Origin of the sequence: Pseudomonas sp. DC1.2, assembly GCF_034351645.1 — a bacterium.
In the GTDB taxonomy this organism is placed as follows: Bacteria; Pseudomonadota; Gammaproteobacteria; order Pseudomonadales; family Pseudomonadaceae; genus Aquipseudomonas.
Genome location: NZ_CP133782.1, coordinates 4,027,516 through 4,084,068 on the forward strand (window position 1 = coordinate 4,027,516; position 56,553 = coordinate 4,084,068).

Sequence of the window (56,553 nt, forward strand, 5' to 3'; positions counted from 1 at the left end):
CTGAACCTTTTCCTGGCCAAACCGCTGCTCAAACTGAAGATTTATACCGTCACCCAGGTCCTGGAGAAACGCTATAACCCGATGGCCCGCTCCGCGAGCGCAGCGATCATGCTGGCCTACGCGCTGATGATCGGCGTAACCTCTATCCTGGCCATCGGCACGGTGCTGCAAGTGCTGTTCGGCCTGCCGTTCTGGATGTCGGTATTGCTCGGCGGTGGTGTAGTGGTGATCTATTCGACCCTCGGCGGCATGTGGTCGCTGACCCTGACCGACATCGTTCAGTTCGTCATCAAGACGGTCGGCCTAATGTTTATCCTGTTGCCAATCTGTCTGTACCGCGTCGGCGGCTGGGATGCGTTGGTGTTGAAACTGCCAGCGTCCAACTTCAGCTTCACCACCATTGGTTGGGACACCATCATCACCTACTTCATGATCTATTTTTTCGGGATCTTGATCGGCCAGGACATCTGGCAACGAGTGTTCACCGTCAAGACCGCAAAAATCGCGCAGTACGCGGGGACCTTCGCCGGCTTCTACTGCATCCTTTACGGCCTGGCCTGCGCACTGATCGGCATGGCGGCTCACGTCCTGATTCCGGATCTGGACAACGTCAACAACGCCTTCGCCGCCATCGTCAAACTGTCCCTGCCGGACGGCGTCCGTGGCCTGGTGATCGCTGCCGCGCTGGCGGCCATGATGTCCACCGCCAGCGCGGGGCTGCTGGCGGCGTCCACAACGCTGACCGAAGACCTGCTGCCGAAATTGCGCGGCGGTAAGCCGTCGAGCCTGAACATCAACCGTCTGTTCACACTGCTGACCGGCATCGCGGTGCTGGGTATCGCCTTGGTGGTCAACGATGTGATCAGCGCACTGACCCTGGCCTACAACCTGTTGGTAGGCGGCATGCTTATCCCGCTGATGGGTGCAATTTTCTGGAAACGCGCGACCACTTCCGGCGCCATCGCCAGCATGGGCATGGGCTTCGCCACCGCACTGGTGTTCATGCTCAAGGACGGCCTGGATGCCAACACGCCGATTTACTACAGCCTGGGCGTGGGACTGGTGAGCTTCGTCCTGGTCAGCCTGTTGTCTCGTCGCCCAGTCATGGTGGCGAGCGCGATCTAAGCTGGTCCTGTCGCTACAACGTTCTTCAACGGGTGTGGCAGTGGTTGTCACACCCGTTTTTTTACTTGGAGAACAGCCTATGAAGATCGTCAGCCGCGATCAGTGGTTCGAGGTCAAACAACTCAGTGACGACATTCGCCTGATTCATGAGCCTTACATCCGCCCCTTCTACCGCTGCAACCTGTGGCACATTCAGGGTCGTGACAAAGATTTGCTGCTGGACAGCGGTTCCGGGCTGGTGAGCTTGCGCGAGCAACTGCCGTGGATCACCGAGCGGCCGCTGGCGGCGGTCGCCAGTCACTGCCATTTCGATCATATCGCCGGCCATCACGAATTTCCTGAACGCTTGGTACACCCGGCAGAAGCGCAGATCCTCGCTAAGCCTGACGGGATAAATACCTTGGCCACGGCGTTTGTCGGTGACGAGATGTTCGAAGCCCATCCCGATTGCCCGCTGTGCTATGCGGAATATCAGGTGAAAGGCGCGCCGGCCACAGGGCTGATTGAAGAAGGCGATGTGCTGGATCTGGGTAATCGGGTATTACAGGTTTTGCATACACCGGGCCATTCACCGGGCGGTATCAGCCTGTATGAAGCAACCACCGAAACCCTGTTCAGCGGTGACATCATCTACGACGGGCCGCTGATCGAAGACGCCTACCACTCCAACGTCGAGGACTACGCCCGCAGCTTGCAGCGATTGCGCACGCTGCCAATCCGCACCGTGCATGGCGGGCATTTCGGAAGTTTTTCCGGGGAGCATTTGCGAGCGATGATTGAACAATGGTTGCGGCGCCATAGCTGAGGCCCAAGGATGAGGCCAAGCCCGGTTGCTTACTGCACTTTTTGAGACAGATGAAATAGCCTGTGACGAGATGGCTTGTCTGCATCAAGCCGCTAAACGCCCCCAAACCGTTTAGCCAGGTTTAGTCAGGCAGGCAACATCAGCAGACTTTACGACGGCTTTGCAGTAGACAGCAGAACGGGGGCAAGCCCCCTGGCCACAACTACCGGCGGCGCGGCTGACGCCGGCGTTGCTCGTCGTCAGTGCGAATAGGCACAGGTTGCAGAGGCGGCTCGATCAAACCGAGTGCGACACCCAGATCATGCAGCCAATTTTGGATTTTCTCTTTCATGGTGCCCCCTTTAGGGTAGTGCTGAGTGGCGGAATTCTGTAGCCACTTCGCACTGATAATAGTCCGAAGTCCTACGCAATGCTCGCCGAAGATCGCAATGATCTGTTACTGAATCGATCCAAATTACCCACCATTAGTTCAAGCCATCGCCTGAACCTGAAGCGTTGCTGACGGATACACCGCCTGCTGCTGCTCAATCCACGCATTCAGATTGGCCCCCAGCATGCCTTTGCGCCACATCAGCCAGGTCGTCGCGCGGGCAAAAGGTTCAGCCAACGGGTGGACCGCAACGCTTTCACGACCCGGCAGACTGGCCAGCATGGACTCCGACATCAGCGCCACCCCCGAGCCGGCAATCACACACGCCAGCATCCCCGGGTAGGACTCAATCTCCATGGCTCGGCCCATGGCTGCGTGGTCATGAGCAAACCAGGCCTCCAGGCGCATCCGGTAGGAACAGCCCCGACGGAAGGTAAACACTGAGCGCCCTTCCACATCCAGAGCGTTGCGCACCGGAGGGTGATCAGCCTCGCTGATCAGTACCAGCCGTTCCTCGCACAGTGGCACCCCATCGAGGCCGGCCAGCTCCAGCGGGCCGTCCACCAACGCTGCATCGAGGCGCCCGGTGAGCAAGCCTTCGAGTAACTCGCCACTCGGCCCGGACTGCACTTGCAGGTTCACCGCCGGATAAGTGCGGTGGTAACGGGCCAACAGTCCCGGCAGGTGGATAGCGGCCGTGCTGTACATGGTGCCGAGCACGAAGTCACCGGCCGGTTGCCCGCCCTGCACGGCAGCATGGGCTTCGTCGTGCAAGGCGAACAGTCTGGCGGTGTAGTCCAGCAAGACTTTTCCCGCAGGCGACAGCTGCAAACGCTGACGCTCGCGCACGAATAGCTCCACACCAAGTTGCTCTTCCAACTGTTTAAGCCGGGTCGAAAGGTTCGACGGCACCCGGTGCAGGCGTTCGGCTGCACGAGTGATGGATCCCTCTTGGGCGACAGCTTGAAAGATCCGCAGTTGGCTAAATTCCACTGCATTCTCCAAAAAAGAACAAGTTGCTCACTATTATTCATTTTTAAAGAAAGTCAATCAGTCCTAGCCTGACGGTCATTGATCCTCTGCTGGAACTCAAATCATGTCACCACTGATTCGCTTACTCGCCAGTTTTATCGCCTTGATGATGGCCATGGGCATCGGTCGTTTCGCCCTTACTCCACAACTGCCGCACCTGCTCAGCGAAGGCCAGATTGACCTGACAGCCGCCGGCCTGATCGCGGCGGCCAACTACCTCGGCTACTTCGTCGGTGCGGTGGACGCTATGTTCGCTCGCCGCCCCGGACAAGTCCGCGGACGTTTACTCGCGGGGTTGTGGCTCTGCGTCTTGCTGACGCTCGCCTCTTACTGGGCCAACGGCTTCTGGGCTCATCTGGTACTGCGCTTTGGCACCGGCGTGGCCAGCGCCTGGGTGCTGGTGATGATCACCGCGCTGAGTCAACCCCTGGCGGCGGCAGCCGGACGTCCTCGACTGGGCGCACTGGTATTTGCCGGGCCGGGGCTAGGGATTTTTCTGACAGGGTTGTTAGCCTTAGGCTCGAACCTGCTGGGGCAAACGTCGGCGACCTTATGGCTGCTGTATGCCGCTGTCGGTCTGGTGATGCTGCTGGTGATTCTGCCCTTCCTGCCGCAACCAATCGCGCCCGTTGCCGCGCCAACTGGCGGTGCGGCGAGCCAGCAAGGCATCGGCCGCTTAGGGGTGGTCTATGGTTTGTTCGGTTTGGGCTACATCATTCCCGCCACTTTCCTCTCGCAAATGGCCAGTGCGCAGTTCAAAGGAGAGTGGCAGGCAGACCTGTTCTGGCCATGCTTCGGCCTCGCAGCCGCTATCGGTGTGGTGTTAGTGAGTCTGCGCCGGCACAACCCAAACACCACTCAGCGTTGGCTGATGGCGATGTTATGGCTGCAAGCCGCCGGGGTGTTCGCCTGCTTGCTGGGCAGCGGTGCTGGCCTGGCGCTAGGCGTGATCCTTTGCGGCACGCCATTTCTGGCCTCTATGCAACTGGTGATGCAACGCTCCAGGGAACTGGCGCCCCAAGCGACCCAGCGCAACGCCGGGTTGCTCACCGCATGCTTTGCCGTCGGTCAGCTGTGCGGACCACTGCTGGCCGCGCTGAGCAGCCATTTCAGCGGCGGTCTACACCCTGCGCTGGTGTTTGCCGGCAGCGGGCTGCTGATCGCCGGAGGTCTGTTGCTGAATCCGATCAATGCTGGCCGAGGGCTTTGCGCAAACGGCGGCGCACCCACTGCTCAGCACTGACAAACGTGATACCCAACAACACCAGCACCGCGCCGATAACGAAATTGAAGCTGAGCGCTTCGCCGAGCAACACCACACCGAACGTGACGCCAAACAGCGGCGTCATGAACGAAAACACCGCCAGATTCGCCGCCAGATAACGGCGTAGTAACCAGAACCACGTCAGGTAACTGAAGAAGGACACCACCAGTCCCTGAAACAGCACACTGGCCACCGCCACGGTCGTCAAGCTGACATGAGTCACCTGGCCACTGAGCACTGCAATCAGCAACAGGCCGACAAAACCAACGATCAATTGATAGAACAGGGTCAGGGTCACCGGTGCTTCCGACAGGCGAGAGGCTCGCACAACCACCGTGGTCGCGCCCCATGAGGCACCCGCCAGAACGCCCAAGGCATCACCCAGCAACATACGGTGATCAAGGTGATCCCAGGAAACACCACCGGCAAACGCAACGGCAATCCCGACGAAAGCGAGAAAGATCCCCAGCCATTGAACCGGTCTTAAACGCTCACTGGGCAACAGCCAATGAACGCCCAGCGCGGTGAAGATCGGCGCGGTGTAAAGAAACACCGACATGTGCGCCGCAGTGGTCAGCTGCAAGCCTTCGGAAATGAAGTAAAACTCCAGACCAAAAAGCGCTCCCGCCAGCAGTCCGGCACGCCAGGTGTCGCCCACTTGGTCCCAACCGCCCTTCCAGCAGATGAGAAGTCCTACGAGCAACGCGGAAATACCTGAGCGCCCCGCCGCCTGCATGACCGGAGCGATGTCCGGCGCCGCCCATTTGATCATCACCTGCTGCACGCCCCAGATCAGGCACAAACCCATCATCACTTGCAGCGCAAACCCGTCGGCGCTACGCCGGGTGGCGCTCACCGGAACACCTCGATAACACAATCCATGGCAATGACTCGACAGTAAAAGCAAAGCCCCGACCCTCGTGTTAAGCAACGCGGGCCAGGGCGAAAAATTATGCTGTCGATTATCAACCAAATGGCCAGAAAATGCCGCCAGCCACAGACCTTTAAATACCTCGTTGCGTCAGGCTGACGTGACCAATGCAACAGATTGCTGTGCCTGTTCGCGCTTAGCCAGAACGAAGAACAGCAGACCACCTAGAAAGCAGCCAGTGAACCAGGCGAAGTTGGCCATCGGTTGCAGTACCGGAATGAAGGTAATGGTTACGCCGACCAAGGTCGCCGGAATCAGTGCCTTGACCGCCGTCCAGTTGACCCCGCCGCTGTAGTAATACTTCCCGCTCGGGCCGTCATTAAACAGGGCGTCAACGTCGATCTGCTGCTGCTTGATCCAGTAGTAATCCACGAGCAAAATCCCGAACAACGGTCCGATGAACGCAGCCAGCACATCGAGGGTGTAGTGAATCACTTCGGGGTTGTTGAACAGGTTCCACGGGGTGATGAAAATCGACGCCAAGGCGGCGATCATGCCGCCAGCACGCCAACTGATTTTGCTCGGTGCAACGTTGGCGAAGTCAAACGCCGGAGACACAAAGTTCGCGACGATGTTGATGCCGATGGTCGCGGTGACGAAAGCGAAGGCACCCAGCAGCACAGCCACGTTGTTGTCGATGCGTGAGACGGTGGCGATCGGGTCGTGAAGCATTTCACCGAACACCGGCAAGGTGCCGGAAACAATCACCACAGCCACCAGCGAAAACGCCAGAAAATTCACCGGCAACCCCCAGAAATTGCCCCGGCGTACATCGTTCATGCTGCGGCAGTAACGGCTGAAGTCGCCGAAATTCAAGGTCGGGCCAGAGAAATACGACACCACCAGTGCCATCGCGACAATCACCTGACCGAACGCTTCCCAGCCGGACAGGGATTTTTCAGCAAGGGTAAAGCTGATGTTGCTCCAACCTGCCTGCCAGACTATCCAGCCGGCGAGCATGAACATCACGCCATACACCACAGGGCCTGCCCAGTCGATGAAACGTCGGATCGACTCCATACCGGTCCAGAACACCAGCGCTTGAACTAACCACAGGCTCAGAAAACCGAACCACCCTAAGTAGGACAAACCAGCGAAGTGGGGTTCAGCGTAGGCCGCCATCGAAGGAAAAAACCGCAACACGACGATGATCAGAGCGCTCGACGCCAGATAAGTCTGAATCCCATACCAGGCCACCGCGATCAGCCCCCTAATCACCGCAGGAATATTCGCCCCGAAGACACCGAACGCCAACCGGCAAATCACCGGGTAGGGCACCGCGGCTTGCTGACTCGGCCTGGCCACCAGGTTGGCGATCACCTGCACGATGCAAATCCCGCCGAGCAAGGCAATCAACACCTGCCAACTGGCCAGCCCCAACGCGAACAAACTGGCGGCGAATACGTACCCTCCGACGCTATGCACGTCGCTCATCCAAAAAGCGAAAATGTTGTACCAATTCCATTTTTGCGGCAGCGGCCCCAGGTCTTGGTTATACAAGCGGGGGCTGTAGCCGTTGGGCATTTTCTCGGTCATCGCGGGGCTCCTCGAAAGTACAGGCAAGGCCCCCGAGATTGATGTGGCGACCACACTGCACACGGGAGCTGGCATGGTTTGTATACGAATTGCCACGCAGAATGCGTGCCAAATGAGCAGAAGGTGTGACAGTGATGGCTTTCAGACCAGAAAATGACCTGGTACTGAAACCTTCTAAAAAGAATTTTTGCTCACGAACAGGGCGTTCGCGCCTACAAATAGTGCAGATTTTTCTGTATACAACCGTAATCACTGACTGCTGCTCGCGAAGGCATTCGACCCGTCAGCAAAAATTACAGTTGGGTGTTGGCCCTTCTGTTCGCCACAAAAAACCCGAACGTACACGCCACACACGTCGCAACAGCGCCCCAAGCCATATCCATTGCAGCTAACTGCGCCGACCAGCCTTTCAGCGTCGCCCAGTTGCTCAGGTCATACGTGCCGTAAGCCACCAACCCCAGCAACGCGCCCAAACGCGCGGCGCGCTGCCAAGAACTCGACGGCAATACCACGAACACCACACACCCGATCACATAAAGGAGATAGAACACCGCTGCCGGGGCCAGCAGCGGTTGGTCGAGCATCAGCCCGCCGAGCAGCGCCCGGTAGGTCGGCGCCATCAAAACGCCGAGCCAGACGCCATCGAGTACGAGAAACGCAAGCAAGGTGCCAGCGTAGGCAAACAACGCTTTTTTCATAGCCATCCAACCCCATGTGATCGACCTACATGGGGCCGACGAAAGGTCAGCTTAGTTCAATGCGATCGGCATGAATTACAATCTGGCCGTTCTTGTACAACGCGCCAATAGCCTTCTTGAAATTACCTTTGCTGACACCGAACATGCTGCTGATCAGCGTAGGATCGCTCTTGTCGCTGATGGGCAGGGTGCCGTTGTTATCGCGCAACTTGCTGAGGATTTTCGAGTTCAGACTGGTCGCAGCTTCCTCGCCCACCGGTTGCAGGCTGAGGCTGATCTTGCCGTCGGGACGGACTTCCTTGATAAAGCCCTTCTCTTCTTTACCGGCCCGCATGAACTTGAAAATTTCGTTCTTGTGGATCAGGCCCCAGTGTTTGTTATTGATGATTGCCTTGAAGCCCATGTCGGTGGCTTCGGCAACCAGCAGATCAACTTCTTGGCCGGCGGTGTAGTTGGCCGGGGTTTTGTCCAGATAGCGATCCAGGCGCGCAGTGGCGGTGATGCGACGGGTATGCTTGTCGAGATAGACATGCACCACCACATACTCACCCGCGGTCATCTGACGCTTTTCTTCGGAGTACGGAAGCAACAGGTCTTTGGGCAGGCCCCAATCCAGGAAGACGCCAATGCTGTTGACTTCAACGACTTTCAAACTGGCGAATTCACCGACCTGAACTTTCGGTGTTTCGGTAGTTGCGATGAGCTTGTCATCGCTGTCCAGATAAACAAAAACGTTGAGCCAGTCTTCATCTTCGCTGGGAATATCTTTGGGGATATAACGATTAGGCAGGAGGATTTCCCCGTCCGCACCACCGTCCAGGTATAAACCGAAGTTAGTGTGTTTAACCACTTGCAAACTGTTGTAACGCCCGACTAAAGCCATTTCCAATACCCTCATTGCGTGGGCGGCATTCTACCCGGTTTTGCCGTTCGCGCTCGCTAGCCGGCCCGGTGGCGCAAGAAAATCTCTGCGAACCCCTTAATTTCGGTGGATTCCCCGACATGCATCAGGCCGCTCGTCTGACCAAATCGGCGTTCATGGCCACTGTCCGCCCTGCCTAAAATGCTTTGCGCTAACTCACGTTCTTATTTAAAACAGCGGCTTAGCAGGGTATTTCGAACAATAACTTGTGAGTAATCGAGCGATATCCTCGGTTATTTCAGGGGGATATTTACCAAGCAATTGTCAAGTATTTCCTGTACGATGCTTGGCCAAGTTAATTTTCTATAGGTTAATGGCCGCCATGCGTGTAAAAGCATCCAACAGCAAAGCAAAGCCAGCTCCAGCCGTTGAAACCAGCGAATCGATCAACAACCAGATTGCTGCGTTCCTGAAGTCTGGCGGCGAGATTCAGCAAATTGCCAAAGGCGTCAGCGGCCAAACGTTCGGCCCGTCAAAACAGATTACTCTGGGCAAAAAGTAACCCTGCGCGTCACCTGGTCCCTAAGCGCTTTGAACATCGAAGCGCTTGGACTGGAACCCTTGTATCCCCCCCGCTAAAACAACCCATGTTGCAAAAATCGACGAACGGCCCTCAAAACCGAGTATTCGCCGGTATGCTTGCACACGTCTAGATCAAGCGTTTCGACAGGTTTCTGATTCCTGCTCCTCGCTGTTCATGGAGTGACGCATGCTCAAATCCTCCTGCTTAATGTTCGCCACCCTGCTGTCGTGTTCAGTCGCTCACGCGCAAATCTTCCAGCGAGAACTGGGCGACTTCGACCTCAAACTCGGCACCACTCCCAGCCGCAGCATGGCCCAAGGGCTGGTAAAACCTTCGACAACCGGCTCGTTCCATGGCGGTCTCGACCTGGGTCACGACAGTGGCTGGTACGTCGGCCAGTGGGCGCCGAGCATGGGTGTGAGCCCCGGCAGCAATCTTGAGGTGGATTCCTACCTGGGCTTTAAACAGCCTTTTGATAAAACACTCGGCTATGAAGTCGGCATGATGCACTACAGCTACCCCGAAGTGGGTACGCTCGACAGCCAGGAATTTTTCGGCGGCCTGACCGTGTTGGGCAGCCGTTTCGGCGCCGCCTTCAGTAACGACCCGGACAAACAGAACAGCACGCTGTTCGCCGATTTGGGTGGCAATCAGCCCTTCGGCATCGGCGTCAGCATGAAATACACCACCCACCAACTCAACAGCCCGGTTTCCGTCGACGGAGGGTCAGTCAGCACGTTCACCGACTGGTCATTGCAACTGTCCCGAGCCTTCATGGGCATCGATCTAGACCTGATTTACAGCGACTCCAGCCTCAGCGGCAGCAACTGCTCTGCGTACTCCGGACACAACAGCCAATGCGATGGACTCGTGACCCTCAAGGCCGAACGCGCCTTCTATTGATCCGCTGAACTGCGGGGCTCATTCTGCGTTCACATAGAAGGCCCTCCTTTAGAAGCCAGGCTCACGCAAGGATTCGCTCATGTCGCGCTGGTTTAAACACATCGTTGTGCTAGTCACCCTCACGCTCGCCCTCGGTGCGTGCAGCCGAGTGGGACTGGCTTACCGCAACCTTGACGTGATCATCCCGTGGACCCTCAGCGACTACCTGGACATGAGTGGCGAGCAAAAAGGCTGGTTCAATGAACGCCTCAAAGAGCATCTGAGCTGGCACTGCACCACACAACTACCGGGTTATCTCGACTGGCTCGACCGTTTACAAGCCATGGTCGAAGCGAATCAAGTCAGCGATGCGACCCTGCAGGCCCGTACCCTGGAAGCCAAACAGGCCATCGCCCAGACCGCACGAGCGATTACCCCTTCGGCCATCGAACTGTTGCAGGGGCTGAACGACAAGCAAATCGCGGACATGAATGATGCCTTCGTCAAGGACCAGCGCAAACGCCAGGAGGAATACCTCACGCCGCCCCTCGATCAGCAGATCAAGGAACGTAGCGAGCGCATGCAGAAAAGGCTGAACGACTGGCTTGGTCCCCTCAGCACCCGCCAGCAGCAACGTGTCGTGACGTGGTCAAAGGTCTTGGGCGAGCAGAATCAGCAGTGGCTTGCCAACCGCGCTCACTGGCAGCAGCAGTTCAGTGCCGCGCTAGCACAACGCCAAAGCCCCGAGTTCGCGCAGCAGATAGAGACGCTGCTGGTCAATCCCGAGCGTTTGTGGACGCCGGCTTATCAATTGGCCTACGCCGACACTGAGGCTCAGGCACGAGGATTGATCGTCGATTTGATGGCCGAAAGTACGCCCGCCCAGCGTCAGCGCTTGTTGAAAAAAATCGACGGAGTGCGCAAAGACTTCAATGATTTGAAATGTCTGAAGGCCGCGAAGCCGGTGGGCTCGTGAAGTCCTCCTCAACAACGACCTTCTTTTCGGCCACCAACCGCATATGTAGCCGCAGCCCCTCGGCACTGTTCTCAGCCCAAAGCTGCCCACCCTGACGCTGCACTGCATTCCTGGCAATACTCAAACCCAGTCCAAACCCGCCATCCCCCGGCCGCGAACCGTCGAGTCGTGTAAAAGGCGAGAAGATCCGTTCAAGATCCGCGTCAGCCACTCCACCGCCCTGATCCTCCAACCACAGATGCCAGAAGTTGCCCTCACGCTGCCCGGCGAGGCGCACCACACCTGCGCTCGGTGAATGACGAATCGCATTGCGCAGGATGTTTTCCAGCGCCTGCGCCAGCGCATTGAGATTGCTGCGCACCCAGCACGACGAGTCGACCTCACATAGCAACTGACTGGCTGGCCAGCCGCTTTCGTAGCACGCATTTTCCGTGAGCATGTCCCATAAGGCGTGAACCTGAATCGCTTCGTCGGGCAACGGTTTACGTTCGGTATCGAGCCACGCCAATTGCAAGGTGTCATCGACCAGACGCTGCATGCCGTCAACCTCGCGGCCGATGCGCTCGCGCAATTGCAGCAACCCCTGCTCGCTTTCGCTGGCCACCCGCAGACGACTCAAGGGCGTGCGCAATTCGTGGGACAGGTCACGCAACAGTTGCTGTTGCAAGGCCACAGTGCCTTGCAAGCGCTCGGACATATGATCAAACGCGCGCCCCAGCTCACCCAGCTCATCCGAACGATTGGTGGTGTGACATGACAGACGGACGTTCAAGGGATCGGCGCGCCAGGCACTGACTTGTTCACGCAGGCTATTCAACGGCACCACCAGCAACCGATACAGGCCGACGCACAGCAGCAGCGTACACACTCCCGGAATGACGGCTGTCGTGATCACGTGCCAAAACAGCCGATAGCTGCCCGGCAGGAAGCGCTGAGGCAACTCGATCACCACGCTGCCGGCCGACGGATCATTGGGAAAAGGCACCTTCAGCCACGGAAGATTTTTCGAACGAAGACTGATCGGCCAGTCCGGACCACGTAAAAACGTCAGGTGCTGGAGTTCCTTGTCTGTCAGCGGGGTGCCGCCAAGGGACCGTAAATCTCCGCTGATGACCCCGACCCACGTCGATTCGCGCTGGCGGACACTGTCCAGCCAGGTATCGACGCCGCTGCGCTGACCCTCGTTCCAGGCGCGCTCTGCCTGGTGCGCAAACTGCGCCAACGCGCCACGCGCCTGGTCGGACAGAAACAGGTTTTTCTCCTCCATGTAGCGGCCCCAGGACCCGCTCAGCCAGATCATCAGCAGACAGAACGCGACCAACAGGCACGCCAGCTTCCAGAACAGCGAATGCCGGCCAGGCAGGTCAGGACATTTCATCAACGGCACTCAATACATAACCTTTGCCCCATACCGTGCGCACTTCGCGCTCGGTGTAACCGGTGGCCTTGAGTTTGCGGCGGATCTGGCTGATGTGCATATCGAGGCTGCGATCATGAGGGGCATACCCCCGTTGCAGGACATGCTGATAAAGGAAAGCTTTGCTCAATACTTCGTCTGCGTTGCGATTGAGCGTGTCCAGCAGCCGATACTCGCTGCGCGTCAGGCCGGCGGCGCGCCCATCGTAAAAGACTTCGCACAGATCATCATCGAGCCGCAGGCCATGTGCGTCACGTGCAGGCGCTGGCGGTTCAGGGCGGCGATCAAGCGCCACTCGCCGCAGGATGGCTTCGATACGCACCCGCAACTCCGCCATGCTGAACGGCTTAGGCAGGTAGTCGTCGGCGCCCAGGCGAAAGCCGCTGATGCGATCCGCTTCCGCGCCGAGTGCCGACATCAGCAGCACGGGCGTTGCATGGCTCTGGCGCAATTGGGTGAGCACCGCCAGACCGTCCAGCCCCGGCAGCAGAATGTCCATCAGCACGACATCGAAAGGATGCCGACGGGCAATCGCCAGGCCCTCGTGACCGTTCTGGCACCAGGTCACCTGAAAGCCACAGCGGCCAAGATGGTCGTGGACATAGGCGCCCAGGACAAGGTCATCTTCAATGGACAGAATGCGAGGAGCGTTGTGAGCGATTGGCGTCATGAGCATCTGCAAATAATTCTCAATCGCCGATTATTCAAGATTGCCTCGCCAGGGGCAACCCACGGATGGACATCGATGCAAAAGCACTAGCCGGCGAGACAAATCACCTCGTCAATTTTAGAAAGATTGCCTGCAAGCAAATCGCTACACTGCGCAAGTGGTACGTGCCGGATGCACGTACAGGTCAATCAATCGCTGGATGCAGGGGAAATGCGTGCTCAAGAAACTGGGAATTAAAGGCCGCGTGCTGCTGTTGACCTTGCTGCCGACCACGCTGATGGCGTTGGTGCTGGGCGGCTATTTCACGTGGATGCAGCAAACGGACCTGCAAACCCAGCTCATGCAGCGTGGCGAAATGATCGCCGAACAGCTCGCGCCGCTGGTCGCTCCGGCCATGGGCCACAAAAACACCGACCTGCTCGAACGCATCGCCACCCAGTCCCTGGAGCAGCCGGATGTTCGCGCGGTGACGTTCCTTGCGCCCGACCACACGCCGCTGGCCCACGCGGGGCCCACCATGCTTAATCAGGCGCCCGTCGGTAACAACACACAGATGCTGCGCCGCAGCGGTAATGACGCCACCCGCTATCTGCTGCCGGTATTCGGTAGGCACCGTAATCTGGCCGGTGATGTGATTCCCGAAGAAGCAAATCGCCTCTTGGGCTGGGTCGAACTCGAACTGTCACACAATGGCATGCTGCTGCGCGGCTACCGCAGCCTGTTCGCCAGCCTGCTGCTGATCGGCGCCGGTCTGGCCGGTGCGGCGTTGCTGGCCTTGCGCATGGGGCAGACCATCAACGGGCCACTCGGGCAGATCAAGCAAGCGGTGGCCCAGCTCAAGGACGGACATCTGGAAACCCGTCTACCGCCCCTTGGCAGCCAAGAGCTGGATCAACTGGCGTCCGGCATCAACCGCATGGCTGGCACCCTGCAAAATGCCCGTGAAGAGTTGCAGCACAGCGTCGATCAAGCCACCGAAGACGTGCGCCAGAACCTTGAAACCATCGAAATCCAGAACATCGAGCTGGACTTGGCACGCAAGGAAGCACTGGAGGCGAGCCGGATCAAATCCGAGTTCCTGGCGAACATGAGCCACGAAATCCGCACGCCACTCAATGGCATCCTCGGCTTTACCCACTTACTGCAAAAAAGCGAGCTGACCCCGCGCCAGCTCGACTATCTGGACACGATCGAAAAGTCCGCTGACAGCCTGCTGGGGATCATCAACGAGATCCTCGATTTCTCGAAAATCGAGGCCGGCAAACTGGTACTCGATAACATTCCGTTCAACCTGCGCGACCTGCTCCAGGACACCCTGACCATCCTCGCTCCCGCCGCCCATGCCAAACAACTGGAGCTGGTGAGCCTGGTTTACCGCGACACCCCGTTATCGTTGGTGGGCGATCCGCTGCGGCTCAAGCAGATCCTCACGAACCTGGTGAGCAACGCGATCAAGTTCACGCGTGAAGGCACCATCGTCGCCCGGGCGATGCTCGAAGAAGAGCACGAAGACAACGTGCAGTTGCGTATCAGCATTCAGGACACCGGCATTGGCCTCTCCAGCCAAGACGTGAGAGCCCTTTTCCAGGCCTTCAGCCAGGCCGATAACTCGCTGTCGCGCCAACCGGGCGGCACCGGCCTGGGGCTGGTGATTTCCAAGCGATTAATCGAACAAATGGGCGGCGAGATCGGGGTCGAAAGCACACCGGGCGAAGGTTCCGAGTTCTGGATCAGCCTGAGCCTGCCCAAAACCCGTGACGACGCTGAAGACCTGCCTGGCCCGCCATTGCTCGGGCGTCGGGTCGCGGTCCTGGAAAACCACGAGCTGGCCCGTCAGGCCTTGCAGCATCAATTGGAAGACTGTGGCCTGGAAGTGACATCGTTCAATACCCTTGAAAGCCTGACCAATGGCGTCACCGGTGCCCATCAGACCGAACAGGCAATCGATCTGGCCGTGCTTGGCATCACCAGCAACGACATGCCACCGGAGCGACTCAATCAGCACATCTGGGATCTCGAACACTTGGGTTGCAAAGTGCTGGTGCTGTGCCCGACCACCGAACAGACGTTATTCCACCTCTCGGTGCCCAACCCCCACAGCCAGCTCCAGGCCAAACCGGCCTGCACGCGCAAGCTGCGCCGAGCCTTGTCCGACCTGGTCAACCCTCGGCGTCAACGCAGCGAACCCGGCGAGCCGTTGTCCAGCCGCGCGCCGAAGGTCCTTTGCGTGGACGACAACCCGGCCAACCTGCTGCTGGTGCAAACGCTGCTCGAAGACATGGGCGCCAAGGTGCTGGCCGTGGAAAGCGGTTATGCCGCCGTCAAAGCGGTACAAAGCGAAACCTTCGACCTGGTGCTGATGGACGTGCAGATGCCCGGCATGGATGGACGCCAAAGCACCGAGGCGATTCGTCAGTGGGAAAGCGAACGGCATTGCACACCGCTGCCCATCGTCGCCCTCACCGCCCACGCCATGGCCAACGAAAAACGGGCTCTGCTGCAAAGTGGTATGGACGATTACCTGACCAAACCCATCAGCGAGCGACAGCTGGGCCAGGTGGTATTGAAGTGGACCGGGCTGGCCTTGCGCAATCAAGGGCCGGAGCGCGTAAGCGACAACGCTGGCAGCGGCCACGAGTTGCTGGTGCTGGATCCTGAGGAAGGGCTGCGCCTGGCTGCCGGAAAAGCCGACCTGGCAGCGGACATGCTGGCGATGCTGCTGGCCTCACTCGAAGCCGATCGCGAGGCCATTCGCGTCGCCCGCGAAGCCAACGACCAGAACGCCCTGATCGAGCGGGTTCACCGCCTCCACGGCGCCACGCGTTATTGCGGCGTGCCGCAGTTGCGCGCCGCCTGTCAGCGCAGCGAAACGCTGCTCAAGCAACAAGACCCGAAAGCTCCGGCGGCACTCGAAGAACTGGAGCGGTCGATCAATCGACTGGCCGCACAAGCACGTATCAGTGCCTGACCCAGCGCAATAGTGCCGGACGCCAAGGCGTCTAGGCTTAGCCTATTTCCCGACACAGATAGAAGGTCGCCATGCGCACGATTCTCTTCAGCAGTCAGGCTTACGACCGCGACAGTTTCCTCTCCGCCCGACTGCCAGCCGGGATCGAGTTACAGTTTCAATCCGCGCGCCTGAGCCTGGACACGGTGGCGCTGGCGGAGCATCACGAAGTGGTCTGCGCCTTCATCAATGATGACCTCGGAGCCCCGGTGCTAGAGCAACTGGCGGCGGGCGGCACCCAATTGATCGCCCTGCGCTCGGCCGGTTATAACCATGTCGACCTGGCAGCGGCAAAGCGCCTGGGGCTGACCATCGTGAGGGTCCCGGCCTATTCGCCACACGCGGTGGCCGAACATGCGGTGGCGTTGATCCTGGCCCTTAACCGGCACCTGCACCGTGCCTACAACCGGACCCGCGAAGGGGATTTCAGCCTGCACGGGCTGACCGGCTTCGACTTGGTGGGCAAGACTGTAGGGGTGGTCGGCACCGGGCAGATCGGCGCAACCTTCGCCCGCATCATGAACGGCTTCGGTTGCCGCCTGCTGGCTCATGACCCCTACCCCAATCCACATGTCGAGGCCTTGGGCGCCCGCTACCTGAGCCTGCCAGAACTGCTGGCCGAGGCGCAGATCGTCAGCCTGCACTGCCCGCTCAACGAGCAGACCAAACACTTAATCAACCGCCAGTCACTGGCGCATATGCAACCGGGTGCAATGCTGATCAATACCGGGCGCGGCGGCTTGGTGGACACACCGGCACTGATCGACGCGTTGAAAGACGGCCAATTGGGCTACCTGGGACTGGATGTCTACGAGGAGGAAGCGCAGCTGTTCTTCGAGGACCGCTCCGACTTACCCTTGCAAGACGATGTTCTGGCCCGACTGCTGACCTTCCCGAACGTGATCATCACCGCGCACCAGGCCTTTTTGACCCGAGAGGCGCTGGACGCAATCGCTACCACCACCTTGCAGAACATTGCCGACTGGGCCGCAGGCAGATCACAGAATCAGGTCGAAGGCTGAGCCGGGAAATGCCGGGGCTAGCCTTTTGACAACAGAATCATCAGCCCCAGCCAACCGAAACCGATCAAACGCTGTTTCAGTGAATGCCCACGGCGCAACAGGAACCAGACAAAAAACGGTGGCAGCAAAAACACCATAATCTTCAGCCAGTTTTCTACTGGGCGCAGGCCTGAGGGCGTCGTTTGAGGCACTGCTTGCGCCAGTGTGCCCTCAGACCTGACTCTGCGCCCGAACGCGGCAGGCGTGACCTTGGCGACCTTTTCATCCCTCGGCAAATGCCCGAAAGAGATCGGCGAGGCCGGCGAAGTGGACGGTTTCACCGCCGCAGCCGGAGCGCCGCAATGAATGCATGCGGTCGCCTCAGAGCTGATGCTTTTGTTGCATTCATAACACTCGATCAATGCCATGTTCGTTCCTTCGAGGTGCAAAATGCGGCAGTGTGCCATGAGCCTGCTGAAGATTTGAACCTGATCGAAGGTCACATGCCCGCACCATGCTGTGGGGATGCCCGTGCTAGCATACCGCGCATATTTGGAGGACCCATGGTCGAACACGATTTCCGCTACAGCCTGATGAACCCGCAACACACCCTCACCGAATGCCGCGCGCTGGTGCCTGGGCGTTATCAAGTCACCGGCAACGGCGGCTCGATTCGTAACAGCGACGTGTTGGTGGTCACCCTTAAAGGCAGCAAGGACTTGTCCATGCGCCTGACCGTTGAAACGGTTCGCCACCTGATCAACCCGCCGGGCCAATGGGTCGCGGTAGCCAGCGGGCCGGTGTTCGGCGAACTGGCGATCCACACCTGGAAAGTGCATTGCGACAGTTGCGCCAAAGAACTGAGCTTCGAGTTCGCGGTCGACGCCAAACTGGGCAACAAGGCTGAAAAACCTGCCGCCACGGCGCGAATTGCCGAGCTGGGCTGGATCACAACCGGCGACAAACACCGCTGCCCAAAATGCCAGGAGCCGGCGTGATGAAGCGCCTTGCTCTGACCGCGATGGTTGGCGCAAGCCTGTTGGGCTGCGCCACGACACCTGAACCGCCGCAACAGAATCGCAGCTACATTCTGGAATGGATCGGTGAACGCCCGCTGATGGATTACAGCCACCTGACCATCACCCTCGGTGACGACGGGCGAGCGTATGGGAATGGTGGCTGTAACCACTGGTTCGCCCCCTACACCCTGGAAGGCGAAAAGCTCAGCTTCGGCCAAATCGGCAGCACTCGAAAACTCTGCGCACCGGCGTTGATGGAGCAGGAAAAACGTTTCCTGCAGGCACTGGAAAACGTGCAGCGGTGGGACGTGTCGCCGATCGACCAGATGCGCTTCTGGCCGGCCCAGGGCAAGCCATTGCGTTGGTGGCTTGAAGAGGGTTGATCCGCTCCTCAGCGATCACCCCTGTGCTCTGCGCGCAGATACGCTCAGCGTCCCAGCGACGCAAAGCGTCACTCGATGTCTTCCCACGCAAAGCGTGGGAACGATCGGCATCAAAACCAGCGCTTTAATTCTTTGCTTGCAGCGCCTCAAGCTTGGCGATCACCCCCGCCGCCGTCTGCTCGCCCAACAGTTGCTCGCGCACCTTGCCCTTGTTGTCGATGATGTACGTCACCGGCAGCGCTTCACTGCGGGGCAAATCGAATAAGTCGGCCGGATCCTGGGCCAGTACGGTGAACTTGATGCCCAGCTTCTCACTGGCGCTTTTCAAGTCCTCACCCTGCACATTGTCGAAGTTGACCCCGAACACGCTGATTTTTTTAGCCTTGAGCTGTTCGGCCAAGGTATTCAACTCCGGGATTTCAGTACGGCAAGGGCCACACCATTCAGCCCAGTAATTGAGCACCAGCCATTGTTTATCCAGATGTTCAGCCGCGACTTTATGGCCATTTTGATCAACGCCATAGTCATTACCGCAGCCCCCCAGCATCAACGTCCCGATGATCGCCAATGCCGCTGCCAGTCGCCTTGTCATGTCATGTTCCTTGTCAAAAAAAGAATGCGCCTGCGACCCATCGCCGCCCAAGGTTCTGGATTCCGCGCTGCACAGTTAGAATAGCCGCCACCTTACGCAAGATGCGACCCGCACATGACCGATCTGACGCTTTATCACAACCCGCGCTGCTCGAAATCACGCGGTGCGCTGGAACTGCTCCAAGCCCGCGGCCTGAGCCCGACCGTGGTTCACTACTTGGAAACACCGCTGGACGCCGCGCAGCTCAAGGGTTTGCTGACGAAGCTCGGCCTCAGTGCGCGACAGCTGCTGCGCACCGGTGAGGAAGAATATAAAACCCTCAACCTGGCCGACGCCAGCCTGAGCGATACGCAATTGATCGCCGCCATCGCCGCGCACCCGAAACTCATGGAGCGACCGATTCTGGAAGCCGGCGACAAAGCCATCATCGGCCGTCCGCCAGAAAACCTGCTGGAGCTATTACCGTGAGCGCACCCTACATTCTGGTTCTGTACTACAGCCGCAACGGCTCGACAAATGAAATGGCCCGGCAGATCGCCCGCGGCGTCGAGCAGTCAGGAATGGAAGCGCGTCTGCGCACGGTGCCGGCGATTTCGACCGAGTGTGAAGCCGTGGCGCCGGACATTCCGGATCAAGGTGCGTTGTACGCCAGCCTCGACGACCTGAAAAACTGCGCCGGCCTGGCCCTTGGCAGCCCGACCCGATTCGGCAACATGGCCGCGCCGCTCAAATACTTCCTCGATGGCACCAGTAACCTGTGGCTGACCGGCGCACTGGTGGGCAAACCGGCCGGGGTGTTCACCTCTACCGCTAGCCTGCACGGTGGCCAGGAAACCACCCTTTTGTCGATGATGCTGCCACTGCTGCACCACGGCATGCTGATCACAGGCCTGCCCTATAGCGAATCGGCGTTGCTGGAAACACGCGGCGGCGGCACCCCGTATGGCGCCAGCCACCACGCTGGGGCCGATGGTAAAAACGGCTTGAACGAACATGAAGTCGCGCTGTGCAGAGCCTTGGGCCTGCGCCTGGCGAAGACGGCGCAGAAGCTGGGGAACTGACGTGGCCAAGAAGCCGAAAATCTTGCCTTCCATCGCATGGCTGGAACCCAGGGTTCGGGCGATGCGCGTCATCAGCCTGCTGTGTTTTTTAGGCCTGGTGGGGTTGCTGTGCGCCTACTACTTGATGTTTGCCGACCTCCACGGCGCAAGGCCGTGGGTGATTCTGCTGATCGAACTGGTGCCGCTGCTGGTGCTGGCACCGGGGATGATCAATGGCAGCGCGCGCGGGCACTCGTGGATGTGCTTTGTGGTGAATCTGTATTTCATCAAGGGCGCATTGGCCGCTTATGACCCGAACCGGCAGGTGTTCGGCTTACTGGAGATGGGCGCGAGTCTGGCGGTGTTTTGCTCAGCGTTGCTGTACGTGCGTTGGCGGTTTCAGTTGAATCGCAAGCTGGCGGGCGAAGGCGAAATCGGCGTCGCCTGACAGGCCGCCTTCGCGAACGGGTTAGCTCGCGCAGGGGATTTGCGTGATTCGTAAATCCCCTGCGAAGGGCACGACTCGGCTTCAGTGATTGACGGTGTACGCCAGCATCATCGAAATCTGGCTCATTGGCCTTCCGCCGCTTTGTTCATGCCACTGGTTAAACACCTCCTGCACCAACGCCAAATCCCGCTGGCTGGTAGGCACCTTGTCCACAATCTTCTGCGCATTCAACCCGGCGACCACGTCGTAACTCGGCACGAACGTGTCCTTGCCGACCATGCGCAAGAAGCGCGGTGCCGACAATCCACCCAACTGGTGGCCGTGCTTTTTCAGGTACGTCCATAGACCGACGATATCCGTCACCGGCCAGTCAGCGATCAACGCGCCGAAGCTGCCCTTTTCATGCGCCACGTCCAGCACGAACTGCGCATTGCGCGGTACGCTCTTGAGCTTGCCCAAATGGCGGATGATTCGCGCGTCCTGCATCAGTCGCTCCAGGTGTTCAGCACTCATCAGCACGACTTTTTCCGGGTCGAACTTGAAAAACACTTCTTCGAACGCCGGCCACTTGGCGTCCACCAGGCTGTGCTTGAGACCGGCGCGAAACACCCGCAACGCCATGGTCGAGAGGTAGCGGTCGTCACTGATCTTGCGCAATTGCGCCGGGGTTTTCGGAACCGGCAGATGGGCTTCCAGCTCAGCCGCCGAACCGAAGCGGTTCAGACAGTATTCGTGCAGCCACTTGTAATCGCGCATGCCCTCTCCTGAGGATTGAAATACATAACCTGTGTTTGTTTAGAGGTTGACCACGTTGACGAACCGCGATGCGGCGGTTTCGTCGATGCACAGGTGGGTGAAGTCGAACAGATTGCGATCCGCCAGTTGCGACGGCTGCACATTTTGCAGACTGCGAAAAATGCTTTCCGTTCGGCCAGGGGTCTTGCGCTCCCACTCTTGCAGCATGTCCTTGACCACTTGGCGTTGCAGGTTTTCCTGGGAACCGCAGAGGTTGCACGGGATGATCGGGAATTGCTTGAAGTCCGAATAGGCCTGAATGTCTTTTTCGTTGCAGTAGGCCAGCGGGCGGATCACCACGTTACGTCCGTCATCGGCTAGCAGCTTTGGTGGCATGGCCTTTAGCGAACCGTTGAAGAACATGTTCAGGAAGAACGTCTCGACGATGTCGTCGCGGTGATGACCGAGTGCCATTTTAGTCGCGCCAATTTTGTCGGCAAAAGTGTAGAGCGTGCCACGCCGCAAACGCGAGCACAGCGAGCAGGTGGTCTTGCCCTCCGGAATCAGCTCCTTGACCAGCGAATAGGTGTCTTTCTCGACGATGTGATACTCCACGCCCAGCGCTTTAAAGTAGGCCGGCAGCACGTGCTCGGGAAAGCCTGGCTGCTTCTGGTCCATGTTCACGGCCACGATGTCGAACTGGATTGGGGCGACCTTCTGAAAGTGCATCAGCACATCGAGCAGGGTGTAACTGTCCTTACCACCGGACAGACAGACCATGACCTTGTCGCCGTGTTCAATCATATTGAAATCGGCAACAGCCTCACCGGCCTGGCGGCGAAGGCGCTTTTGCAGTTTGTTCTGGTTGACCGTGAGAGTGCCCATGACGCAAAACCCGTGAGGTATGACGAGAGGCCGGCATTTTACGCAAAAACTTTGCGCGGGCGAAATGACCTCCCTCCTACAGGGATCGGTGCTGACAGACCCTACGGCGATTAGCCACCAGGTTTACAGCGCGATTTGCTCTAAAGCCCCGCAACCCGCGCGGGTAAGACCTTTCTATACTGCGACATGAGGTCGCACATGTATCCAGACCTTTCCTTACCCGGCCGCTTCGGCCCGTAAGCGCTCCGCTGGGGGGCGATGGTAAAAACAAGAGGAGTGACTGGCATGATCCATCACGTAGTGGGGCTCTTCACCCACCCCGACCAGGAATGGAAAGACATCCGGGGCGACCAGGAAGAAAGCATCAGCCACATGTACCTCACGCACACCCTGATTCTGGCGGCGATCCCGGCGGTGTCAGCGTTTATCGGCACCACCAAGGTTGGCTGGGTCATTGGCAGTCGCGCACCGGTCATGCTGACCCAGGAAAGCGCGATCTGGATGACCATCATGTCGTACCTGGCAATGCTTGGCGGCGTTGCCGTGATGGGGGCATTCATTCACTGGATGGCCCGAACCTATGACGCCAACCCGAGCCTGGCGCGTTGTGTCGCTTTTGCCACCTACACCGCGACCCCGCTGTTCATCGGTGGACTGGCTGCGCTGTATCCGCACATGTGGTTGGGGATGGTCGTCGGCACTGCGGCCATTTGCTACACGGTGTACCTGCTGTACGTAGGCTTGCCGACCTTTATGAACATCCCATCGGATGAAGGGTTCCTGTTTTCAAGCTCGGTGCTCGCCGTAGGGTTGGTGGTGCTGGTGGCCATCATGGCATTCACCGTGATCGTCTGGGGCTTGGGAGTAGGTCCCGTCTATACGAACTAGAGCACTTCAAAAAAACAAGCGCTGCCAACACAGGCCGCCGCAAGGCGGCCTTTTCATTCTTCAAAGGAGCACGGCGACGACCATTCGGCGCCTCAGCGATTCGCAAGCCCCCAGGGTTGCGGCATACTCGGCGCCTCTGGAGACCCATAAAGCATGCCCGAGCCACTCAACACCCGCGTCGAAGACTGTTTCCAACAAGCCGAATCCTTTTTCAAACGCCCCTTCAAACGCCCCGTGGTAAGCCTCAAGCTGCGCGGACAAAAAGCGGGTGTTGCGCATTTGCACGAGAACCTGTTGCGCTTCAACCCGCAGTTATACCGGGACAATACCGAAGATTTTCTCAAGCAGACCGTGGCCCATGAAGTCGCACACCTGATTGCCCATCAACTGTTCGGCGACCGTATCCAGCCGCATGGCGAAGAGTGGCAACTGATCATGCGCGGCGTTTACGAACTGCCGCCCAACCGCTGCCATACCTATGATGTGAAACGCCGCAGCATGACCCGCTACATCTACAAATGCCCGTGCGCCGACAGCGACTTTCCGTTTTCCGCCCAGCGTCATGGCCTGGTGCGGCAGGGGCGGCGGTATTTATGCCGCCGCTGTCGCGGCACGCTGGTGTTTAGCGGCGAGATGCGGGTCGAATAACCCGCATGATCGTTCCCACACCGTGGGACCGGTCTAAAAAACCACCCCGGCACTGCGCAATTCATCGATCCTCTCAACACTAAACCCTAGCTCCCCCAACACCTGATCCGTGTGCTGCCCCACCGCCGCGCCGATATGCCGTGGCTCCGGTAACCCCTCGGAAAACTTCAACGGACAGGCCATTTGCTGCTGAGTTGACCCATCACCACGAGGCACCTCAGTCACCAGCCCTCGCGCCTGCAACTGCGGATGCTGCACTGCCTCGCCCACACTCAGCACTGGTTCCACGCACGCATCGACCCCAGCAAACAACGCGCACAATTCGGCAAAATCGTGCTTCTCGAATTCGATTCTCAACTCATTCTTCAGCGCCTGTTGCTGCTCGGGTTGGGATGACACTCCCTGAGCCGCCAGTTCTGGGCGACCCAGCGCCGAACACAGTGGCTGCATAAACGCCGGCTCCAGACTGCCCACCGACAACCAGCGGCCATCACGGGAGCGGTAATGGTCGTAGAAGCTGCCGCCATTGAGCACCTGATCCTCGCGCCCCGGCTCTAAGCCACAGGCCAGATAACCGGCACCCGCCATGGCGTTCAGGCTGAAAGCACAGTCCGTCATGCTCACATCCAGATGCTGCCCCAGCCCTGTCTGTTGCCGCGCGATCACCGCCGCCAGCAAGCCGATGACGCCGTGCAGCGAGCCACCGGCAATGTCCGCCACTTGCATGCCCAGGGGCAGCGGTCCCGTGTCGGCGCGCCCGGTGTAGCTGGAAAGCCCGGCCAGCGCCAGGTAGTTGATGTCATGACCCGCGCGGTCCTTGTAGGGACCGGTCTGGCCGTAACCAGTGATCGATACATAGATCAGCTTCGGGTTGATCGCTTTCAACGCTTCGTAACCCAGGCCCAACCGCTGCATCACGCCGGGACGGAATTGCTCCAGCACAATGTCGTGGTCCTGTAGCAGTTGCTTGATGACTTCAAGCGCCTCGGGCTGCTTGAGGTCCAGCGCCAGGCTGCGCTTGTTGCGATTGAGGTAGGCGTGACTGGCCGAGACGCCCCGGTCATGGGGCGGCAACACCCGTATCAGGTCCGTGCGGGTTGGCGACTCGATGCGCAACACCTCGGCCCCCATGTCCGCCAGTAACAGTGAGGCGAACGGCCCCGGCAGCAGCGTCGAGAAATCCAGTACCTTGAGTGATGCCAGTGGACCGAGCATGGGCGTTCTCCTTGAGCGATGCCCAAAGACTAGGCAGCTCACGCTATTGCAGCAATCACCTGATGCGTCAGGCGCAGTGACCGTTGTGCTCAAATCGCACGATTCGAGTAGGAGGCGGCTTCACAGCCGCCGTCCTCTCACACCACCGTACATACGGTTCCGTATACGGCGGTTCAGGTTATACGGCTAAGCCGGTTTATCGTATCCAGTATCGAGACCAGCCCGAGTCCATCCCACAGTTTCTTCGGCAGCGCCTGATTCATATGTGGCGCTCCCGAGCTCCACCATGGACCTCGACCGTTGAACGCTGATTTGCAGGCACGCGCTTCGCTGAGTCCTAAGCGCATCAAGTTGCGCGCCCTCGTAGAGGGCTGCTTCCATTGACGCCAGATGATGCAGCGAAGTTTATGCCGCACCCAGCCGTCCAGTTCCTCAAGGGGCCGCTTGCTCTGACTCAGCTTGAAGTAGCCAGCCCAACCGCGTAGTACGGGGTTTATCCGCTCGATGACGTTCGCCATCTTGTGGCCCCGCGCTCCGCGCAGCAGGTCTCTGAGTCGGTCGCGTAAACGACCCAGACTCATCGTCGCCACTCTTAGCCTCGGCTGTTGATGCCAGCTCATCCCATAACCCAGATAGTCACAGGCCCAAGGCCGTACCACACGGCTCTTTTCCCGATTCAGCGTCAGTTTCAGACGCAGGTTCAGGAAACGCTCAACACTGGCCATCACTCGCGCCCCAGCACGACGACTGCGCACATAAATGTTCGCATCATCGGCGTAGCGCACGAAGCAATGACCCCGCCGTTCCAGCTCGCGATCGAGTTCGTTGAGCAGGATGTTCGACAGCAACGGCGAGAGCGGGCCGCCTTGCGGCGTCCCTTCCTGCCGTCGACTGGCGATACCGCCTGACATCACGCCGGCCTCGAGGTAACGGCGAATGAGCCTGAGCACACGCTTGTCTTCGATTTGACGCTCTACATAAGCCATCAATACATCGTGGTTGACCCGATCAAAGAACTTCTCAAGATCAAGCTCCACACACCAGCGGTGGCCCGCCGCCACATGGGCACGGGCTGTTTCGATGGCGTGGTGAGCGCTTCTGTTTGGACGAAAGCCGTAGCTGTAGTCCGAGAACAGAGGGTCGAAGATTGGCGTGAGCTGTTGCAGCAGAGCCTGCTGGATCAGGCGATCCATCACATTGGGGATACCCAACTGACGGGTTCCGCCTTTGGGTTTTGGGATTTCGACGGCGCGCACACCTTGCGGGTGATACTCGCCGGCCAGCAGCCGCACCTTGAGGGTCGGCCAATACTGATTCACATAGTCAGCCAATTGGTCGACCGTCATGCCATCGGCACCCGGCGCACCCTTGTTGCTGACCACGCGTTGATACGCACGCTTGAGATTTGCCGGTGCAAGCACCCGCTCCATCAGCGTGTCCGGCTCCGCGTTCGTCCACGCCACAGACGCCGCCGATGCCTGCGCACTGCCAGCCGTCGCCCGCGGATTCTGTCCGGAACTTGGGGTCACAGTTCTCCCTCGGAGAAATTTCTGCTTTTCGACATTCGACGAGACTCTGACGCCTACTGGCGGCATAACCTGTTCAGCCCTTGGTGACGGGGTTATTCGTCACTTACTACGGCCTCGGCTGACTTCTGCACGCTCATCCCGTCGCCTCACGACGCTCGGTAGCACAATGGCAAACGTGCAGATCTCCCAAGGTAATTCGCGCGACCTTCCTGCTTATGCCTGTCGGATCTACGTCGTAGCGTTCCGTGCAAGTATCGGGCTTTGGTAATCATGGCCACCTTACCCCGCTACGCCGCCTCATCCGCTTCCTGTTCGTCAGGCCAGCATTTTGCCTAAGGCTTCCTTCAGATTCGCAGTCACCCGCGACACCCTTGCCTTCGGCTAACACTTCCCCTTGCCGGGTGTGTAGAGGACTTGCACCTCCAAGTCACCAGCGTGGCCACCACAGCCAAACTGGTTGCGCTTGCGCGCAACGCGCCATGCCTGGCGCACCATGAAAAAACCCGCCGAAGCGGGTTTTTCAGTGCAGCGTGTCTTACTTGACGGCGTTAGGGGTTTGGCCTTCAGCCACGCCCAGATCGTCTTCAGGACGGGTGTCGGCGATACCGCGGCCACCGGATGCCAGCTCAGCGTGCATCACGTCGGTGTCCAGCTCCTTGACCCACTTGGCAACGACCAGGGTCGCTACAGCGTTACCCACCAGGTTGGTCAAGGCACGCGCTTCGGACATAAAGCGGTCGATGCCGAGAATCAGCGCCAGACCCGCCACCGGCAAGTGGCCAACAGCCGAAAGGGTCGCCGCCAGCACGATGAAGCCGCTACCGGTGACACCGGCTGCGCCTTTGGAAGAGAGCAGCAACACCACCAGCAAGGTGATCTGGTGAGTGATGTCCATGTGGGTGTCGGTCGCTTGAGCGATAAACACAGCCGCCATGGTCAGGTAGATCGCCGTGCCGTCGAGGTTGAACGAGTAGCCGGTCGGGATTACCAGACCCACCACGGATTTCTTCGCGCCCAGACGCTCCATCTTGATCAGCATGCGTGGCAGTACCGATTCCGAAGAGGAAGTACCCAGCACGATCAGCAGCTCTTCACGGATGTAACGGATCACTTTCAGTACGCTGAAGCCGTGAGCGCGCGCAATACCGCCCAGCACCACCAGCACGAACAGCAGGCAGGTGATGTAGAAGCACAACATCAGCTGGCCCAATTGCACCAGCGAACCTACACCGTAGGCACCGATGGTGAACGCCATGGCGCCCAGAGCACCGATGGGTGCGAGCTTCATGATCATGTTGATGATGTTGAACATCACGTGGGCAAAACGATCGATGAAGTCCAGGATTGGCTTGCCGTAGGCACCCAGGCGATGCAGGGCGAAGCCGAAAATTACCGAGAACATCAGCACTTGCAGGATGTCGCCAGTAGCGAAGGCGCCAACGATGGTGGTCGGGATGACGTTCAGCAGGAAGCCCACGACGCTTTGATCAGCACCGGCCGCGACATACGCCGCCACCTTGGAGGCATCCAGGGTAGTGACATCGATGTGCATGCCTGCGCCCGGCTGGACGATGTTGACCACTACCAGACCGACGAGCAATGCGATGGTCGAAACAATTTCGAAGTACAGCAGCGCGTAGCCGCCGGTTTTACCGACCGACTTCATGCTCTGCATACCCGCGATACCGCTGACGACGGTACAGAAGATGATCGGAGCGATGATCATTTTGATCAGTTTGATGAACCCATCGCCCAACGGCTTGAGCGCTACACCGGTCTGCGGGTAGAAGTGACCGACCAGGATGCCGATGGCAATGGCAACGATCACCTGTAAATACAGGGATTTGTAAAGTGGCTGACGAGTCGTCATTGCAAAGATCCTCACGAGTGCCCCGTGACAACATCCATCTGTTGCCCACGACACTTCAATTGCGAACCCTCCTGCACTGGAGGGATTTGTTTTGTCGAGCCCCGCGCAACGGCAGGCATCTGATCGTTCTATCGCAAAGCCCGTGCCACTTTAGCCGAACAGCCTGCAAGCCTTTTGACATCAGGGCTGCCGAGGGTTTGGGCCACGCCGTGGCGGCTACAACGTGGCGGATTTCCGCCATACAACCACGGCTCGTCCTACAATTTGGCGGATATCCGCCTTGTTCATCACCGCGCACCGCCGCTACCATCCGTCGCTCACTGGACGGACTTGCCTGCTATGCGCGAACGCACCATCGCCAGTCATTTCGCCCGTGCCGCCCTCGGTGGCGCGCGCCGATGTGGTTTTGATTACTCAAGCCTTTTGCAGCAACTGGGAATCAGCCCAGAGTTGCTCGACGAACCACGGGCGCGCATCGCACCGGAGCAGTTCACCCGCCTGATTCAGGGCTTGTGGCAAGGGCTGGACGACGAGTATTTGGGCTTCGGCCAAGCCCCGAGCAAACCCGGCAGTTTCGCCATGATGTGCCATGCCGTTATCCATTGCCGCACCCTGGAAAAGGCACTCAATCGCGGCTTATTGTTTTATAGCCTATTCCCCGACACTGCGCGTCTGACCCTGAGCCGTGAAGACCTAATGATCCGCCTGAGCCTTGATGACTCAACGCTCAGGGACCCCGATCATTTTCTCAGCGAAAGCTTACTGGTGATCTGGCACCGCCTCGGCAGTTGGCTGATCGACCAGCGCATCCGCCTGGAACAGACCACGTTCAGCTATCGCAAGCCCGAACACGGGGCCGAGTACGATTTGTTGTTCCCCTGCCCCCATGTCTTCGAAGCCCCCCAGAGCAGCCTGCTGTTCCACAGTCGCTATTTGAGCATGCCGCTGTTACAGGACGAGCGAACCCTCAAGCATTTCCTCGAACGCTCTCCCGCCGACCTGCTGTCACGCCCCGACGAGGGCGACAGCCTGAGCAGCCAGTTACGCCGCTTGCTCAGCCGCGACAGTTCACGCTGGCCAGACCTGGAAGCGGTTGCCGCACATCTGCACATCAGCCCGCAGACCTTGCGTCGGCATCTGCGTGAAGAAGGCTCGAGTTTTCAGGAGTTGAAGGATCAGTTACGCCGAGACATTGCGATTTATCACCTGGGGCGGGCGGATCTGTCGCTGCAACAGATTGCCGAGCAGCTCGGGTTTTCCGAGCCATCGGCATTTCATCGGGCGTTCAAGAAGTGGACGGGCGTAACGCCGGGAGCTTACCGCGCGCAGGAGAACAGAGGACGTTGCTCGGAACGGGGGGGCGCGCATGCGGGTGGCACCGCTGCACGTGGGAACCATCATCAAACCACCGGAAAATGAATCCGGAACGCCGCACCGCCCATGGGCGAATCCGATAACGTCAACGTTGCGCTGTAGCTTTCGATAATGTCCTTGACCACCGCCAATCCAATTCCCTGCCCCGGATGCTGTCGGTCCAGGCGTTCGCCGCGCTGTAGAATTCGCGCGCGCTGATCCTGGGGCACCCCGGGACCATCGTCCTCTACACACAACTCGACACCGCTCAAGGTCTCACGCACGCTGATGCGCACTTCGGCAAGGCACAGGCGATAGGCGTTTTCCAGCAGGTTGCCGAGCATTTCCAGGAGCGCGCCCTGTTCGATCGGCACATAGCAAGGGTCCGGCAGGTCGAAGGCGACCCGCACGCGCTTGTCCCGGTAAACCTTGTCTAGGGTGTCGCACAGGCTTTGCAACACCGGGCGCAAGCGCACTTGATGTCGCACCAGACCGCTTTTACGCAGGCTCGCACGCTGTAACTGATAGCTGATCTGCTGGCTCATGCGTTCGATTTGCGATTGCAGCACCCACGCCTGCTCGCGATTTTCCGGGCGCTGCGCCATGCCCTCGCTGACCCCTTGCAGCACCGTCAACGGCGTTTTCAGGCTATGGGCCAGGTCGTCCAGAGAATCTCGATAGCGGGTACGTTGTTCGCGCTCGCTTTGCAGCAAGCGGTTGAGGGAGCCGGTCAGCCGCAACAGTTCACGAGGATGCTCCTCGCTGAGGCTTTCGCGGGTGCCGCTTTCAATCTGGTCCAGCTCCTGACTCAATCGGCGCAAGGCCTGCAAACCCCAGGTCAGACCGATCCACAGCAACGCCAACAGCACCAGCAACGCCGCGCCGAAGCCTAGATAGAGATTATCGCGCAGGCCTTCAAGAGTGGCCTCGTACTCGCGTACCGGCTGCAACGCGACGAAACTGAACGCCGCATTTTTGCCGCCCAACAGCTTGACCTCAACGTCGTAAACGAAGAACTCCTGACCACTGGGCTCGCGAATCCTCGCGAACTCGCTACCGCGTCCGTCATAGCGCGGTTTGTAGTTGATCTGTTCTTCTTGCGTGGCCTTCGAGCGCCACACCAGATGACCTTCGCGGTCATAGATGTAGCCGAGCAAACGGCTGTCGGTCAGGTTGAAACGCTCATCGGGCAACTGCGCCGGCATTTGTAAGCGGTTGCTCTCCACCTTCGCAGCGGAGACCAACGTGGTGACGTCCGACGCCAGACGTTGCTCGATAGAATCCTGCAACGCCAGGCTGAAGGCCCCCTGCATTGCCGGCAACAACGCCAACATGAACAACACCGCCAACAACGTGGCGGCCAGCATCAAACGCACACGAAGGGAACGAATCAAGTGCAGCGCTCATTAAACAAATAGCCGAGACCACGCACGGTATCGATCGGTTTGAACCCGGCCGGGCCTTCGAGTTTGCGCCGCAGACGGCCGACCAGCACTTCGATCACATTCGGATCGCGCTCGTCGTCATCCGGGTAGAGCTGCTCCATCAAGCGGTCCTTGGCCACCACTTGCTGGTGGTGGCGCATGAGGTATTCAAGGATCCGGTATTCATAGGCGGTCAGCGCCAGCGGCTGTTCGTCGAGGGACGCCTGCTTGCGATTGAGGTCCAGCAGCAAGGGCCCGGCGATGATGGTCGATTGAGTGAACCCGCTGGAGCGGCGCAACAACGCGTTCAGGCGGGCGTCCAGCTCCTCGAACTGAAAAGGCTTGACCACGTAGTCATCGGCACCCGCGGCGAGGCCTTCGACCTTGTCCTGCCAGTTACCGCGTGCAGTGAGGATCAGGATCGGAAACGTCTTGCCCTGTGAGCGCAGCAGGCGAATCAGATCAAGCCCGCCCATGCCCGGCAGGCCGAGGTCGATCACCGCCAGGTCATGGTTGAACTGCTCGGTCTGGTACAGCGCCTCTTCGGCATTGGCCACGGACTCGACCACATGGCCGCTATCCGTCAAACGGGTTTGCAAATGATGGCGCAACAGCGCCTCATCTTCGACGACCAGCAGTTTCATAACGCTCTCCAGGGCAAAACAAGATCTCCAGCGGCACGTTCAAGCGCCCCCGGTGACCACTATGCCAACGCCGGACCACCCTTGGGGCATCCGGCGCAGGCCTTTGGCGAAGCGCTCTTTAGAAAGCGTAGTTCGCTGCAAGGTAAGTCTGGGCGCTGTGGGTCAAATTCAGCGCTCCGCACGTTCGCTCATCTCTGTGCCTACATGGCTGCGCAGCAAAATCTCCTGGCGCAGTCTAATGCCATTGTGCAGGTCCGACACGTTGTCGTCGGCGACATGCCTCGTTGCACGGGCGCCCTGCGCGATGAACGCTAGAAATAATGTGTCGAAGACAATCACAGCAAGGGCTCTGATGCACTTTTCTTTTTGAATACGCACAAGGTTACTCACCTACCCCTGAACTCCCCCTGAACACACGCTGAACCTGAGCTGAATTAAATCGACTAGGCTGTTTTGACGAATGTATTTCAAGGAGATCCAACCATGCGCCTATTGCTTGCCGTTGCCGTGCTTGCCCTGAGCGGGCTGACCCACGCCGCGATCAAAACCGAGGAAATCCACTACCAGAGCACTGACGGCAGCAAAATGATCGGCTACTACGCCTACGACGACGCCATCAAAGGCCCACGCCCAGGGGTTGTGGTCGTGCATGAATTCTGGGGGCTGAATGATTATGCCAAGCGTCGCGCCCGCGATCTCGCAGGGCTGGGTTACAGCGCGCTGGCCATCGACATGTACGGCGACGGCAAGAACACCGAACACCCCAAAGATGCCATGGCCTTCATGCAAGAGGCGCTCAAAGACAGCGCGGTGGCGAGTGCACGGTTCCAGGCGGGGCTCGACCTGTTGAAAAAACAGCCACAAACCGATCCGGAAAAACTCGCGGCCATCGGTTACTGCTTCGGCGGCGCAGTCGTGTTGAATGCCGCACGCCAAGGTGTGCCGCTGGCAGGCGTGGTGAGCTTCCACGGGGCGCTGGCGACCAATACACCCGCGACAACCGGTAGCGTCAAAGCGAAAATCCTTGTCGAGCATGGGGCCAAGGACAGCATGGTCACCCCGCAAAATGTTGCCGCGTTCAAGGCCGAAATGGACCAGGCAGGGGCTGACTACCGGTTCGTTAGCCTCGACAACGCCAAGCACGGGTTCACCAACCCCGAGGCCGATCGCTTGAGCCACGGCGACCACGGTGGGCCGGACATTGGTTACAACAAGGCGGCCGATGAGCGTTCATGGGCAGACATGCAGGCGTTCTTCAAAAAGATTTTCAGCTGAGCCACGCCTCCCTCAGCCAGGTCTCGTGCTCTGTCGCGAGGGCGTCTGCGCCCTCGCCACGGTTTCCTGTCACCTGCCGTTCTCGCTGAGAACACTACCCAGTCCCAGCCCAACCCGGCAAAATGCCCGCCATGAATCTCGCCCCTGACCTGCCCGCCTGCTGCTCCCCGCTCGACGACCATTGGCCGCTGCCGTTTGTACTGCCCGACACGGTCCTGTTGAGTACTCGTTTCGAGCCTTCGCAACTGGCCCATGACGATTTCCAGCGCAGCACCATCGAACCGCCAGCGAGCATCCAGCGTTCGGTGGCCAAACGTCAGGCGGAGTTTCTTGCCGGGCGGGTTTGCGCACGGGCGGCGTTGTTGCAACTGGAAGGGCTGAGCTGTGTCCCGGCCATTGGCGAAGACCGCGCACCGGTGTGGCCGTCGCATATCACTGGTTCCATCACCCACAGCACCGGCCAGGCCGCGGCGATTGTGGCGCAGAAGACGCACTGGCGCGGCCTGGGCATGGACCTGGAAAACCTGCTCCCCCCAGAGCGGGCCACGCGCCTGGCCGCCGAAATCCTCACCTCGTCAGAAATGCAGCGCATGGCCGCCGGCACGCAAGATCACGTGGCGCTGCTGGTGACCCTGACCTTTTCGGTCAAGGAGAGCCTGTTCAAGGCGCTCTATCCCATCGTGCAAAAGCGCTTCTATTTCGAACACGCCGAAGTGCTGGAGTGGACCGAAAGCGGCCAGGTACGGCTACGACTGCTCACCGACTTAACCGGCGAATGGCGCAACGGCACCGAGCTGGAGGCGCAGTTCGGGTTGAGGGGTGGTCAGTTATTGAGTCTGGTCAGCATCAAGGCCTGAGTTTTTCTTGCCAATAGGAGAACGTCAGCGTTTCTCCTGATGACGCGGCCAACTCAAGCTGAAACAGGCCCCGCCCAGGCTTTTGCTCTTACTGATCAACGCCCGTCCGTCATGCCAATGGACAATCCGCCGCACAATGGACAGCCCCAGCCCGTGCCCACCGGACGCTCGGGTCCGGCTGTCATCCAGACGCAGGAACGGCGTGAAAATTTTCTCCCACGCGGCTTCCGGCACCCCCGGCCCATCATCCTCAACATCGACCCGACAGCGCTGCTGCCCCACTTGGTAACTGACGGTCACTCTGGACTGGGCGTGACGCATGGCGTTGCCGACAAGATTCTGCAACGCGCGGTGCAAGTAGCGCGGTTCGGCTTCAACCCAGGCGTCGTCGCAATCGGCGGCCGACAGGCACACACCACATTGCACCGTGACATCGGCACGCAAGGGCGCCAACTCTTCGATTACTTGATTGACCAACGCATCGAGATCAACCCGCTGAAAATCAAGCGCCGGCGAACCCTGTTCCAAGCGCGCATAGGTGAGCATTTCGTCCACCAGCTTATCGAGGTCCTCGATGTCATGGTCCATGCCTTCGCGGTACTTTTCCAGCGCCTGAGGCGTGGTGGCCGAACCGATCATTTCCAAGCCAAAACGCAACCGCGCCACCGGCGTGCGCAGTTCATGGGAGACCGCGCGCACCAGTTCGCGCTGAATCGCCAGCAACTGTTGCAAGTGCTCGGCCATGCCGTTAAACGCTTGGGCCAGGCGCCCCACCGAGTCAGCGCCGCGCGCCGGCACGCGGGTTTCCAGGCTACCTTTGGCGATGCGTGTGGCGGCGGCTTCCAACCCCCGCAAGCGGCGCTCCAGTTGCCGCACCAGCAGATAAACGATCAGACCAATCAGGGTGAGTCCCAGGGCGGCGATCAGCACCAGCCATTGGGGCGGATAAGGATTCATCTGATACAGCGGCCCCATCTCCAGTACCCACGGCGTACCGACCATGCCGGCAAACACCCTGATCGAATCGCCCCCCTTGCCCAACGCCATGACCGTATCGCCTTCGGACACCCGACGGTCCTGATCCTCGTCCATGTCCGCCTGATCAATCGTGACCAGACGCAGATCAAAACCAAACCCCTTGTCCTCTTTTAACTGCGCCAACCGCTGAGGTTGCTCGGCCACCGGGTAGCGCACCAGCTCGTCAGCCAACAGGTAAATCGTCGCCCGAGCCAGCTGTTCGCTGATTTGCTGGACTTCCCCGGTAAGCACCAACTGTTCCTTGTCACTGACCAGTCGGTAAACCTTCGCGGCATGCGGACCAGTCTGCTCGACCAGCGCCTGGCCGCGCAGTATCCGAGTGCGCTGGGTGAGGTCCAAATCCGTCTCGGCAAAGGTTTGCAGCGCGAGCGGAATACCGAGCAACCGTTCCCACACCAACAACGCACGGCGACGTTCGGTCTGGTTCATCGGTTGCAGGTTATCGGCCATCAACGAGAACGTGCCGTGGGCCAGGCCTTCGCGATATTGCTCGCTACGCACCTGATTGAGCAGGTGCAGCGCCAGCACGCCGAGCAACGCCACCAGAATCAGCGCCGCGCACATCCCGCCGTAGATGCGCAGGAAGATCGAGTTCAAGGGGTCAGTTCTGCGCAGGCTTCGGGAACGAACAGGTAACCTTTGCTGCGGATAGTCTTGATCAGTCGCGGGTGCTCCGGGTCGTCACCGATTTTGGGGCGAATACGCGAGATGCGGACGTCGATAGAGCGGTCTTGGCCGTCATAGCCAATACCACGCAGCGCGGTGAAGATTTCTTCGCGAGACAGAATGCGCCCGGCATTAGCCACCAGCAGCCAGAGAAGGTCGAACTCGGCGCTGGTCAACTCGATGCCGTTGCCCTGCAGCCATGCCTCACGCAACGCGTTGTCCACCACCAAAGGGCCGAACTGCAAACGCCGGCGTTTTTCCGGGATCGCCTCGGGGGATTCACTTCGGCGCAACAAAGCCTGGATGCGCGCCAGCAGCAGACGTGGCCGCACCGGCTTGCAGACATAGTCGTCGGCCCCCAGGTCCAGACCAAGGATCTGGTCGGTGTCATCGGTGCGCGCCGTGAGCATCAGGATCGGGCCGTCATAGCGACCACGTACCTTGCGGCAGATGCTCAGGCCGTCTTCGCCCGGCAGCATCAGGTCGAGAATTACCAGGTCAGGCTGCTCCTCGATGATCCTTGCTGCCGCCAGCGCCCCGTTGCCTTCTATCGTCGCCCGCAGACCATTGACGTGCAGATAATCGCGGGTCAGTTCGGCCAGACGTTGATCGTCTTCCACAATCAATACCTGCCAGGCTTCTTGCTCCACGGATGACCTCTGCTTGCCAATGACACTAAATAAGGAAGGATCCCCCCGTCTTTTTGTAATGTTTGGGGTGGATAAGAATGCGTGTGTGCAGCACGATTGTATAAACGCCGCCCAACCAGAACACAAGTCGGCAAATGCGTTCGGACAAGCCGATTTTTTGTGATAGGGTTCGCGCCCTTAAAAACCGCCCGGACTGTTTTCAATCGCGGAAAAACTATGACAAACGGTCTACTCCAGCAGGTTCGCGGCCTACACGCTCATTCCACGTTTCACACACAATTTACGCACAGGTTTATCCACAGGTAGTACGTTGCAATCAGCCCCCAAAACGCATTATCTTGTAGCCCGTCGCCAAAAAAACCCTACATATGGGGTTTTGCGTAAAAAACCAAACACAAGTCAGACACCAAATTCAAGCGCTTTATCGCCTCTGTCTGGTTGAACCAAACGTATTTTCAGAAGACCAAACCGCGCATGCGGATGGCTGCTGTTTTTCAGCCCCAAGCGGCGAAAACGGTACGGGTGTTGCAGTCCCTAACTGTCGCCCAACAGGAACCCGGTTTCAGGCCCCAGGCGTGAGACCAAAGACTTCGGCATGGAAGCGGCGCTTGAAAGGCCCCCTTCCTGAACTGTCCCGAAGTCGTTATGCCCGGCGCTCGCCGGTTGTAGTGCTTCAGGACGGAACGGTGGGCACCGTGATGGTGCCCAAACAAACATAGAGAACGTGGAGACACCCATGCAAACCGACACAACTCGCGAGAACCCGCAGGGCACCTTGCCGCAGGCCGCTGATTCGAATTCGGATCTGTCCGCCACTGCGCCAGGTCAACTGCGCGTGATCAAGCGTAACGGCACTGTCGTTCCTTACACCGATGACAAAATTACCGTCGCTATCACCAAAGCGTTTCTCGCAGTTGAGGGCGGCACCGCTGCCGCCTCGTCGCGAATCCACGACACCGTGGCGCGCCTGACCGAGCAGGTCACCGCGACCTTCAAGCGTCGCATGCCCTCGGGCGGCACTATCCACATCGAAGAAATCCAGGACCAGGTCGAACTGTCCCTGATGCGTGCCGGCGAGCAGAAAGTAGCCCGCGACTATGTGATTTACCGCGACGGCCGCTCAAAAGAACGCGCCACCCGCGCCCCGGCCGAAGAAGCGGTACAGGCTCACCCGTCGATCCGCATCACCCGCGCCGATGGCACCTTTGCGCCGTTGGACATGGGCCGCCTGAACACGATCGTCACCGAAGCGTGCGAAGGCCTGGAAGAAGTCGATGGCGACCTGATCCAGCGCGAAACCCTGAAAAACCTGTATGACGGCGTGGCCCTGACCGACGTCAACACCGCTCTGGTGATGACCGCCCGGACCCTGGTAGAGCGCGAGCCGAACTACTCGTTCGTCACCGCCCGCCTGCTGATGGATACCCTGCGTGCCGAAGGCCTGAGCTTCCTGGAAGTCGCCGACAGCGCCACTCACCACGAAATGGTCGACCTGTACGCCAAGGCCCTGCCTTCGTACATCGCCAAGGGTATCGAATTCGAATTGCTGAACCCGATCCTGGCCACCTTCGACCTGGAAAAACTCGGCAAGGCGATCAACCACGAGCGCGACCAGCAGTTCACTTACCTGGGCCTGCAAACCCTGTATGACCGTTACTTCATCCACAAGGATGGCGTGCGTTTCGAACTGCCGCAGATCTTCTTCATGCGCGTAGCCATGGGCCTGGCTATCGAAGAGCAGAACAAAGAAGACCGTGCAATCGAGTTCTACAACCTGTTGTCGTCTTTTGACTACATGTCGTCGACCCCAACACTGTTCAACGCTGGCACCCTGCGTCCACAGCTGTCGAGCTGCTACCTGACCACCGTACCGGATGACCTGTCGGGCATTTATCACGCGATCCACGACAATGCCATGTTGTCGAAATTTGCTGGCGGCCTGGGCAACGACTGGACGCCTGTCCGCGCATTGGGTTCGTACATCAAAGGCACCAACGGCAAATCCCAGGGCGTTGTTCCGTTCCTGAAAGTGGTGAACGACACCGCCGTCGCCGTCAACCAGGGTGGCAAGCGTAAAGGCGCTGTATGTGCCTACCTGGAAACCTGGCACATGGACATCGAAGAGTTCATCGAACTCCGCAAGAACACCGGTGATGATCGCCGTCGTACCCACGACATGAACACCGCCAATTGGATCCCTGACCTGTTCATGAAGCGTGTCTTCGATGACGGCCCGTGGACCCTGTTCTCGCCCTCCGAAGTACCCGACCTGCACGACCTGACTGGCAAGGCATTCGAAGAGCGTTACGAATACTACGAAGCCCTGTCCCAGTACCCAGGCAAGATCAAGCTGTTCAAGACCATTCAGGCCAAAGACCTGTGGCGCAAAATGCTGTCCATGCTGTTTGAAACCGGCCACCCTTGGCTGACCTTCAAAGACCCGTGCAACCTGCGTAGCCCGCAGCAGCACGTGGGCGTGGTTCACAGCTCGAACCTGTGCACCGAGATCACCTTGAACACCAACAAGGACGAGATCGCCGTTTGCAACCTGGGCTCGATCAACCTGCCGAACCACATCACCAACGGCAAGCTGGACACCGCTAAGCTGGAACGCACCGTGAACACCGCTGTTCGCATGCTCGATAACGTCATCGACATCAACTACTACTCGGTACCACAAGCGAAGAACTCCAACTTCAAGCACCGTCCGGTCGGTCTGGGCATCATGGGCTTCCAGGACGCGCTGTACCTGCAGCACATTCCTTATGGTTCCGACGCTGCCGTCGAGTTCGCCGACAAGTCGATGGAAGCGGTCAGCTACTTCGCGATTCAGGCTTCTTGCGACCTGGCCGACGAGCGCGGCGCCTACGAGACGTTCCAGGGTTCGCTGTGGTCCAAAGGCATTCTGCCGCTGGATTCGCAACAGATCCTGATCGAACAACGTGGACAGAAGTACATCGACGTTGACCTGAACGAATCCCTGGACTGGGCACCGGTTCGCGCCCGTGTACAGAAAGGCATTCGTAACTCCAACATCATGGCCATCGCACCGACCGCGACCATCGCCAACATCACTGGCGTCTCGCAGTCGATCGAACCGACCTACCAGAACCTCTATGTGAAATCGAACCTGTCGGGCGAATTCACCGTGATCAACCCGTACCTGGTTCGCGACCTCAAGGCTCGCGGCCTGTGGGACTCGGTCATGATCAACGACCTGAAGTATTACGACGGTTCGGTTCAGCAGATCGAGCGCATCCCGCAAGAACTCAAAGAGCTCTACGCCACTGCGTTCGAAGTGGACACCAAGTGGATCGTTGACGCAGCCAGCCGTCGTCAGAAGTGGATCGACCAGGCTCAATCGCTGAACCTGTACATCGCCGGCGCTTCGGGCAAGAAGCTGGACGTGACCTACCGCATGGCTTGGTACCGTGGCCTGAAAACCACTTACTACCTCCGTGCCCTGGCCGCGACCAGCACCGAGAAGTCGACCATCAACACCGGCAAGCTGAACGCTGTTTCCAGCGGCGGCAACCACGGTGACGATTCGGTCCTCGCTGCTCCTGCCGGTCCGGCGCCAGTGCCTAAAGCCTGCGCGATTGACGAGCCAGACTGCGAAGCTTGCCAATAAGCTGAGTGAGTAAGCGCCGAGCGGCGCTTACTGGAAACCCCCGATCAGTCTTCTGGACTGGCCGGGGGTTTTCTTTTGCCCAAGCAAAGCGATGCCCCGACCGACAAGGCAACGCTTCGACACGCGACATAAACCCCACCCCCAAAAAAACCCCTCTTGCGAGGGGCTCCTTTTAAAGCGCTAAAACCCAACCAGCATCAGGTCATCTGAATGATGGTTTGCATGATGGTGCTTTGAGTCGAGATAGCTTTGGCGTTGGCCTGATAGTTACCTTGCGCCTTGATCAAGTCGACCAGTTCGTTGGTCAGGTTGACGTTGGACTGTTCCAGGGAGTTGGAAACGATAGCGCCCAACGTACCGGTCTTCGGCGCATCGTAGCCAGGGATACCCGAGGCAAACGTTTCTTTCCATGCGGTGCCGCCAATTGGCTGCAGACCTTGTTCGTTGGTGAAGCTCGCCAACGCAACCTGGCCGATGGCCTTGCTCTGGTTGTTGCTGAAGTTTGCAAACAGCGTACCGGTGCCGTCGATCGTCAGGTTAGTGATCTGGCCAGTGGCGTAACCGTCCTGAGTCGGAATCGAACGAGCGGTATCAGCGTTGTATTGCGTGGTTTTGGCGAGGGAGATGGTCACGCCGGCCGCATTGGCCGAGGCACCGTTAGCCGCCCAGACACCATTGGTCACGGTGCCAGGCACCCAGCCACTCAGCTTCAAGTCAGTGCTGATAACCGGCGCACCGGGTGGCGCCGGGGTGCTGACCTGACTCAATTTGCCAGTGGAATCGAACGTCAGCGTAGAAGCCGTTGCCGGTGTCACTTTCGGATCGCTGCCGGTGGCGTCAGGGTTACGACCATCGACCAGGGTGTAGGTCTTCCAGGTGTTGGCGCCCGTTTTCACCAGGTACTGATCCATGGTGTGCTGGTTGCCCTGACTGTCATAAATCGGGGTGCTGAACGACTTGGTGTAAGTCGCCGTGTTGTTCGGGTCGAACTGGCCAGCGACGACCGTGTCATCGATGACAGCAGCAGTCGAGTTCAGGTTGATCGTCGAGGTGACAGCCGAGGTAGACTTCGGCGCCAGGTTCGAGGTGTCGATTTTCAGATCGGTCAATACGCCGTTGATCACTTTGCCATTGGCGTCCACACCGTAACCCTGCAAACGGGAGGTGTAGTCGGTGTTGGTAATGAAACCATCCTTATCGACTTTGAACGTACCGGCACGCGTGTATGACGTCGAACCGTTATTGCCCAGGGTGAAGAAGCCCGAGCCATTGATGCCCATGTCCAGCACGTTACCGGTGTTGTTGATGTCACCTTGGGTGAACTGCTGAGAAACGTTCACCAGGTTCACACCGCTGCCGACGGTCTTGCTACCGCTACCAAGCTTGGTCGCCGAGTAGACGTCTGCAAATTCGGCGCGGGAGGATTTGAAACCGGTGGTTGCCACGTTGGCGATGTTGTTACCGGTGACATCCAGTTGCTTGTTGGCTGCATAGAGGCCGCTAAGGCTGATATTGAAAGACATATTCCACTCCTTTGTGCCGGTTAGTCGGCTCTATATACCAATAGTTTGAACTTTTGACAGGGCTACAGAGCCCATGCCAGCGAGGTTGAGCATCAACTCGCCGCCAGTCTGACTGATCGTTACGCTGTTGACCGTTGCCGGCAGATAAGTCGCGAGATCGGTCGCCGTGCCATTGATCAGCGCATTGGCCTTGAAGGTGTAAGTACCTGCCGGGACCGTGGTGCCCGCGCTGTCCTTACCATCCCATTTGAAGCTGGCGCTGCCTGCGGGCTGGCTGCCGAGGTCGATGCTTCTGATCACCTTGCCGCTGGCATCGGTCACGGTGACGGTACCGGCGCCGCTGGCGATAGACGACGACAAACTGACCGAGCCGGTCAGGCCCTTGGTTGGGTCATCGACCTGAGCGGTGCTGGTTTGCGCAATCACTGAACGACCAACCAGCGAAGAAGCCTGCAAAGCCTGCGAAGAGTTGTAGTTACCGGCCAGGGAGCTCACGGTAGTGTTGAGCGAGGTGATCCCTTCAAGGCTGCTGAACTGAGCCAGCTGCGCCACGAACGCACCGTTGTCCTGTGGTGAGAGCGGATTCTGGTTCTTGAGCTGAGTGACCAGCAACTGCAAGAACGCATCCTTGCCCAAAGTCTGGCTACCAGTGGCGCTGCTGGTGGCTGCCGCGAGCCCGTTGGTCGTCGAAGCAGTCTTCTTGACCGAAGAGTTCGCCAGGATGTCGGTAAGACTCAGGCTGCTGGTGGAATCGGTAATACTCATCGAGGTCGCCCCTTATCACTGACCGAGGGTCAGGACCTTCTGCATCATGGTTTTGGCGGTGTTCATCATTTCGGCGTTGGTCTGAAACGAACGACTCGCGGAAATCATGTCGGCCATTTCTTCGACGACGTTGACGTTCGGGTAGTAGACATAACCCTTGGCGTCAGCCGCCGGATGGTTGGGCTCGTAACGCGCCTCAAGGTTGCTCTGGTCTTCGACCACGCCCAACACTTGCACGCCTTGTCCCGCCGCGTCCTGGCTCTGGAACAGCGAATCACTGCCGCCGCTCTGCCCCCCCTGAAACATGGTGGCGAACACTGGGTGACGGGCGCGGTAGGTCTGGTCGATGCTCGACGAAACGGTCTCGGCGTTGGCAATGTTACTGGCGACGGTGTTCAGGCGAGTGGTCTGAGCACTCATGCCGCTACCGGCAATGTTGAAAACACTGGCAAGAGACATGAATTACTCTCCACGCAGGGCTGAAACCAGCCCTTTGAATTTGCTGTTGAGCAGGGTGAAACTGGCCTGGAAACCAATCGCGTTTTCCGCGTAATTGGACTGTTCCAGTTGAGCATCCACGGTGTTCTGGTCGATCGACGGTTGCATCGGCGTGCGATAGAGCAGCGACTCGTCGCCATCGCCCAGGCCTTGCGCTTCAATATGACGGCTGTTGGTCATGTTCAAGGCAAACGTCCCGCCCTTGGTTTTCTCGTTTTGTGCAGCAAGCACTTTGGAGAAGTCCAGATCCCGAGCCTTGTAGTTCGGGGTATCGGCGTTGGCAATGTTATTGGCCAGGACTTCGGCACGCTGAGCGCGAAAGCCCAGGGCTTGCTCGTGGATACCGAGCGCTTTATCGAAGCTGATGCTCATGTCGGGAAACCTTCGGGTGACCTGATTTTTCGTACTGGGAACATAGCAAGCCCCGTGCCAACCTATAAATCCTCATAAACCGCGGCTTTGCGGGCAGTGGCAAAGCGGCAATGCCAGAAAAGCGGCAACAGGTTTCCGCCGCCTGCCGCTTTTCTGCCGCTTTCTCGAGGACAACATCAATCAACAGCAGGCGCGAGGCTTGCCCGCCTCGCGCCTACCGGGACTGCGGCACTCGTGATAAATAACCGGGCATAAAAAAACGGGAGCCCTTGCGGACTCCCGTTTTTGTGTACCACTCACCCATTACTTCGCCTGGTAAATGATCCCTGGGCTGCATTGAACCATCTGGTAATGATCCGGCAGGCCGTTTAGCGCTTCCGAAGCGCCAAGGAACAAGTAGCCGCCCGGCTTCAATGTGCTGTGGATCCGTAACAGGATGTCCTTCTTCACCTCGGCGGAGAAGTAGATCAGCACGTTGCGGCAGAACACGATGTCGAACTTGCCCAGCGCGGCGTAGCTGTCGAGCAGGTTGAACGAGCGAAACTCCACGCGACTCTTGATCGGCGCCTTGATCGCCCAGCGCCCCGGACCTTTAGGGTCGAAGTAACGCTGTAAACGCTCGGGCGACAAGCCACGACCAATTGCCAGACTGTCGTACTCCCCGGTCTTGCAGTTGGTCAGCATGGTGCCAGACAGATCGGTGGCAACGATTTGCACACCCATCTTCAGTTGGCCCAGGTTGACCCGCTCGAACTCGTCGATGGACATCGACAGCGAGTACGGTTCCTGCCCAGACGAGCAGGCCGCCGACCAGATTCGCAGACGTTGCCCGGGAGCGGCCTTGATCGCTTCGGGCAGCACCTTGTTCTTCAAGACTTCAAACGGATAGGTGTCACGAAACCAAAGGGTTTCGTTCGTCGTCATGGCATCCACCACCATTTCGCGCAAACCGCTGCGCGGCTGGGTCTGGATGCGCTGAACCAGCTCACCCAAGGATTTGATGCCCTGCTGCTCCATCAGTTTGTTGAGACGGCTCGAGACCAGGTACTGCTTGTTTTCACCGAGCAAAATGCCACAGGCTTTTTCCAGGAAGACCCGGAACTGTTCAAAATCCAAATTACCCGTAGACAATGATGCCGCCTCTTAAATCGCGTTAACCGCCAAGGGCAAAAGGCCCTTAGCTGATGTCTGCTGCTTTGATCCGGTCGACTACCCGGGATGCCAGGTCATCAGGACGGAATTTGGCCAGGAAGTCATCGGCACCGACTTTCTTGACCATCGCCTGATTGAATACACCCGACAACGAAGTGTGCAGGATGATATGTAACTTTTGCATCCGTGGATCGCTGCGAATCTCGGCCGTCAGGGTGTAACCGTCCATCTCCGGCATCTCGATGTCGGAAATCATCATCAAGAACTCTTCTTCGGGCTTCTTGCCCTCTTCGACCAGCTTGCGAAGGTACTCCAACGCCTGCCTTCCGTCGTTCAACGCGACCACTTCAACGCCGATCGTTTGCAGGCAACGCGTCACCTGTTTGCGCGCCACCGACGAATCATCGACCGTCAGCACACGCAGCGAAAGCGCCTTGTGCTGGGTTTCGACATCCACCACGCCGACCGAAATGGCTTCCGGTGTCGGTGCTACTTCCGCCAACACTTTCTCGACATCAATGATTTCGACTAACTGATTGTCGACCCGAGTCACAGCCGTGAGGTAGTGATCGCGTCCCGTGCCCTTGGGAGGTGGATGGATCTCCTCCCAGTTCATGTTGACGATGCGCTCCACCGACCGGACCAGGAAACCCTGAGTCTTGGTGTTGTACTCCGTAATGATCACGAAGGGATTGCTTTGATCGAGCAACCGACCGGCACCGGTCGCCATCGCCAGATCGAGAATCGGGATGGTTGCACCCCGAATACTTGCTACACCGCACACGACAGGACTGGACTTGGGCATCAGAGTCAGCTTGGGGCATTGCAGCACCTCGCGAACCTTGAACACGTTGATCCCATACAGCTGCTGGCCGTCAAGACGGAACAACAACAGCTCAAGGCGATTCTGCCCTACCAGTTGCGTGCGCTGGTTTACCGAATCCATTACACCAGCCATGCCAAGACTCCTACACCAACGCTAAGTGTGTGTTGCGACGCACATTCATCAATAAACGGCACGGCGCTTGCTTTTTAACCTGTATGAACGCACAAACGACATTTTTCCGACGCCTGACATCAAACTACCGCAAATTGCTTTGTGCAATGTCGGCTGTTTGCCTTCTGCACCCTGGCAGCCCTGCCGTTGCTGATACGGTTACCTTGCCTGACATGCTTATCGGCGTCACTCAGGGCTTTCTTGAATTCACCGTAGAAGACTATCTGGCAACCAGTCAAACGGTAGGCCGCTACGAAATCAAGGTTAACCAACTTGATCCGCGGCTCCGCATGCCGATGTGTGACAAGGAATTGACAGCGTCCCTGGAGAGTCCGGGCACTCCGATCGGTCGCGTCACGGTCAAAGTTCGTTGCGAGGGCGCTTCCCCATGGACCGTATTCGTACCCGCTCAAGTGCGCCTGTTTCGGGAGGTTGTCACCACCACTCGGCCCCTCAAGCGCACCGGCATAATTGAACCCGGCGATGTGGTCATGCGTGAGCGCGACATCAGCCTGATCAACCAGGGCTATTTCACCTCGCTCGACCAGGCCATCGGGCAAAAACTTACCCGACCAACGGTCACCGATCAGGTCCTGACACTGGTCCACCTCGAACAGGCTGAAGTCATCAGCAAGGGCGACCAAGTGGTGATTATCGCCCGCAGTGGTACGCTCAGCGTGCGCATGCCGGGAGAGGCCCTGTCCAACGGCGGCCTGCGAGAACAGATTCGAGTGAAGAACCTCAACTCGCAACGGGTCATCAAGGCGCAGGTCATCGCGCCGGGCCAAGTGGAAGTGTCCATGTAGGGCTCTCTGTTTTGTGAAGCTATGGCGCGTTTCGGGGCTGTTGCTTAAACTGTGCCCCACGCCGGACAAGCGCTGGCGCATGCATGCTCATTGATAAATGAGCCTAAAGTTTTCGAAGCGATAGCCGAAAACATGGCAAGCGTCCAAATACCCAGAGGTTTTTTTATCATGGTCATCGATTTCAGCCGTTTGAACAGCTCCTCGTCACTTACGGGCAGTACACGTACCAGCGCCAACAAGGAAACCGCCGACGCCGGCAAATCCGCGCCGCTGAATACCCCGGCCGAACAGGCCAGTACCGTAAAAAGCGGGGAATCGGTACACCTCAGCAATGAGGCTCAACAGTTGCAGAAGGTCACTGACAAGCTGCGCGATCAACCTGCCGTAGACAACGCCCGTGTGGCCGAGTTGAAAGCCGCGATTGCCGATGGCAGCTATAAAGTCGACAGCAACCGTGTAGCCAGCAAACTGCTCAACTTCGAAGCCCAGCGCTAGGCCATCGCCTGCGCCAGGCTTTTGGACGCTTAAAACCCAAGGCCAGCCATGCACGACACTAATCTACTGCAACTGATCACCGACGATTTTGCTCCAGCGCAACATTTGCTGGAGTTACTGCAAACCGAATCACTGGCTTTGCACGGTCGCGACATGCCACTGCTCGAAGAAATTCTGGCGCAGAAACAGGCACTGATCATTCTGCTCGAACAGCATGGCCGCAAGCGCAGCGAAATCCTCGCCAGCCTGAAATTACCAATCGATCGCAATGGCCTTGAGCAACTCGCCAGCCATTCGAGCATTGGCGATCAACTACTTGAGCAAAGCGATGTGCTCACCGATCTTCTGGCTCAATGCCAGGCGGCCAATGTCAAAAATGGCCAGTCGATCCAGATACAACAGGCCGCCACGGCCAATCAGCTAAAAATCCTCACCGGCGGGGAACCGCCTGCACTCTATGACGCCCGCGGCTCCACCTCCAAGATGGCTAAGCCACGCCCGCTCAGCCAGGCTTGAGCGCGCAGATGAGCACGCACTATCAAGATGCGAGACATGCTGGCAAAATGCCGGCTAGCAGCCTAATTTTGCTTGGAGATTGAGAAACCGTGTTCAATGCCTCAAACGCGGAAGATGCTCCGCAGCCCCCCAAGGTACTCACCACGCCCCTGGAAATCTCCGGCAATCTGCGGCAGCTGCAAGACAGCCACGACCCGCTGATCATCACGTTTCACGAGCGTAGTCAGCGTTTCCAGAGCTATCTGGTGGACGTCGATCGTGACACTGGCACTATTGCCCTGGACGAAATGATTCCTCGCGACGGTGAACGCTTCCTGATGGCTGGCGAACCGTTTCGCGTCGAAGGCTTCCACGACGGCGTGCGTATCGCCTGGGAAAGCAACGGCCCGCTGGCCATCGACGAATCCGGCGGTGGTCGCTGCTATCGTGGCGCACTGCCTGAAGAGGTCGTCTACCACCAGCGACGCAATGCTTTTCGCGCGGCGTTGAAGTTGGCGCAACTGGTGAATGTTGAAGTAGCCGGCGAAAAACTCAAGGTGCCGATCAACGGCAAGCTGCTGGATATCTCCGCCACCGGCTGCAAATTGCGTTTTGAAGGTGATATCACTTCCAGCCTGCAATTAGGCCAAGTCTACGACCGTTTCATGGCCGCCCTGCCCTTCGGCAATATGACGGCGCCCGTAGAACTGCGCTATCTGCACTTCGAAGAAAGAATCGCTATCACGTTCGCCGGCGTGCGCTTTCACAACATGAGCGGCCTGGTGCAGCGACAGGTCGAGCGCTTCGTCTATCAGCTTCAGCGCGAGGCACGGCGCTTCGATAAAGACGATATGTAATACGACGCTTCAATAAAAAACGGGCAGCCCCTTGCGGTGACTGCCCGTTTTTTATGCGTGGTTTTAAGGTCTGGCCTCGGTAAAGCTTTGCTCGCGAGCCGCCTCTGGATCTTGAGGCTTGGGGTCAGTTTCGGGATCAGGCTCAACGACAGGCTCTGGATCAGGCACTGGTTCCACCGGACTGTGCATCTGCTCATGCACCACCTGCTCATCGACCCGCGGGTCAAGGGCTGCCACTAATGGCGAATTCGACATGCTGTCTGGCATCGCGACGTGATGCAGAGGAGCATCGTCCACCTGGTGCAGGTTGGTCACCGCTTTAGGACGAATTCGCCATACCAGCACCAGCGCAAAGAAGCTGAAGAAGGCATACAGCATGTGGCTGCCAAACAGTTTCATCAGCACCCCGGCCACCAGCGGGCCGATACTGGCGCCGACGCCGTAAGTCACTAGCAACATCGCGGTCAACGACACTCGACGATCACCTTCAACGTGGTCATTGGAGAACGCTACCGCCAGCGGATAAAGACAGAACTGCACCAGCGAGCACAGGAAGCCGGCGATGAACAACACCTCCAGCGGCACCTTGGTCATGATCGCCAGCGGCAGCGCGGCCACTGCGAGAGACAAAGCAAAACAACGGATCAACAACGCCCGGTCATAACGATCAGACAACCAACCCAGCGGCCACTGCACCAACAATCCGGCAAAAATGCAGCTACCCATGAACAGACCCACCTGCTCGGTGGTCAGCCCTTGTTGGGAAGCGTACAGCGGCGCCAGACCGTAGAACGAACCCACGATCAACCCGGCACCTAACACCGTGCTCAACGACTGCGGCACGCGCTTGATGAAGAACCTCGGTTCCATGGGCGCAGGGTGCAAAGGCGCAGGGTGAATCCGCCGCGTCAGGGCCACCGGCACCAGGCACAGGGCGAAGCACAACGCGACCAGCATCAGCAATTCAAGACCCAAGGCCGGGTGCATGACCAGAATCAGTTGACCCAACACCAGCCCCAGGTACGAGGCAATCATGTAGCCGCTGAACACCAGCCCACGCTGCTTGGCTTCGGCCTGCTCGTTGAGCCAGCTTTCGATAACCATGTATTGGCACATCATGCCCAGGCCGACGATCACCCGCAGCACCAGCCAGGCCGGCAACCAATTAATCAACCCATGCCCCAGCACCGCAGCGCCAACGATACCGGCACACGTCGCATAGGCCCGGATGTGTCCGACACGGGCAATCAAGCGGTGGCCGATCTTGCCGCCCAGTACCAGGCCAAAATAGTTGGCAGCCATCAACGCACCGACCCATAGGCTGTCGACATGGTCGGCCGCCAGGCGCAAGGCCAGGTAAGTACTCAACAAGCCCGAGCCGATCAACATCATCAGCGAAGCAAAATAAAGCGCTCGAAAGGATTTCCAGATTTGGCGCATCGGCGTTCCGAGCGGCTCCTTGCAGTGAGGATCGGGCTATCGCAGAAGATAGCCCGAAAGACGACGAGTCGTCAGGCCTGGGCTGCTAACACACGCCGTTCCCAGGGAGTAATTTCATCAAAGAAGCTGGTCAATTCCATGGTCTTCGAAGCGATGTAACCTTCGATGAACTCCTTGCCGAACAGTTCCTTGGCCAATTGGCTACGTTTCAGACGCTCAAGAGCCGCGTGTAAGGTACATGGCAACGAAAGATTGTCTGGCACTGCGAATTCGCCCTGGATGGCCGCGGTCGGTTCCAGTTCTTTTTCGATACCGTGCAACCCGGCGGCAAGGCTCGCGGCGATGGCCAGGTAAGGGTTGGCATCGGCCCCCGGCAAGCGGTTCTCGACCCGACGAGCCAACGGCGAACTGGCTGGAATTCGCAAGCCGGCGGCCCGGTTGTCATGGGACCAGCACGCATTATTCGGCGACGCATACGGGTGGCACAAACGGTGATAGGAGTTCACGTTGGGCGCGAACAAGGCCGTGAAGTCCGCCATACAGCACTGCTGCCCCCCAATAAAGTGGCGGAAAGTCGCTGTCGGCTGCCCCGCCTCATCGCTGAATACGTTTCGACCGCTGCCGATCTCGATAACGCTCTGGTGAATGTGCATCGAACTGCCCGGCGTGTGGGCCAGGGGTTTGGCCATGCAAACCACCGTCAAATCATGCTTGAGCGCGACTTCCTTAAGCAGATGCTTGAACAGAAACGTCTGGTCGGCCAGCAGCAACGGATCACCGTGCAGCAGGTTGATCTCAAACTGGCTGACGCCCATCTCGTGCATAAAAGTATCGCGCGGCAAACCGAGAGCCGCCATGCAGTCATAGACTTCACTGAAGAACGGCCGCAAACCGTTATTGGAGCTAACGCTGAACGCCGAATGACCGTCCTCGCGGCGCCCGTCCAAGCCCACGGGCGGCAGAAACGATTGAGTTGGGTCGGTGTTGGGCGCAAACACGAAGAACTCCAGCTCGGTCGCCACCACAGGTGCCAGACCACGAGCGGCGTACCGCGCAATCACAGCCTTGAGTTGACCCCGGGTCGACAGCCGGGAGCTTTCCCCGGTGAACTCATCCGCATCACAAATAGCAAAAGCCCGAGCCTTCTCGCTCCAGGGCAATCTGTGGATCTGTGCAGGGTCGGCAACCAGCGCCAGGTCACCGTCATCGCTGCCATAAAACCGCGCTGGCGGATATCCGCCCATGATGCATTGCAGCAATACTCCCCGCGCCATCTGCAACCGCCGGCCTTCGAGGAAACCTTCGGCGGTCATCACCTTGCCCCGCGGTACGCCATTCAAATCCGGTGTGACACATTCAATCTCATCAATGCCCGTCAATCGCTGCTCGAGTGAGCGCTGGCCATCGGTTGTCATGACTCAATCCTTGTTGTGCGAGCCGCGAACGGCAACCCGTACAAAATAGGCTCCGGCTGTTCGGAATATCAAGCAGCGGCCAACAAAAAGAACATCAAGGCAAGTAAAGACTGAACACGCCGCCACCCAACGGGCCGCCGTTGCTGATTCGGGTATAGCCGCCAACACCGTTGCGTTGATGCAATGCGGCAATCCGCCCCGCGAAGTACAAGCCCAAACCGGTGCTGCCGGTACTTTGATTAATGCCCTGCACATAATCGGCCTGACGCTCGATCATCTGCGGCGGATACCCTTCGCCGTCGTCGTTGACGGTCAACACCAGTTGCCCGGCCTCGTCGCTGACCGTGATCAACAGTGACTCACGGGCATAACGAATGGCGTTGTTGATGCAGTTGGAAAGCACCGAGGCAATCAGCTCACGATCAAAGAAACCCAGCGGGCTCAAAGGGTCAACTTCATAGGTCGCCATGATGCCGCGGCTGGCGAACACTTCCTGATGAGAAGCCAGTTGCGCCTCAATGAAGTCATCCAGCTCATGGTAGGCCGGCTGCAACGGCATCTGGTTGACGCCGAGTTTGTACAACCCCAGCAACTGCACCAGCATGCCGTTGAGGCGAGCGAATTCGAAATCGATGACGCCCTGCTCCGGGGTCTGCCGCTGGTCGGGCAAGCGCGCCAGCCATTGGCTGTGAGCCTGCATCAGCAGCGTCAGAGAGTTCTTCATGTCATGTACGGTGGAGGCAATCACCGTGGAGAAATCGAGTGCCTGTTCGCTGTCGCTCATTCGCCAAACGCCTTGCTACGCAGTTTTTGATACCGGGCATGACGCGCGTCGGTATCGGGCATCAGGCCAACCGTTTTCAGGCACGCCCGACATTCTTCAAGTTCCGCCGAGGGCACGCTGGTGTCGGTGCCATGCAGCAATGATTGCGCCATGTTCAACGCGATACTGATGTTCTTCGGTTGCAAAGCCAGGGCTTTGCGAAACACATCCCTGGCCTCCACCAGATTGCCGGTCTTGTACACGCGAACACCCTGGCGGTTAAGGTCCGCCGCCGCATTGCCGGCGTTGAGAATTGTCGGGTCGTCGGTCAACTTGGCGATGCCCTGCATCACCACCGGATCATCGCCATAAATTTCCGCGCAGTTTTTCAGCATCGAAGCACCGGCAGCTTCCTGCCCCAGCATTTGCAACTGCTTGGCCACCAGCAGCGCCGCTTCGGCACTCATGAACTGTTCCATGCCATCGAGGCGCGCCATCGCCTGTTCGGTCAATTTCTCGGCGGTCTCGGCATCGTTGAGCAACAGGCTGGTGGCCTTCATCAGCCGCGCACGAACCTGCAAACCAGGATCAGCGAGATTTTCCTTAGCCACCGCGCTCAGTGTCGTGTTGATTTCCAGTCGAGTGCGGTTATCAAGGCCCTTGTCGCTGCCTTTGCTGATCAAGGCGTGAGCCAGGCCCAGGTTGCTTTCCGCATCCTTAAAACGAGATTGCGCGCCTTGGGACACGGCTTGCCGATAGGCCTTAGAGGCCGTTTCAAAATCTTCGTTGGTCATTGCCAACTTGCCCAGCAGCGCTTGCCGACGAACCGCCAGCGGCGAGAGCCGAATAGCCTCCTCCAACACCCGCTGTGCGCCCTTGGTATCGCCCTCGGCCACTAACGTATCCGCCAGGCCGTCATACAGCGCCGGCATCATCGGGAACACTTTCAGGGCTTTTTCATAGACGTCTTTGGCCTGAGCCACCTGACCACGCTTGAACAGCAACTTGCCAAGACCAGCGAACGCCCAGGGCAACGGGCGGTCGACGATGATGCCGTCGTAAAGCCGCTCAAGCGCTTCGATTTGATTCAAATCACGCAGCGCATCGGCACGGTAGCGCAGGCATAACGGCGAGTAGCGCACGTCTTGTTTGCAAAGGGCGATACAGGCATTGAGCACCTCAACCGGTTTACCTCGGTCAAGCGCCTGCAGGATTGGCTTGAGCAACGTCTTGCGTTGCACCAGTCGCTCAAGCCGCTGCGCCAGGCCTGAGCGGTTAAAGGGTTTGGTCAGGTACGCATCCGGCTCGTGCTCCAGGGCGCTGAGCACCATGGCCTGGCTGGTTTCGGCGGTGACCATGACAAACACACTTTCATGGCTGATCAATTTCTCGACCATCAGGTCTTCAAGTACCTGCTGACCATTCTTCTTACCGTCTCCCAGGTGGAAGTCCTGCAGGATGAAATCATAGGATTTCTGCCCACACATGCGCAGCGCCTGCTCACCGGTGTCAGCAGTATCAACATCCTTGACGCCCAGCTCCCGCAGCATGGACCTGACGGAACTGCGGAAATCCGAGAAATCATCGACGATCAAAAAACGCTTTTGGTGATACGACAGCATCGAAGATTTCCAGGCAATTTAAGAAGAACCCAAAGGCAATACACGGAGAAACACAGCGTCGCGGTCCCCTTGCGGGGCGCAGATGATAGCTGGGGGCCATCGGCTATCAAGCGAATTCTCGTCAATTCGTCAGGATATTTACCGTTATCACGAACAACGATCACGACAGCTATTCGGGTTATCGGCCAGAGGACGTATTCCCTTGAAGCCGCTGGAGCGCAATCGTGTCATCCGGGCATGAGTTGAACGAGCCCCATGAAAGACAGGACACCGTTTCCCCCTTACGATAAGACAGCCTTTCAGACGTAGAAAAGAACAAGGTTCACTAAGCCATCCTGGAATCTTCGAGCCGTGATAACGCGAAATTCACGACCGGCACAAAAAAAATGTTGATCATGGGCAAGCTTCGTGTGCTCGTGACTGCGGCTCTAGCAACTATCAAATATTGAATGCTGACAACAAACCCAAAGAAGCAGCTCGCCAAGGCATCATCGTCGGTGCTGGTGCGGTCGGCGGTATTCTTGCGGGGATGGGGGTTAGCGCATTGTGCGGCCCAGGCGCCCCCATTTGTGCAATAGCAGTTGTCTTAGCAGGGACAATCGCCGGTGGTGTCGCAGGCGAAGCGGTGGCGAGCTCACTGGACGAAGAGTTAGAGGAGCTCACACATTGGGACATCTTTTGACTGAACCACTACTGACAAAAGTCAGAGCTGCTCTTTCCGAGCCATTCAATGATTTTCCCGTCGAATATGACTATTTGGCGAATAAGGTGAGAGGCGTCGACCCTGAAATACTTTACACAATCCTCTATTCAGAGGTCGCGCCAGTGTGCTTCACCAATCTCGTGGCAGCTGTGCCTCCGGTATGGACGGGGTTCGACCCCGACATACTCAGAGAATCGATAGAAGAAAGGCTAGCAGCGAGAGAGCGTAACTGGTTTCGTCGGCAGTTCGATAAAGTGCTTGTTCGCTGGCTGCAATACAACTACGCCTACATCTGGAAGGAAATCGCCAGCAGGCTTTGAACCCGAACGCCCAATGGACTAGTGACTCGCTGAACGAATAACCGATTATTACGCAAAGGAGGGGCATTGCTGATGTCATTCAAGTGGGCAACAGAGTGGACTCGATCTGACGCGATCGCGGGGCTTGCCTTGGTACTTGCAGCGGCAGCGGCCGGCATTGCATACCAGGCTGAAAGTCGCGCGGAAAAAGCGGAACGGCGGGAGGCTGAGGCCGTTGCTATCGCTATTGGTGGCAAGGTGCGATCGATCGCCAATAGCGCTGAACTCTCTGCTCAATTTATGCAGGGATTCCTGGACCACAAGGTAGCTAACCCCAAAGACCATGCTCAGATGGATGACTACATCATAGGGTTTGCCGTAAACCTTGAACTTCCAGAGTTAGTGCTCTCTCCCGAACAGATCACCGCGCTGGCTCATACCGACAGTAACGTGGCTGGACTACTCACAGCCTGCGCTGACCTACGCATGGGGATACAGGCGGATACTAAAAAACTCACTGATGCGCGCCCTAGCCAATTGACAGATACACAGCTCTCGGCCGCCCAGATAATGCCCTACCGCTTGCGCGAAATGGGGAAAGCTTGCAAGGCATCGCTGGATGCGCTCGCAGTCCTTGTGTCAGATCTGCCCAAAATTCTGGGCCCAATTCCTGGCACTGTAGGTGAGATGATGGAGGCTGAAACGGCCGCACTTAGAGCTCGGGAACACGGTTTCTATATGAAGTTTCTCACTAGCGAAGCCAAGAGCTCCAGCCAAAACTAAAACGCTGACGGTTCACGGCACATCCATTTGCGCCTCATTAGGAGGCTTGGAAGTATCTACGAAACCATATGTGATGCCTACAACACCAGGGGCGATTCACTTCTCCCACCCAGCCCCACCTCCCCCGGATAAATCCCGCTCCAGAAGCGGGTCCAACCTAGCCTACAACGGGTTTCAAATCAGCCTCGGCGCTCTGGAAAGATGCCCCTGAATTGTGAGCTAGTGGAGCGACGAATCACGGGTGCTGACGAAAGCTGTCGAGCAAAGTAGTAGTTTCTCGCGCGGGAGATCGCGCTTTGATTGATGGTCGCCACTTCATCGCTGCTCAGCACGCAATCAGGCACGCCGGCAACGACCGCCAAGCCAACGAACCAAACCGGGAGTATTGGCGTATTACAAAGCCTGTAGGCCATGGTTCGATTCTGTCTCTGGCACCACTAATTGATTTCAGGCGGTGCCAAAAACCACTCGAAAGTCCACAAGAAGCCTGAGATCGATACGCTGCCCAGGTGTGTTGCCGCTGACCGAAAACTGACCCAGTAAAGGCTGTTCTGCCGACTGAAAACTGACCCAGGTGTTCAACTGCTTCTGCTCACTTTTTGAGCAGGAGAACACAGGATGATCAGCATGGAAATGTTGGGGAAAATCCGGCGGATGTACTTCCGCGACAAGCTCTCGCTGCATCAGATAGCCAAGCGTACCGGGCTTTCTAGAAACACCATCCGAAAATGGGTCAGAGCGCCCGAAGCCACTCAGCCGGCGTACCAACGGTGCGCAACCTTCAACAAACTCAGCCCTTTCCACGAGACGCTGGAACAGGCGCTCAAGGCCGATTCGTTCCGGCCAAAACACAACCGCAGGAGCGCCAAAGCGCTTTTCGAGCAGATCAAGGCCGAGGGTTACGACGGCGGCTACAGCCAGCTCACGGCGTTTGTGCGCTCTTGGCGAGGGGAGCAAGGCAAGTCTTTACGCGCTTTTGTACCGCTGACGTTTGCCCTCGGCGAGGCGTTTCAATTTGACTGGAGCGAAGAGAGTCTGCTGATCGGTGGCCGCGCCCGGAAATCGCTCGAGCAGTTCACCAGCGATCACAACAAGGTCATTGCCAGTGTGTACCTGGAGAATGCCAGCGGTGCGACCGCAGACCGGCCTGAGCTACTGCGTCTGCTCAAGGATGCGCGCAAGGGTGACGTGTTGTTGGTGGAGTCGATAGACCGCCTCTCACGCCTTCCTGTAGAAGACTGGCAGAAGCTCAAGGCTGCGATTGATTCCAAGGGGCTGCGCATCGTCGCGCTCGACCTGCCAACAAGCCACCAGGGCATGCAGGACACCAAAGGTGACGAGTTCACCGGGCGGATGCTCGGCGCCATTAACTCGATGCTGGTGGAGATGATGGCCGCCATTGCCCGCAAGGATTACGAGCAGCGCCGCGAGCGCCAGGCCCAGGGTATCGAGAAGGCTAAGGCGGCCGGTAAGTACCAGGGGCGCCCGGTAGATGCGGACCTGCATAAGCGCGTGACCGAACTGCTCGGCGCCGGCCTCGGCATTCGCGCAACAGCTCGGCACGCAAACTGCTCCACCACCACTGTTCTCAGAATTAGGGATTTGGTCGCCTAGCTCAA

The 56,553-nt window shown here is 58.4% G+C and carries 55 protein-coding genes and 2 pseudogenes (1 of these 57 only partly in view); 27 read left to right on the forward strand and 30 right to left on the reverse strand.

Going from position 1 to position 56,553, the window contains the following annotated elements; genetic code table 11:
* Both RHM68_RS18100 and RHM68_RS18105 read left to right on the forward strand, forming a co-directional pair.
* A protein-coding gene (locus RHM68_RS18100; protein ID WP_322217396.1) for a sodium:solute symporter crosses the window boundary here: on the forward strand, positions 1-1,125 show its 3' portion. 255 nt of this gene lie to the left of the window's left edge; only the last 1,125 of its 1,380 coding nucleotides appear in the window; its start codon lies beyond the left edge, outside the window; the stop codon is at positions 1,123-1,125.
* Positions 1,126-1,204: 79 nt separating this feature from the next.
* Positions 1,205-1,930 carry an MBL fold metallo-hydrolase gene (locus tag RHM68_RS18105; RefSeq protein WP_322217398.1) on the forward strand — a complete coding sequence of 242 codons (726 nt, stop codon included), beginning with the start codon at positions 1,205-1,207 and terminating at the stop codon, positions 1,928-1,930.
* Between the two features lie 202 nt (positions 1,931-2,132).
* On the opposite strand, the gene RHM68_RS18110 is transcribed toward RHM68_RS18105, so the two are convergent.
* Entirely contained in the window at positions 2,133-2,261 is a 129-nt protein-coding gene (locus tag RHM68_RS18110) for a PA1414 family protein (RefSeq protein ID WP_003184145.1), read from the reverse strand.
* A 138-nt stretch (positions 2,262-2,399) separates the two neighbouring features.
* Entirely contained in the window at positions 2,400-3,293 is an 894-nt protein-coding gene (gene ptrR, locus RHM68_RS18115) for a putrescine utilization regulator PtrR (protein ID WP_322217406.1), read from the reverse strand.
* A gap of 103 nt (positions 3,294-3,396) precedes the next feature.
* Between ptrR and RHM68_RS18120 the strand changes: the two genes are divergently transcribed.
* On the forward strand, positions 3,397-4,575 hold the full coding sequence (locus tag RHM68_RS18120; protein ID WP_322217409.1) for an MFS transporter: 1,179 nt from the start codon (positions 3,397-3,399) through the stop codon (positions 4,573-4,575).
* Here the strand turns inward: RHM68_RS18120 and RHM68_RS18125 are convergent.
* The 4 genes from RHM68_RS18125 to RHM68_RS18140 all read right to left on the reverse strand — a co-directional run bounded on the left by RHM68_RS18125 (position 4,520) and on the right by RHM68_RS18140 (position 8,644).
* On the reverse strand, positions 4,520-5,452 hold the full coding sequence (locus RHM68_RS18125) for a DMT family transporter (protein WP_322217411.1): 933 nt from the start codon (positions 5,450-5,452) through the stop codon (positions 4,520-4,522). The two genes, RHM68_RS18120 and RHM68_RS18125, sit on opposite strands and share 56 nt — an antisense overlap.
* Before the next feature lie 165 nt (positions 5,453-5,617).
* Complete coding sequence (locus tag RHM68_RS18130; protein ID WP_322217413.1) at positions 5,618-7,063, reverse strand: NCS1 family nucleobase:cation symporter-1; 1,446 nt, start codon at positions 7,061-7,063, stop codon at positions 5,618-5,620.
* A gap of 293 nt (positions 7,064-7,356) precedes the next feature.
* Positions 7,357-7,761 (reverse strand): DUF2177 family protein, encoded by a 405-nt coding sequence (locus RHM68_RS18135; protein ID WP_322223841.1) that lies wholly within the window; start codon positions 7,759-7,761, stop codon positions 7,357-7,359.
* Between the two features lie 46 nt (positions 7,762-7,807).
* Positions 7,808-8,644, reverse strand: coding sequence for a S1 RNA-binding domain-containing protein (locus tag RHM68_RS18140; RefSeq protein WP_322217416.1), 837 nt, complete (start codon positions 8,642-8,644; stop codon positions 7,808-7,810).
* Between the two features lie 352 nt (positions 8,645-8,996).
* Here RHM68_RS18140 and RHM68_RS18145 point away from each other — a divergent pair, with 352 nt between their 5' ends.
* From RHM68_RS18145 to RHM68_RS18155, 3 genes are all read left to right on the forward strand, one after another.
* Positions 8,997-9,185, forward strand: coding sequence for a hypothetical protein (locus RHM68_RS18145; RefSeq protein ID WP_017337097.1), 189 nt, complete (start codon positions 8,997-8,999; stop codon positions 9,183-9,185).
* Positions 9,186-9,392: 207 nt separating this feature from the next.
* Positions 9,393-10,109 (forward strand): TorF family putative porin, encoded by a 717-nt coding sequence (locus RHM68_RS18150; RefSeq protein WP_322217419.1) that lies wholly within the window; start codon positions 9,393-9,395, stop codon positions 10,107-10,109.
* 79 nt (positions 10,110-10,188) lie between these two features.
* A complete protein-coding gene (locus tag RHM68_RS18155) occupies positions 10,189-11,064 on the forward strand; it encodes a DUF6279 family lipoprotein (protein WP_322217421.1) in 876 nt (291 codons plus the stop codon).
* Here the strand turns inward: RHM68_RS18155 and RHM68_RS18160 are convergent.
* A complete protein-coding gene (locus tag RHM68_RS18160; protein WP_322217423.1) occupies positions 11,018-12,442 on the reverse strand; it encodes a sensor histidine kinase in 1,425 nt (474 codons plus the stop codon). The genes RHM68_RS18155 and RHM68_RS18160 overlap by 47 nt on opposite strands.
* On the reverse strand, positions 12,429-13,151 hold the full coding sequence (locus RHM68_RS18165) for a response regulator transcription factor (RefSeq protein ID WP_322217426.1): 723 nt from the start codon (positions 13,149-13,151) through the stop codon (positions 12,429-12,431). Before RHM68_RS18165 ends, RHM68_RS18160 begins: the two co-directional genes overlap by 14 nt.
* Positions 13,152-13,365: 214 nt before the next feature.
* Between RHM68_RS18165 and RHM68_RS18170 the strand changes: the two genes are divergently transcribed.
* A complete protein-coding gene (locus RHM68_RS18170) occupies positions 13,366-16,119 on the forward strand; it encodes a response regulator (protein WP_322217427.1) in 2,754 nt (917 codons plus the stop codon).
* 71 nt (positions 16,120-16,190) lie between these two features.
* Complete coding sequence (locus RHM68_RS18175) at positions 16,191-17,180, forward strand: 2-hydroxyacid dehydrogenase (protein ID WP_322217429.1); 990 nt, start codon at positions 16,191-16,193, stop codon at positions 17,178-17,180.
* A gap of 17 nt (positions 17,181-17,197) precedes the next feature.
* Here the strand turns inward: RHM68_RS18175 and RHM68_RS18180 are convergent, their stop codons facing one another.
* Positions 17,198-17,587: a hypothetical protein gene (locus RHM68_RS18180; protein ID WP_322223844.1), complete on the reverse strand. Its 390-nt coding sequence runs from the start codon at positions 17,585-17,587 to the stop codon at positions 17,198-17,200.
* Between the two features lie 135 nt (positions 17,588-17,722).
* Here RHM68_RS18180 and RHM68_RS18185 point away from each other — a divergent pair, with 135 nt between their 5' ends.
* Together RHM68_RS18185 and RHM68_RS18190 are read left to right on the forward strand one after the other, a co-directional pair.
* On the forward strand, positions 17,723-18,157 hold the full coding sequence (locus RHM68_RS18185) for a hypothetical protein (protein ID WP_322217432.1): 435 nt from the start codon (positions 17,723-17,725) through the stop codon (positions 18,155-18,157).
* Positions 18,157-18,561 carry an META domain-containing protein gene (locus tag RHM68_RS18190; protein ID WP_322217434.1) on the forward strand — a complete coding sequence of 135 codons (405 nt, stop codon included), beginning with the start codon at positions 18,157-18,159 and terminating at the stop codon, positions 18,559-18,561. Before RHM68_RS18185 ends, RHM68_RS18190 begins: the two co-directional genes overlap by 1 nt.
* Before the next feature lie 124 nt (positions 18,562-18,685).
* Here the strand turns inward: RHM68_RS18190 and RHM68_RS18195 are convergent, their stop codons facing one another.
* Complete coding sequence (locus RHM68_RS18195) at positions 18,686-19,153, reverse strand: TlpA disulfide reductase family protein (protein ID WP_322217436.1); 468 nt, start codon at positions 19,151-19,153, stop codon at positions 18,686-18,688.
* 114 nt (positions 19,154-19,267) lie between these two features.
* Between RHM68_RS18195 and arsC the strand changes: the two genes are divergently transcribed.
* From arsC to RHM68_RS18210, 3 genes are read left to right on the forward strand one after another with little or no spacing between them, the layout of a single operon-like run.
* A complete protein-coding gene (gene arsC / locus RHM68_RS18200) occupies positions 19,268-19,621 on the forward strand; it encodes an arsenate reductase (glutaredoxin) (protein ID WP_322217439.1) in 354 nt (117 codons plus the stop codon).
* Positions 19,618-20,214, forward strand: a complete 597-nt coding sequence (gene wrbA / locus RHM68_RS18205) for an NAD(P)H:quinone oxidoreductase (RefSeq protein ID WP_322217442.1) — start codon at positions 19,618-19,620, stop codon at positions 20,212-20,214. Before arsC ends, wrbA begins: the two co-directional genes overlap by 4 nt.
* Before the next feature lies 1 nt (position 20,215).
* Complete coding sequence (locus tag RHM68_RS18210; protein WP_322217444.1) at positions 20,216-20,641, forward strand: DUF2069 domain-containing protein; 426 nt, start codon at positions 20,216-20,218, stop codon at positions 20,639-20,641.
* A gap of 81 nt (positions 20,642-20,722) precedes the next feature.
* Here RHM68_RS18210 and RHM68_RS18215 read toward each other — a convergent pair whose 3' ends face one another.
* Both RHM68_RS18215 and ttcA read right to left on the reverse strand, forming a co-directional pair.
* Complete coding sequence (locus RHM68_RS18215) at positions 20,723-21,397, reverse strand: DNA-3-methyladenine glycosylase I (protein ID WP_322217447.1); 675 nt, start codon at positions 21,395-21,397, stop codon at positions 20,723-20,725.
* A 39-nt stretch (positions 21,398-21,436) separates the two neighbouring features.
* Positions 21,437-22,261, reverse strand: coding sequence for a tRNA 2-thiocytidine(32) synthetase TtcA (ttcA, locus tag RHM68_RS18220; protein ID WP_322217449.1), 825 nt, complete (start codon positions 22,259-22,261; stop codon positions 21,437-21,439).
* Between the two features lie 285 nt (positions 22,262-22,546).
* Here ttcA and RHM68_RS18225 point away from each other — a divergent pair, with 285 nt between their 5' ends.
* Positions 22,547-23,149 carry a Yip1 family protein gene (locus RHM68_RS18225; protein WP_322217452.1) on the forward strand — a complete coding sequence of 201 codons (603 nt, stop codon included), beginning with the start codon at positions 22,547-22,549 and terminating at the stop codon, positions 23,147-23,149.
* Positions 23,150-23,302: 153 nt separating this feature from the next.
* Positions 23,303-23,797, forward strand: a complete 495-nt coding sequence (locus tag RHM68_RS18230) for a SprT family zinc-dependent metalloprotease (protein ID WP_322217454.1) — start codon at positions 23,303-23,305, stop codon at positions 23,795-23,797.
* 33 nt (positions 23,798-23,830) lie between these two features.
* Here RHM68_RS18230 and RHM68_RS18235 read toward each other — a convergent pair whose 3' ends face one another.
* The 3 genes from RHM68_RS18235 to RHM68_RS18245 form a co-directional block, all read right to left on the reverse strand.
* The gene (locus RHM68_RS18235; RefSeq protein WP_322217457.1) at positions 23,831-25,012 is read right to left on the reverse strand and encodes a CaiB/BaiF CoA-transferase family protein; all 1,182 of its coding nucleotides are present in this window, start codon (positions 25,010-25,012) and stop codon (positions 23,831-23,833) included.
* A 173-nt stretch (positions 25,013-25,185) separates the two neighbouring features.
* Positions 25,186-26,607, reverse strand: a complete 1,422-nt coding sequence (gene ltrA, locus RHM68_RS18240) for a group II intron reverse transcriptase/maturase (RefSeq protein ID WP_322217459.1) — start codon at positions 26,605-26,607, stop codon at positions 25,186-25,188.
* 469 nt (positions 26,608-27,076) lie between these two features.
* Positions 27,077-28,411, reverse strand: a complete 1,335-nt coding sequence (locus tag RHM68_RS18245; RefSeq protein WP_322217461.1) for a dicarboxylate/amino acid:cation symporter — start codon at positions 28,409-28,411, stop codon at positions 27,077-27,079.
* Between the two features lie 339 nt (positions 28,412-28,750).
* Here RHM68_RS18245 and RHM68_RS18250 point away from each other — a divergent pair.
* Positions 28,751-29,746, forward strand: a pseudogene (locus tag RHM68_RS18250) (AraC family transcriptional regulator); the annotation flags it as partial.
* 65 nt (positions 29,747-29,811) lie between these two features.
* On the opposite strand, the gene RHM68_RS18255 reads toward RHM68_RS18250, so the two are convergent.
* The 3 genes from RHM68_RS18255 to RHM68_RS18265 form a co-directional block, all read right to left on the reverse strand.
* The gene (locus RHM68_RS18255; protein WP_322217463.1) at positions 29,812-31,158 is read right to left on the reverse strand and encodes an ATP-binding protein; all 1,347 of its coding nucleotides are present in this window, start codon (positions 31,156-31,158) and stop codon (positions 29,812-29,814) included.
* On the reverse strand, positions 31,155-31,832 hold the full coding sequence (locus RHM68_RS18260; protein WP_322217465.1) for a response regulator: 678 nt from the start codon (positions 31,830-31,832) through the stop codon (positions 31,155-31,157). The genes RHM68_RS18255 and RHM68_RS18260 overlap by 4 nt, the downstream gene beginning before the upstream one ends.
* A gap of 168 nt (positions 31,833-32,000) precedes the next feature.
* Entirely contained in the window at positions 32,001-32,210 is a 210-nt protein-coding gene (locus RHM68_RS18265) for a hypothetical protein (protein ID WP_322217467.1), read from the reverse strand.
* A gap of 105 nt (positions 32,211-32,315) precedes the next feature.
* Between RHM68_RS18265 and RHM68_RS18270 the strand changes: the two genes are divergently transcribed.
* The gene (locus tag RHM68_RS18270) at positions 32,316-33,107 is read left to right on the forward strand and encodes a dienelactone hydrolase family protein (RefSeq protein WP_322217469.1); all 792 of its coding nucleotides are present in this window, start codon (positions 32,316-32,318) and stop codon (positions 33,105-33,107) included.
* Between the two features lie 131 nt (positions 33,108-33,238).
* Positions 33,239-33,964 (forward strand): 4'-phosphopantetheinyl transferase family protein, encoded by a 726-nt coding sequence (locus RHM68_RS18275; protein WP_322217472.1) that lies wholly within the window; start codon positions 33,239-33,241, stop codon positions 33,962-33,964.
* Positions 33,965-33,988: 24 nt separating this feature from the next.
* Here RHM68_RS18275 and RHM68_RS18280 read toward each other — a convergent pair whose 3' ends face one another.
* Together RHM68_RS18280 and RHM68_RS18285 are read right to left on the reverse strand one after the other, a co-directional pair.
* On the reverse strand, positions 33,989-35,599 hold the full coding sequence (locus tag RHM68_RS18280) for an ATP-binding protein (protein ID WP_322217475.1): 1,611 nt from the start codon (positions 35,597-35,599) through the stop codon (positions 33,989-33,991).
* Positions 35,596-36,318 (reverse strand): winged helix-turn-helix domain-containing protein, encoded by a 723-nt coding sequence (locus RHM68_RS18285; protein ID WP_322217477.1) that lies wholly within the window; start codon positions 36,316-36,318, stop codon positions 35,596-35,598. Before RHM68_RS18285 ends, RHM68_RS18280 begins: the two co-directional genes overlap by 4 nt.
* Positions 36,319-37,054: 736 nt before the next feature.
* On the opposite strand from RHM68_RS18285, the gene RHM68_RS18290 reads away from it, so the two are divergent.
* Positions 37,055-39,949 carry a ribonucleoside-diphosphate reductase subunit alpha gene (locus RHM68_RS18290; RefSeq protein ID WP_322217479.1) on the forward strand — a complete coding sequence of 965 codons (2,895 nt, stop codon included), beginning with the start codon at positions 37,055-37,057 and terminating at the stop codon, positions 39,947-39,949.
* A gap of 197 nt (positions 39,950-40,146) precedes the next feature.
* Here RHM68_RS18290 and flgE read toward each other — a convergent pair whose 3' ends face one another.
* From flgE to RHM68_RS18320, 6 genes are all read right to left on the reverse strand, one after another.
* Positions 40,147-41,472: a flagellar hook protein FlgE gene (gene flgE, locus RHM68_RS18295; RefSeq protein WP_322217482.1), complete on the reverse strand. Its 1,326-nt coding sequence runs from the start codon at positions 41,470-41,472 to the stop codon at positions 40,147-40,149.
* Positions 41,473-41,502: 30 nt separating this feature from the next.
* Positions 41,503-42,237, reverse strand: a complete 735-nt coding sequence (flgD, locus tag RHM68_RS18300; RefSeq protein ID WP_322217485.1) for a flagellar hook assembly protein FlgD — start codon at positions 42,235-42,237, stop codon at positions 41,503-41,505.
* A gap of 15 nt (positions 42,238-42,252) precedes the next feature.
* Positions 42,253-42,696 (reverse strand): flagellar basal body rod protein FlgC, encoded by a 444-nt coding sequence (gene flgC, locus RHM68_RS18305; RefSeq protein WP_133840425.1) that lies wholly within the window; start codon positions 42,694-42,696, stop codon positions 42,253-42,255.
* A 3-nt stretch (positions 42,697-42,699) separates the two neighbouring features.
* Positions 42,700-43,107 carry a flagellar basal body rod protein FlgB gene (gene flgB, locus RHM68_RS18310; RefSeq protein ID WP_322217488.1) on the reverse strand — a complete coding sequence of 136 codons (408 nt, stop codon included), beginning with the start codon at positions 43,105-43,107 and terminating at the stop codon, positions 42,700-42,702.
* 303 nt (positions 43,108-43,410) lie between these two features.
* Positions 43,411-44,238: a protein-glutamate O-methyltransferase CheR gene (gene cheR, locus RHM68_RS18315; protein WP_045061805.1), complete on the reverse strand. Its 828-nt coding sequence runs from the start codon at positions 44,236-44,238 to the stop codon at positions 43,411-43,413.
* Positions 44,239-44,284: 46 nt separating this feature from the next.
* Entirely contained in the window at positions 44,285-45,217 is a 933-nt protein-coding gene (locus RHM68_RS18320; RefSeq protein ID WP_322217491.1) for a chemotaxis protein CheV, read from the reverse strand.
* Positions 45,218-45,300: 83 nt separating this feature from the next.
* Between RHM68_RS18320 and flgA the strand changes: the two genes are divergently transcribed.
* The 4 genes from flgA to RHM68_RS18340 all read left to right on the forward strand — a co-directional run bounded on the left by flgA (position 45,301) and on the right by RHM68_RS18340 (position 47,909).
* Positions 45,301-46,062, forward strand: coding sequence for a flagellar basal body P-ring formation chaperone FlgA (flgA, locus tag RHM68_RS18325; protein ID WP_322217493.1), 762 nt, complete (start codon positions 45,301-45,303; stop codon positions 46,060-46,062).
* A 168-nt stretch (positions 46,063-46,230) separates the two neighbouring features.
* Positions 46,231-46,557, forward strand: coding sequence for a flagellar biosynthesis anti-sigma factor FlgM (flgM, locus tag RHM68_RS18330; RefSeq protein WP_322217495.1), 327 nt, complete (start codon positions 46,231-46,233; stop codon positions 46,555-46,557).
* 48 nt (positions 46,558-46,605) lie between these two features.
* Positions 46,606-47,073, forward strand: coding sequence for a flagellar protein FlgN (locus tag RHM68_RS18335; RefSeq protein WP_322217496.1), 468 nt, complete (start codon positions 46,606-46,608; stop codon positions 47,071-47,073).
* 89 nt (positions 47,074-47,162) lie between these two features.
* Entirely contained in the window at positions 47,163-47,909 is a 747-nt protein-coding gene (locus RHM68_RS18340) for a flagellar brake protein (protein ID WP_322217499.1), read from the forward strand.
* A 63-nt stretch (positions 47,910-47,972) separates the two neighbouring features.
* Here the strand turns inward: RHM68_RS18340 and RHM68_RS18345 are convergent, their stop codons facing one another.
* From RHM68_RS18345 to RHM68_RS18360, 4 genes are all read right to left on the reverse strand, one after another.
* Entirely contained in the window at positions 47,973-49,349 is a 1,377-nt protein-coding gene (locus RHM68_RS18345; protein ID WP_322217501.1) for an MFS transporter, read from the reverse strand.
* Positions 49,350-49,420: 71 nt separating this feature from the next.
* Positions 49,421-50,662 carry a glutamine synthetase family protein gene (locus RHM68_RS18350; protein WP_322223846.1) on the reverse strand — a complete coding sequence of 414 codons (1,242 nt, stop codon included), beginning with the start codon at positions 50,660-50,662 and terminating at the stop codon, positions 49,421-49,423.
* 196 nt (positions 50,663-50,858) lie between these two features.
* Positions 50,859-51,548 (reverse strand): HAMP domain-containing sensor histidine kinase, encoded by a 690-nt coding sequence (locus tag RHM68_RS18355; protein ID WP_322217503.1) that lies wholly within the window; start codon positions 51,546-51,548, stop codon positions 50,859-50,861.
* Positions 51,545-53,149, reverse strand: coding sequence for a response regulator (locus RHM68_RS18360; protein WP_322217505.1), 1,605 nt, complete (start codon positions 53,147-53,149; stop codon positions 51,545-51,547). The genes RHM68_RS18355 and RHM68_RS18360 overlap by 4 nt, the downstream gene beginning before the upstream one ends.
* Before the next feature lie 290 nt (positions 53,150-53,439).
* On the opposite strand from RHM68_RS18360, the pseudogene RHM68_RS18365 reads away from it, so the two are divergent.
* The 4 genes and pseudogenes from RHM68_RS18365 to RHM68_RS26780 all read left to right on the forward strand — a co-directional run.
* A pseudogene (locus RHM68_RS18365) lies at positions 53,440-53,831 on the forward strand (hypothetical protein); the annotation flags it as partial.
* Complete coding sequence (locus RHM68_RS18370; RefSeq protein ID WP_201136836.1) at positions 53,816-54,172, forward strand: hypothetical protein; 357 nt, start codon at positions 53,816-53,818, stop codon at positions 54,170-54,172. The pseudogene RHM68_RS18365 and the gene RHM68_RS18370, both read left to right, overlap by 16 nt.
* 72 nt (positions 54,173-54,244) lie before the next feature.
* Positions 54,245-54,934 (forward strand): hypothetical protein, encoded by a 690-nt coding sequence (locus RHM68_RS18375; RefSeq protein WP_322217507.1) that lies wholly within the window; start codon positions 54,245-54,247, stop codon positions 54,932-54,934.
* Positions 54,935-55,552: 618 nt separating this feature from the next.
* Positions 55,553-56,548 (forward strand): recombinase family protein, encoded by a 996-nt coding sequence (locus RHM68_RS26780; RefSeq protein ID WP_416195202.1) that lies wholly within the window; start codon positions 55,553-55,555, stop codon positions 56,546-56,548.
* The last annotated feature ends 5 nt before the right edge of the window (positions 56,549-56,553 follow it).

Bases quoted from the DNA above. Each gene is read 5' to 3' on its own strand.
- RHM68_RS18105 (WP_322217398.1), top strand. From the start codon at position 1,205: ATGAAGATCGTCAGCCGCGATCAGTGGTTCGAGGTCAAACAACTCAGT.
- RHM68_RS18110 (WP_003184145.1), bottom strand. From the start codon at position 2,261: ATGAAAGAGAAAATCCAAAATTGGCTGCATGATCTGGGTGTCGCACTC.
- RHM68_RS18120 (WP_322217409.1), top strand. From the start codon at position 3,397: ATGTCACCACTGATTCGCTTACTCGCCAGTTTTATCGCCTTGATGATG.
- RHM68_RS18130 (WP_322217413.1), bottom strand. From the start codon at position 7,063: ATGACCGAGAAAATGCCCAACGGCTACAGCCCCCGCTTGTATAACCAA.
- RHM68_RS18135 (WP_322223841.1), bottom strand. From the start codon at position 7,761: ATGAAAAAAGCGTTGTTTGCCTACGCTGGCACCTTGCTTGCGTTTCTC.
- RHM68_RS18140 (WP_322217416.1), bottom strand. From the start codon at position 8,644: ATGGCTTTAGTCGGGCGTTACAACAGTTTGCAAGTGGTTAAACACACT.
- RHM68_RS18145 (WP_017337097.1), top strand. From the start codon at position 8,997: ATGGCCGCCATGCGTGTAAAAGCATCCAACAGCAAAGCAAAGCCAGCT.
- RHM68_RS18150 (WP_322217419.1), top strand. From the start codon at position 9,393: ATGCTCAAATCCTCCTGCTTAATGTTCGCCACCCTGCTGTCGTGTTCA.
- RHM68_RS18155 (WP_322217421.1), top strand. From the start codon at position 10,189: ATGTCGCGCTGGTTTAAACACATCGTTGTGCTAGTCACCCTCACGCTC.
- RHM68_RS18160 (WP_322217423.1), bottom strand. From the start codon at position 12,442: ATGAAATGTCCTGACCTGCCTGGCCGGCATTCGCTGTTCTGGAAGCTG.
- RHM68_RS18165 (WP_322217426.1), bottom strand. From the start codon at position 13,151: ATGACGCCAATCGCTCACAACGCTCCTCGCATTCTGTCCATTGAAGAT.
- RHM68_RS18175 (WP_322217429.1), top strand. From the start codon at position 16,191: ATGCGCACGATTCTCTTCAGCAGTCAGGCTTACGACCGCGACAGTTTC.
- RHM68_RS18180 (WP_322223844.1), bottom strand. From the start codon at position 17,587: ATGGCATTGATCGAGTGTTATGAATGCAACAAAAGCATCAGCTCTGAG.
- RHM68_RS18185 (WP_322217432.1), top strand. From the start codon at position 17,723: ATGGTCGAACACGATTTCCGCTACAGCCTGATGAACCCGCAACACACC.
- RHM68_RS18190 (WP_322217434.1), top strand. From the start codon at position 18,157: ATGAAGCGCCTTGCTCTGACCGCGATGGTTGGCGCAAGCCTGTTGGGC.
- RHM68_RS18195 (WP_322217436.1), bottom strand. From the start codon at position 19,153: ATGACAAGGCGACTGGCAGCGGCATTGGCGATCATCGGGACGTTGATG.
- arsC (WP_322217439.1), top strand. From the start codon at position 19,268: ATGACCGATCTGACGCTTTATCACAACCCGCGCTGCTCGAAATCACGC.
- RHM68_RS18215 (WP_322217447.1), bottom strand. From the start codon at position 21,397: ATGCGCGATTACAAGTGGCTGCACGAATACTGTCTGAACCGCTTCGGT.
- ttcA (WP_322217449.1), bottom strand. From the start codon at position 22,261: ATGGGCACTCTCACGGTCAACCAGAACAAACTGCAAAAGCGCCTTCGC.
- RHM68_RS18225 (WP_322217452.1), top strand. From the start codon at position 22,547: ATGATCCATCACGTAGTGGGGCTCTTCACCCACCCCGACCAGGAATGG.
- RHM68_RS18230 (WP_322217454.1), top strand. From the start codon at position 23,303: ATGCCCGAGCCACTCAACACCCGCGTCGAAGACTGTTTCCAACAAGCC.
- RHM68_RS18235 (WP_322217457.1), bottom strand. From the start codon at position 25,012: ATGCTCGGTCCACTGGCATCACTCAAGGTACTGGATTTCTCGACGCTG.
- ltrA (WP_322217459.1), bottom strand. From the start codon at position 26,607: ATGCCGCCAGTAGGCGTCAGAGTCTCGTCGAATGTCGAAAAGCAGAAA.
- RHM68_RS18245 (WP_322217461.1), bottom strand. From the start codon at position 28,411: ATGACGACTCGTCAGCCACTTTACAAATCCCTGTATTTACAGGTGATC.
- RHM68_RS18260 (WP_322217465.1), bottom strand. From the start codon at position 31,832: ATGAAACTGCTGGTCGTCGAAGATGAGGCGCTGTTGCGCCATCATTTG.
- RHM68_RS18270 (WP_322217469.1), top strand. From the start codon at position 32,316: ATGCGCCTATTGCTTGCCGTTGCCGTGCTTGCCCTGAGCGGGCTGACC.
- RHM68_RS18275 (WP_322217472.1), top strand. From the start codon at position 33,239: ATGAATCTCGCCCCTGACCTGCCCGCCTGCTGCTCCCCGCTCGACGAC.
- RHM68_RS18290 (WP_322217479.1), top strand. From the start codon at position 37,055: ATGCAAACCGACACAACTCGCGAGAACCCGCAGGGCACCTTGCCGCAG.
- flgE (WP_322217482.1), bottom strand. From the start codon at position 41,472: ATGTCTTTCAATATCAGCCTTAGCGGCCTCTATGCAGCCAACAAGCAA.
- flgD (WP_322217485.1), bottom strand. From the start codon at position 42,237: ATGAGTATTACCGATTCCACCAGCAGCCTGAGTCTTACCGACATCCTG.
- flgC (WP_133840425.1), bottom strand. From the start codon at position 42,696: ATGTCTCTTGCCAGTGTTTTCAACATTGCCGGTAGCGGCATGAGTGCT.
- flgB (WP_322217488.1), bottom strand. From the start codon at position 43,107: ATGAGCATCAGCTTCGATAAAGCGCTCGGTATCCACGAGCAAGCCCTG.
- RHM68_RS18320 (WP_322217491.1), bottom strand. From the start codon at position 45,217: ATGGCTGGTGTAATGGATTCGGTAAACCAGCGCACGCAACTGGTAGGG.
- flgA (WP_322217493.1), top strand. From the start codon at position 45,301: ATGAACGCACAAACGACATTTTTCCGACGCCTGACATCAAACTACCGC.
- flgM (WP_322217495.1), top strand. From the start codon at position 46,231: ATGGTCATCGATTTCAGCCGTTTGAACAGCTCCTCGTCACTTACGGGC.
- RHM68_RS18335 (WP_322217496.1), top strand. From the start codon at position 46,606: ATGCACGACACTAATCTACTGCAACTGATCACCGACGATTTTGCTCCA.
- RHM68_RS18345 (WP_322217501.1), bottom strand. From the start codon at position 49,349: ATGCGCCAAATCTGGAAATCCTTTCGAGCGCTTTATTTTGCTTCGCTG.
- RHM68_RS18350 (WP_322223846.1), bottom strand. From the start codon at position 50,662: ATGACCGCCGAAGGTTTCCTCGAAGGCCGGCGGTTGCAGATGGCGCGG.
- RHM68_RS18355 (WP_322217503.1), bottom strand. From the start codon at position 51,548: ATGAGCGACAGCGAACAGGCACTCGATTTCTCCACGGTGATTGCCTCC.
- RHM68_RS18360 (WP_322217505.1), bottom strand. From the start codon at position 53,149: ATGCTGTCGTATCACCAAAAGCGTTTTTTGATCGTCGATGATTTCTCG.
- RHM68_RS18375 (WP_322217507.1), top strand. From the start codon at position 54,245: ATGTCATTCAAGTGGGCAACAGAGTGGACTCGATCTGACGCGATCGCG.
- RHM68_RS26780 (WP_416195202.1), top strand. From the start codon at position 55,553: ATGATCAGCATGGAAATGTTGGGGAAAATCCGGCGGATGTACTTCCGC.